The sequence below is a fragment of the Actinokineospora alba genome (assembly GCF_004362515.1).
In the GTDB taxonomy this organism is placed as follows: Bacteria; Actinomycetota; Actinomycetes; order Mycobacteriales; family Pseudonocardiaceae; genus Actinokineospora; species Actinokineospora alba.
In genome coordinates, this window is the sequence record NZ_SNXU01000001.1 from 5,823,657 (window position 1) to 5,880,732 (window position 57,076).

The following is a 57,076-nucleotide window of genomic DNA, read 5'->3' on the forward strand; positions in this document are numbered from 1 at the left end:
CAGCGCGACTACCAGGTCGCCCTCCTCGGCCAGTGTCACGAGGCCGTGCAGGAGAACTCGGACGGCGCCCCCGTGTACCGGTACTTCCCGAAGCTGAAGTACTACTTCCTCCGGGTGTCCAGCTCGCAGACCGAGTTCACCTCGGACTGCGCGACGGTTCGGAAGATCACGTTCAACTTCCAGTACGAGTACTACGTCACCGCCGTGGCGGCGGCGGTGCTGGACACGACGACCGCCGACTACAAGAGCTTCACCGATTTCCTGAACACCGCCCAGACCGCCAACTACACGGACGCGAAGGACAAACTCAACGCCATCCTGAACGGCACGGTGTCGGACGGTCCGAGTCATCAGCTGAGCACCTTCAACGTCGACCTCGGCGCCTACCCCTCGATGCAGGCGACGCCGAGCAGGCGGCTGGTGCCCGCCTGACCGCCGACCGGCGTCGGGCGACACCCGACGCCGGTCAGTCGGCCGCGTAGGCCCGGAACAGCGTGCGGTAGGCGCGTTCGGCGGTGTCCACGTCGTCGGGGCGCGGGGACACGAGGTGGTGGAGGGTGAATCCCTCGGCCATGGCGGCGAAGGCCCGGGCACCGTCAGCGGGCCTCGCCGCGCCCGCCGCGCGCAGGGCGGCTTCGGCCACGCCGTGGATGGTGTCGATGATCCGGGCCAGTGCTTCCGACCGGTCGGGTGAGCGCGCCGCTTGGAGCAGTACCTCGTAGCGGGCCAGTTCGAGGGACGGCGGGAACAGGGTCAGCAGTTCGGCGACGTGGCGGGCGATGTCGTCGGGGCGCACCCTGGCGGCCGCGAGGTCGGCGGCCAAGGCGTCGAGCCGGGCGATGAGGTCGTCCGCGGCGAGTTGGAGAGCCTCGACACCGAGTTGCTCGATCGTGCCGAAGAAGTACGACACGGACGTGTAAGGGACGCCCGCCCGCTCGGTGACGGCGCGGTGGGTGACCGCGGCGACGCCCTGTTCGGCCGCGATCTCGATGGCGGCGCGCAGCAGCTGCTCGCGGCGCTGCTCCCCCTTGGCGTAGCGCTTGTCCGGGTGTGGCACGGACACCACGGTACGCCAATCTTGTAGATACCTTCAAGATTGGCGTACCGTGGAGCGCGTGACCACACCATCGACACCCCGACCGCCGCTGGTGCACGCCTTCGGTGACGACGCACTCGGCGACCACGACGCGGTCGCGCTCGCCCGCCTGGTCCGCGACGGCGCGGTCAGCGCCCAGGAACTCGCCGACGCGGCGCTCGCCCGGGCCCGGCGGGTCGAGCCGCTGCTCAACGCCATCGCCTGCGAACCGGACGCTCCGCGCGTCGCGCCGGAAAAGACTGGCGCGCTCTACGGCGTGCCCACCTTCGTCAAGGACAACACCGACTTGCGGGGCCTGCCGACCAACCACGGCAGTGAGGCCTACACCGCCGCGCCCGCGAAGAAGGACGGCGCCTACGCCACCCAGTACCTCAGCACCGGGCTGACCGTGGTGGGCAAGTCCCGGCTGCCGGAGTTCGGGCTGAACGCCACGACCGAGTTCATGACCGGGGAACCGGCCCGAAACCCTTGGCACACCGACCATTCCGTCGGCGCGTCGTCGGGTGGTTCGGCCGCGCTCGTCGCCTCGGGTGTCGTGCCCATCGCCCACGCCAACGACGGCGGCGGGTCGATCCGGATCCCGGCGGCCTGCGCCGGACTCGTCGGACTCAAGCCGACCCGGCACCGGCACGTCGACGGCGAACAGGCGCGTCGGCTGCCGATCAACATGGTCTCCGAGGGCGTCCTCACCCGCACTGTCCGCGACACCGCGGCCTTTCTCGCCGCCGCGGAGGACCACTGGCGCAACCCGGCTCTCCCGCCGATCGGCCTGGTGGACGGTCCCGCCCAGCGAAGGCTGCGGATCGGCCTCGTACTCGACCCGATCAAGGGCACGCTCGACGAGCACACCCGCGCCACGGTCGAGAACACCGCTCGGCTGCTGGAGAAGGCGGGCCACCACGTCGAGCCGATCGACTTGCCCGTCACCGAGCAGTTCGCGGCGGACTTCCTGCAGTACTGGGGTTTGCTCGCCCAACTCGCGGTGGACACCGGCAAACTCACGTTCAACCGGAGCTTCGACCGGCAGCGCGTCGACGGGCTCACCCGGGGCCTGCGCGGACACCACCGCGCCAACTTCCGCCGCACACCGGGCGCACTGCGCCGCCTGCGTCGCATACCCGGCGTCTACGCGGACCTGTTCGCCCGCCACGAACTCGTGCTGTCACCGGTGCTCGCGCACACGACCCCGCGCCTCGGCCACATCAGCCCGACCGTCGACTTCGACGACCTGCTCGACCGCCTGACCGACTACGTCGCCTACACCCCGCTGAACAACATCGCGGGCACCCCGGCGATCTCCCTGCCCCTGGGCATGACGCCCGCGGGCCTGCCGATCGGCGTGCACCTCAGCGCCGCCCACGGGGACGAACGCACCCTGCTCGAAGTCGCCTACACCCTCGAAGCCGAACACCCCTTCCCCAGAATCCACACGGAAGTCTGAAACCCGCGCGCACCAGCGCCGAAGAGCAGGTCGTCGGCTGACCATCCCGCTATCCTGGCCCGCGGAGACAGGGGGATCCGTGGATTTCGACAGCAAGCGCGCGTGGGCGCGAATGCCCCAGGTCAACGGGGTCAACAAGAACAGGAGCAGGCTCGCGCAGCAGCGCGGCTGGCAGTTCGCCGAGCAGGCGCCGGAACTGCTCGACCGCTGGCCGGTGCTGCCCTTCACCCAGCGCGGCGACATGCGGCTGGTCTACGGGGCGCTGAGCGGGATCTGCGACGGGCTGTCGTTCACGATGTCGGACTTCATGCGCAGGCAAATGGTGATCAACAAGCAGGTTTACGGAATGACCTTCAACCAGCACGACAAGATGGTCACCGACTCCGTGTGGGTGGTGCGACTACCCGCGCCCATGCCGTTCTTCCAGATCACCTCACGCGACCAGGTGTATTTCGACATCGACGACAGCCCCCACCCGACGACGGGCGACCGCAAGTTCGACAAGCGGCACCAGCTCGTCGACACCGACCCCCACGTCGCCGCTCAGGTGCTCACCCCCGGTGTCATGGCCACCGTGCGGGAAGCCCGGCTCGGCACCTGGACCCTGCTCGGCACCGAGCTTGTGTACGCGGAGAACTGCTATCTCGGCGGCACCGGTCCGAACAAAGTGGTGGAGACACTGGGGAAACTCGCCATGCTGGTCTCCCAGCTCCCGTTCCACCTCGGCGGCGGACAACCCGCGCCGCAGGCTTACCCCCAGCCCGGTTATCCGCAGCCGCAGCCCACCTATCCGCCGCAGCAATACCAGCGGCCTGCCTACCCGCCGCAGCATCACCCGGGCTACCCGACCCAACAGCCACCGGCCCATTACCCGCCTGCCCAATATCCGCAGCCGGGCTATCCGCAGCCGTTCCAGCAGATCGGGTATCCGCCGCCTCCCGGCCACGGCTACCCGGCAGGTCCTCCACCGTCGCGCTGACTGCCGCTCAGGAAGCGGGACAAGCACGGGAAGCGACCAGCCCTTGAATTACGGGGAGGCGGACTAGTCCCACGCCATGGCCCGGCTGAATGCGTCCGCTTCCGCGAGAATCGCTGCCTCCCTGTCGGACCCGGGAGTCAGCGTCACCCCGGCCCGCTCCAGCATCACCACCGATGGGAGCAGGACACCGCGCATCAGGGCGTGGGCCACCGGGTGTCGGGTCGACCCCCACTCCTTCAGCAGGCCCTCGGTGAACCGCTGGAATATCGGCACATCCACCGCGCAGGTGTCGTCCTGGCCCGGTGTCAGACCGCTGGGAACCCGCATCAGGTCCGCCGCGTTCTGGGCGGCGGGCAGATACCACTGCGCCGACCGGAGCGACGGATTCCACACCGTATTCCCCGCGACCTCGAAGAAGTAGCTCACCGGGGAAACCTAGATGTCCAGGTCGGCCGTCGCGCGGCCGACCTGGACACCGGGGTCACACCAGGTCGAACCGGTCGAGGTTCATGACCTTGTCCCAGGCCGCGACGAAGTCGCGGACGAACTTCTCCCGCGAGTCGTCGGCGGCGTAGACCTCGGCGACCGCGCGCAGCTCGGAGTTCGAGCCGAACACGAGGTCGGCGCGACTGCCGATCCACTTGACGGTGCCGGTGGCGCGGTCGCGGCCCTCGAAGGTCTCCGCGTCCTCCGACGTCGCCTTCCACTCCGTGGCCATGTCGAGCAGGTTCACGAAGAAGTCGGTGGTCAGCGACCCCGGCGTCGACGTGAAGACGCCCAGCTGGGACTGCTGGTGGTTGGCGCCCAGGACCCGCAGGCCGCCCAAGAGGACGGTCATCTCGGGCGCGGTGAGGGTCAGCAGGTTCGCCCGGTCGACCAGGAGGTACTCCGACGGCAGCCGGTTGCCCTTCCCGCGGTAGTTGCGGAACCCGTCGACGGTCGGCTCGAGCGGCGCGAACGACTCGACGTCGGTCTGCTCCTGGGTGGCGTCCGTGCGGCCCGGGGTGAAGGGGACCTCGATGTCGAAGCCCGCGTCCTTGGCGGCCTTCTCCACCGCGGCGCAGCCGCCGAGCACGATCAGGTCGGCGAGCGAGACCTTCTTCCCGCCCACCGGCTGCGCGCTGTTGAAGCCCGCCTGGATTCCCTCCAGCGCGCCCAACACCTTCGCGAGCGTGTCGGGGTTGTTGACCTCCCAGCCGCGCTGGGGCTCCAGGCGCACGCGGGCACCGTTCGCGCCGCCGCGCTTGTCGCCCGCGCGGAACGTCGAGGCCGACGCCCACGCGGTGGAGACGAGCTCGGCGACGGTCAGCTCGGAGGCGAGGATCTGCCCCTTGAGCGCGGCGATGTCGGCGGCGTCGACGAGTTCGTGGTCGACGGCGGGCACCGGGTCCTGCCAGATCAGCGTCTCCTGCGGCACCAGCGGTCCGAGGTAGCGCTGGATCGGGCCCATGTCGCGGTGGGTGAGCTTGAACCACGCCCGGGCGAACGCGTCGGCGAACTGGTCCGGGTTCTCCAGGAAGCGCCGCGAGATCGGCTCGTAGACCGGGTCGAGCCGCAGCGCGAGGTCGGTCGTGAGCATCGTCGGGGGCCGGGTCAGCGAGCCGTCCTCCGGGTCGGGCACGGTGTTCGCGCCCGCGCCGTCCTTCGGCTGCCACTGGTGGGCGCCCGCGGGGCTCTTCGTCAGCTCCCACTCGAAGCCGAACAGGGTCTCGAAGAAGGTGTTGTCCCACTTGGTCGGCGTGGGCGTCCACGTGACCTCGAGGCCGCTGGTGATCGCGTCGCGGCCCTTGCCGCTGCCGAAGGTGTTCTTCCAGCCGAGGCCCTGCTCCTCGATCGAGGCGCCCTCGGGCTCCGCGCCGACGTGCTCGTCGGGGTCGGCCGCGCCGTGCGTCTTGCCGAAGGAGTGCCCGCCCGCGATCAGCGCGACGGTCTCCTCGTCGTTCATCGCCATGCGGCGGAACGTCTCGCGGATGTCGCGGGCCGCGGCCAGCGGGTCCGGGTTGCCGTTGGGGCCCTCGGGGTTGACGTAGATCAGGCCCATCTGCACGGCCGCGAGCGGGCTTTCCAGCTCACGGTCGCCGGTGTAGCGCTCGTCGCCGAGCCAGGTGCGCTCCGGGCCCCAGTAGACGTCCTCGTCCGGCTCCCACACGTCGGCGCGGCCACCTGCGAACCCGAAGGTCTTGAAGCCCATGGTCTCCAGCGCGCGGTTGCCCGCGAAGATCATCAGGTCGGCCCAGGAGATCTTGCGGCCGTACTTCTGCTTGATCGGCCAGAGCAGCCTGCGCGCCTTGTCGAGGTTTCCGTTGTCGGGCCAGCTGTTGAGCGGGGCGAAGCGCTGCATGCCCGCGCCCGCGCCGCCGCGGCCGTCCTCGATGCGGTACGTGCCCGCGCTGTGCCACGCCATCCGGATCATGAACGGGCCGTAGTGGCCGAAGTCGGCGGGCCACCAGTCCTGCGACGACGTCATCAGCTCGTCGACGTCCCTGGTCAGGGCGTCAAGGTCGAGCGTGGCGAACTCGGCGGCGTAGTCGAAGTCGCCACCCATGGGGTCGGACGCGGTGGAGTGCTTGCGCAGGATCGCCAGGTTGAGCTGGTTGGGCCACCAACCGCGGTTGCCGCCGCCCTCGGTCGGGTGGTTGAGCTTGCCTACCGAGACCGGGCACCCGCCCGCCTGCGGCTCGTTCATCTCTCCAACGACGGCGTCAGGACTGTCAGACACAGGAATCCTTCCAAGATGAGATGCGTGCTCAGGAACTGGTGGTGGTGGAGCAGCCAGGGCACAGGCCCCAATAGACGACCTCGGCCTCGTCGATCGTGAAGCCGTGGTCGTCGGAAGCGGTGAGACAGGGTGTGTCGCCGACAGCGCAGTCGATATCGGCGATGGCGCCGCACGAGCGGCATACGACGTGGTGGTGGTTGTCGCCGACCCGTGCCTCATAGCGCGCCACGGAGCCCGGGGGCTCGATTCGGCGCAGCAGCCCGGCAGTGGTCAGCGCGCGCAGCACGTCGTAGACGGCCTGGTGGGACACGCCGCCCAGGTTCTCCCGGACCGCGCCGATGATCGAATCCGTGTCGGCGTGCGGCCGGTCGTGCACCACGGACAGCACCGCCACCCGGGGCCGCGTCACGCGCAGCGAGACCCCGCGGAGCATGCGCTCGAAGTCCGTTGAAGTGGGCACGGACCCGAGTGTGCCCCATTTTCTGGAATCAATCAAGATTTGGCGTCGACCCGGTGCTCCCGACGTGCCGGGGTGCCTCAGTCCTTGGCCGTGGTGACCGGCGCGCCGTAGACGAGGTCGGCGTAGTCGCGGTGGCGCTCGATCCAGCCCTTGATGAACGGGCACAGCGGCAGGACCTGGCGCTTGCCCTCCGCGCGCACCGCGTCCAACGCGAAGCGCGCGATCGCCGAGCCGACGCCTTCGCCCTCGCGGCGTGGGTCGACCTCGGTGTGGGTGAAGATGATCAGCTTCTCGGTGAGCTGGTACTCGGCGAAACCGGCAACCTCGTCACCGACCCGCGCCTCGAAGCGCGTCCGCTCACGGTTGTCCACCACGTCGACCATCGTCACCTCACGTCCCGGGGAGCCAGGTGGTCCACCCTAATTCGCACCCAGTCGATCAGCCTGTCGATCAAGCTCAGGTCAGGTCCGAGCACCGGGTGGCGTCGGGGTCGGCCGCGGCCTCGGGCACCCACCGCACGTTGGCGAAGGACGCCTGGAACGGGCCGTCGGTGTAGACCAGGAACGGGGTGTTGACGTTCTCCAGGTCGAGCCCGACGGCGGCGAAGCAGTCGACGGGGATCTTGACGGTGGACTTCACGCCGACGGGCAGCCCTTGGAACAATGTCGTGGCAGCCACTTCCGACATGCACGGGTATCCACAGTGGACTCCGATGACCGTGCGGTTGACCGGCGGCTGATGGACGATCACGTCGAACACCACGGCGCTGTCGGCGTTCAGGTAGGGCCGCAGGTCCGTTCCACCGCCGGGGTTCTGCAGATAGACCTGCCCAGCACCAGTGCCCGTCCAGGTCGTCTTGAGGGCATCGCCTTGGACGTTGACGTCGGCGGGGACCACCGCGATCGAGCCGTGCGCCTCGGTCAGGTCCGGGCCGATCTCGGTGCCGCCCCAGTTGTCGGGCGATCCGAGGAAACTCTTGTATGGTGCGACATCCTGCCGGACGAAGACCTCCAGCTCCTCGTCGGCGTCGCCGCCTCCTCCCCCACCGCAGCTGTAGCCGGGCGAAGCCTCGTCCAGGGGCGGGACCGACCCGGTCTGACCGTCGCGCAGCCCGTAGCCCAAGGTGAACAGCGGGTCGTAGCCCGCCATGCCCGGGTTCAGCGGCGTCTGACACGCCGAGCGAGGCCAGGAGTAGGACAGCGACCCGGTGAAACCACGGCCGTGGTTGGGGCCCCGCACCAGCAGGTCGGCGACGCCACCGCCCTCGGTCCCGGGCAGCCAGGCGGCCACGAACGCCGCCGAGCGGTTCAGCTCGCGGTTGACATGCAGCGGGCGGCCCGACACCAGCACGGTGACGACCGGCGCGCCCTTGCCGCTCACCTTGTCCAGCACCGCGATATCCGCGGGCTGAAGGCGAGCCAGTTCCAGCGTGCGGCGGGTGAGGTCGCCGACGCCCTCGGCGTACGGGGTCTCCCCGATGACGGCGACCACCGCGTCGAACCCGGCCGGGTCGACGTCGCCGGTCTCGCTGAACGTGACGTTGCCCGCGCCCAGCACCTCGCGCAGACCGCCGAGGATCGTGGTGCCGACCGGGAAGTCGTCGTTGGTGTTCCCGGTTCCCTGCCAGGTCAGCGTCCAGCCGCCGGTCTGGTTCTGCAGGCTGTCGGCGCTCTTGCCGACCACCAGCACCTTCGAGTCTCGGGCCAGCGGCAGCACGTTTCCGTTGTTCTTCAACAACACCTGCGACTTGCGAACCGCGTCACGGGCCAGTTCCCGCGCCCGCAAGGCATCCGTCGAGCCCGCGTGTTCGCGCGCCGATGGCTTGGGCGCGTCGAACACGCCCGAGCGCAGCTTCACGCGCAGGACGCGGGTGACGGCGTCGTCGATGCGGGCCATCGGGATCTCGCCGCTCTGGACCTGGGCGATGGTGTTCTGGATGAACGCCTTCCAGTCGTTCGGGACCATCACGATGTCGATGCCCGCGTTGATCGCCCTGGCGCAACTGGAGTTCGTGCAGCCGTCGACCTGGCCGATGCCGTTCCAGTCGGACACCACCAGCCCGTCGAAGCCCAGCTTTCCTTTGAGGATGCCGTTGAGCGCGAGGTCGCTGCCGTGCAGCTTGCCCTCGGTGATACCCGCCTCGGGGTTGGTCCAGCTGTTGAACGACACCATGACGGTCTGCGCGCCCGCCGCGAGCGCGCCGTAGTAGCCCTGCCCGTGGATATTGATCATCTCCGCGGGTGACGACGGGTTGACCCCCTGGTCGCGGCCGCCTTCGGTGCCGCCGTCGCCGATGAAGTGCTTGGCGGTGCCGATCACGCCGTCCGCGCCGATGCGCAGCGGGTGGCGGCCCTGCAGCCCGCGGATGGCCTCCCAGCCGTACGCGCGGGTGATCCGCGGGTCCTCGGAGAAGCCCTCATAGGTGCGGCCCCACCGGTCGTCGCGGGCCACCGCGAGGGTGGGCGCGAACGCCCAGTCCTGCCCGGTGGCCCGGATCTGTTCTGCGGTGGCGGCACTGACCGCGCGCACCAGGCACGGGTCGTGGGCGGCGCCGAGACCGATGTTGTGCGGGAAGACGGTGGTGCCATAGACGTTGTTGTTGCCGTGCACGGCATCGATGCCCCAGATCACCGGCACCTTGGTCCGGGTGGCTTTCGACGCCGCCCAGTAGGCGTCGGCCAGCGCCAGCCAGTCCCCCGGCGCGGCGTGCTTGTTCGCGCCGGGCCAGGAGCCACCGCCGTTGAGGACGGAGCCGATGCCGTACTCGCGGACCTCGTCGGGAGTGATCGCCGAGATCTCCGGCTGGGTCAGCTGGCCGACCTTCTCGGCGAGGGTCATGTCCGCGACCATCCGGGCGACGCGACGTTCGTCCGCGGGGTTGTGAACGAAGCGGCTGCGCACCTTGGGCCAGTCCGACAGCGTGGGTAACCGCTCTTCGATCCGGGCGCACCCGTCCGGCCCGAGCGCGGGCTGCCCGACCACTGGCTGCCCGTTCTCGGCCGGGTCCGCGACCGCGGCCCCGCTGACCAGCGTGGCGCCCAGCACCACGGCGAGCACGAGTCGTCCCCCACGTCCCCTGTGTGCCATCTGTCAGTCCTCGCGAATCGGCGGCGACGACCCGCCCCGGCGGCGGCCCTGTCGAATGCTCATCCACTGCCACCCGATCCGTCAATAGAACTTTCGGTGGAACGTGGAAGCGCTTTCACGCCTATGCGACAGGAGGACGGCAAATCCCGGACGGGGGCTAGTCCGCCAGCAGTTTGTCCAGTAGGGCGTCGAGCTGCGCGCGTTCCGCTTTGACCAGGCGAGCGGACAAGCTGGAGTCCGCGGCCACCCGATCGGCGAGTTCGGCCCGCAGGGACATTCCCTGCTCGGTGAGGCTGAGCAGTTTGACGCGACGGTCGGCGCCGGGGACGCGTTCGATGAGGCCGAGCCGCTCCAGACGGTCGGCCAGGCCGGTGACATTGGAGGCGTCGCAGGACATTCCCGACGCCAGGTCGCGCATCGGAATCGGCTCTTCCAGGCTCAGCAGGGTTCGAGCCTGCAGGGGCGTGAGGCCCAGTGACGCGGCGACGGCCTCGAAGTCCTGCTCCATCCGCCGCACGACACGGAAGAGCTTGACGCCGAGGTCGCGCGCTTCTTCCAAGCGGGCGGCGTTCATCGGCCCAGCCTACCCACCACCTCAATATTTGACGACCTCAACTACTTGTGCCACGCTGGCGCCAGTTGCTTGAGGTGGTCAATCTTCTAGGAGGTCAAGATGTCTGTCCTTACCGCCGCTCCGCGGTCCCAGACCGTCCGTGGCGCGCTGAACATCGGAGGCTTGGCCACGATCGCGGCGGGCTTGGGCAATCTGCTGGCCCTGGTGATCGGACGGCTGGCGGGCGCGGACATGTCCGTCCTCCAGCCAGGCGCGACGGAGGCGATCGAGATCGGCGTCGTGATCGTCGCACTGGGGACCGTCGTCCCCTTCGCGCTGGGCACCGCGACACTGGCGCTGACCACGCGGTGGGGCAGGCGCGGATGGACGGCAGTGGCGTGGCTGGGGCTGGCGGTCGGACTGCTCACGACGGTGTCGCCGTTCACTGTGGAGGCTTCGACCAGCACTTCCGCCACCCTCGCGGCCATGCACGTGGTTTCCGGGGTCGTGTGGTTCGTCCTGGTGCGACGGAGTTCCAGCCAACCGGCGTGACGCTCACAGGTCGGTGGCGATGATCTTCTCGATGTTCCGCTCGGCGAGCGCGGTGATGGTGACGAACGGGTTGACGCTGGTGTTGCCGGGGATCAGCGCGCCGTCGATGACGTACAGGCCGGGATGTCCGTGCAACCTGCCGTAGTTGTCGGTGGCCTTGTTCAGCACCGCGCCGCCGAGCGGGTGGTAGGTGAGGTGGTCGCCCCAGATCTTGTACGAGCCGAAGAGATCGGTGCGGTAGATCGTCCCCTCCTTGGCGTTGATCTTGTCGAAGATGCTCTTGGCCGCGTCGATGGACGGTTGCTTCCACGCGGTCTGCCAGTCGAGGTCCACCTTGCCGGTCGCGGCGTTCCAGGAGAACGCCGCGCGGTTCGGGTTCCTCGTGATCGACAGGTAGAGCGAGGCGTAGGTCTCGATCCCGGTGGGCAGCGGCGCGACCTCGGCGAACGCGCCGCCCGCGTCCCAGTTGTCGATGCCCGCGGTGGGCATCGCCGCCTGGACCTTGCCGGTCGGATCCCACATGTGGTTGGCGCGGCCGCACATGACGTTGCCGTTGTCGCCCCAGCCTTTGCCGATCTCGTCGTTCAAGCCGGGTAAGGCGCCGGTGGCCTTGAGCTTCGTCAACAGCTTGCTGGTGCCCACGCTGCCCGCCGCGAAGAAGACCTTGTCCGCCGTCATGGTCACCGACTCCATGACGCCGCCACCGGTGTCGAGCCGGTCCATCACGACGGTGTAGCCGCCCCCAGCGGCGGGCGCGACCGAGGTGACCTTGTGCAGCGGTGAGATGGTGACCTTGCCTGTGGCGAGGGCCTGCGCGAGATAGGTCTGCCGCAAGGTCTTCTTGCCGTGGTTGTTGCCGTAGATGACCTCGCCCGCCAAGGCGGACCTGGGAACCGCCCCGGCCGCTTCCCGCTTCATGTAGTCGAAGTCGTAGACGTTGGGCACGAAGACGAACGCGAAGCCGGAGCGCTGGGCGTGTTTGCGGCCGACTCGGGCGAACTGGTAGCAGTCGGCCGTCTCCCACCAGGCCACGTCGACATGGTTGACGCCGAGCCCGGCGTTGGCTCGCGGGAAGTAGCGGTCGTACATCTCGTCGGCGTTCACCGAGGGGAGGACAGCCGCGAACCTCTCCCGCCTGGGCGTGACGGCCATGCCGCCGTTGACGAGGGACCCTCCGCCGACGCCGCGACCTTGGTAGACGGTGATGCCGCCGAACTCCTCGGCGTCGAGTATCCCGGTGTACCGCGGAACGTCCTTGTCGAGCGGGAATCCCAGGAAGTTGTTGATGGGCTGCTTGGTCCGGGTGCGCAGCCAGAAGGAGCGGTAGTCCGGTTTGACCGTGCTCGCGAAGATCTTGCCGTCGGGACCCGGGGCGTCCCAGGACATGCCCATCTCGACCATGCGCACGTCGACACCCGCCTGGGCGAGACGCAGGGCGGCGACCGCTCCCCCGTATCCGGTGCCGATGACCAGAGCGGGCACGTGGACCGCGGTGGACGCACCCGCGCGTCCACCAAGCGCCGCGACGGCAAGAATGGAACCTGTTCCTGCTAGAAGCCCGCGTCGGGAGACTTGCTTATAGTCGTTGCTGCTACTCGTTTCACTTGTCATGTGACGTTCACCACTCTCGTAGGAGTGAGAACAAGTTATACTTTGATTCGCGCGCGAAGTCACGACATACGTGAAGACATCTTGCATTCGATGCGGACATGGCGTCGCCCACTTGGGGCCGAGGTCGGGCCCTGTCGCCGACTAGCGTGTCGGATGTGGAGACACCGGAGGGTCCGCGTCCACTTCGGGACGTGGCGGCGCCGCACTGGCTGCGGCAACTGGCGCGGCTGCGGCCCGCACCGGCGGACTGGCGGCTCGCGGCCCGTGCAGCGCTCGCCGTGGCGACGCCCATCGCCGTCGGTTTGGCGTTCGGCCGCCTCGATCTCGGTGTGCAGGCTTCGCTCGGAGCACTGTGCGCGACGTTCATGGCACGATCGGGCCCGTACCGGTTCCGGCTGCGCCGCATAGGTTTCTCCGCGGTGGCGGGCGCGGCGGGGTTCCTCGTCGGTGGGCTGGCCGCGAGCCATGGGTGGATCGCCGCGGCGGTTGTCGTCGCGCTGGCGGCGATCTCGGCCGTGGTGTCCTCGATCGGCGCGAACGCGTCCGCGGCGGGCCTGATGCTCCTGGTGTTCGGCGTGCTCGGCACCGGACAGGCAGGCGTCTGGCATCCCGTCGCCGCGACCGGGTGGTTCGTGCTGGGGGCGGCATGGACCCTGTTCCTCGCGATCGCGGCCTGGCCGGTGCGGGCGACCGTCCCCGAACGGGCCGCGCTCGCGTTCGTCTACTCGCGACTGGCCGACCTGCTCGCCGTTGTCGGCACCCGGGAATCGGGCTTCGCCCGGCAGCGGCTCACCGCGGCCATGAACGACGCCCACGACGCGCTGGTGACCGCGCGGTCGGGGCTGGAGGGACGCGACGCCGACTACCGGCGGCTGTTCGTGCTGCTTTCGGAGACCACGCCGGTGGTCGAGGCCGCTGTCGCACTGCACAACAAGCGGACCCCGCCGCCGGGAGCCCTGGTCTACGCGGTGATCGCCATCGGCGCCGCCATCCAGGAGGACGTGCCCGCGCCGCGGCTCGACCTGGACGACGACTCCCCCTTGGCCGTGGCGCTGCGCGGGGTCGTGCGAGAACTCGGCGGCGCACCCCCGCCCCCGCCCGCGGACCGGACCCGGCCCGACCGGCGCGAGCGACTCGCCGGATACCTGGACGCACTGCGGCCGGGACCGGCCACGTGGCGGTTCGCCGCGCGGCTGGCGTTCTGCGTCGGGCTCGCCGAAGTGGCCTCACGGCAACTGCAGCTGGACCGGTCGTACTGGGTCACGCTGACCGTCGCGCTGGTGCTCAAACCGGACTTCGGCTCGGTCTTCGCGCGGGCCGTGCAGCGCGCGGTCGGCACGGTGTTCGGTGTCGTGCTGGGCGCGGCGGTGCTCGCGGTGAATCCGGGCGGCTGGGCGCTGGTGGCCCTGGCGGCGCTGTTCGCCGGGCTCCTGCCGGTGGGGCAGGCACGCAACTACGGCCTGTTCTCGATCTTCGTGACCCCGCTGGTGATCATGCAGCTCGACCTCGGCCAGGCGGGCAGCTGGTCGCTGGTCTCCGCCCGGCTGGTCGACACCGCCGCGGGCTGCGCGATCGTGCTGCTGTTCGGCTACCTGCTCTGGCCCGGCAGCCGCACTCCGCGGCTCGGCACCGAGATCGCCGCCGTCACCCGCACCCTCGCCGGGTACGCGGGCCGCGCGCTGGGCGACGACCGGGGCGACTGGTCGGCCGCCCGCCGCAAGACCTACCGCGAGCTGTCGGACCTGCGCGTCCAGGCGCAGCGGCTGATCTCCGAGCCCTCTCGGGCGGGCAGGCACGCGGCGGCGTGGTGGCCCGCGATCGTCGGGCTGGACCGGATCACCGACGCGGTCACCGGGGTCGCCGTCGATCGCGCGCACGGGTCCGCGCCGCCCGGGCGGGCCGAGGTCGACCGGATCGTGGCCGCCCTCGACGAGATCGCCGCGGCGGTCAGCGAGGAGCGCGCGCCCCGCGACCCGCCGCCACCCGCGTCCCCGCGCCTGGACGCGGTGAGCACCAACGTGCTCGCCCTCTACGACGCGCTGCGCGGACCGAACTTCAGCGGCAGACGGCGATGACCGACCAAGTGGACTGCTGAAATGACGCAGCGGTGGCCATACTGGAAGGCCACCTGCCGCCCCTAGCGTCGGTGGCGTGAACGACTGGCAGCACCGACCCACCCTCACCGGCAGCTACGTCCACCTCGCCCCGCTCACCGAGCGCCACTGCCCCGGCCTGTTCGAGGCGGGCAAGGAGCCGAGCATCTGGACCTGGCTCAGCACGCGCCAACCCCAGTCCCTCGCCGACACCGAGCGGATGGTCGCGGCCGCCTTGGCCGACCCGACCCGGCTCCCCCTCGTCCAGTTGGACGCGGTCACCGGCGAGGTCGCGGGCACCACGTCGTTCTACGAGATCGACGAGCGCAACCGCGGCCTCTACATCGGCCACACCTGGATCGGCGCGCGGTGGCAGCGGACCGCGCTGAACACCGAGGCGAAGCTGATGCTGCTGCGGTGGGCGTTCGACCACCTCGGCGCGCTGCACGTCGGCTGGCACACCGACCTCCGCAACGAGCGGTCGCAGCGGGCGATCGAACGGCTCGGCGCGACCCGCGAAGGTGTCCTGCGCGCCCACAAGATCCGGACGGACGGCACCCTGCGGGACACCGTCGTCTACTCGGTCACCGCCGAGGAGTGGCCCGCTGTCCGGAGTGGACTCGAAGCACGGCTGGACGACCGCGCGGCGCGTTGATCGACCTGCTCATGATCCAGGCCCGTACGATTCCGGAGTGACCGCCTACGACGACTTCGGTGCGTTCGAGCACCTGGACACCTCGACCCTCCCCCCGCGTCAACAGCGGATCCTCGCCACCATCCAGGACTGGGTGGTCCGGCACGGGTATTCGCCGAGCACCCGGGAGATCGGCGACGCAGTCGGCCTGCGGTCCTCGTCGTCGGTGTCGAAGCACCTGGCGAGCCTGGAGGAGCGCGGGTTTCTGCGTCGCGGCGCGTCCGTGTCGCGGCCGATGGACGTGCGCGTTTTCCTGCGCGAGCACCCGTCACGGCCGCCCGCGGCCGACTCGGTGTCGGTGCCCGTGGTCGGCCACATCGCGGCGGGGACGCCCATCACGGCCGACGAACACCTCGACGACACCCTGACCCTGCCGCGCGAACTCACCGGGCGCGGTGACGTCTTCGGGCTGCGCGTGCGCGGCGAGTCGATGATCGACGCCGCGATCTGCGACGGCGACATCGTCGTGGTGCGCAGGCAGCACGAGGCCCACTCCGGTCAGATCGTCGCGGCGATGATCGATGACGAGGCCACGGTCAAGGTCTACCGCCGCCGCAACGGACACGTCTATCTTGAGCCGCGCAACCCGGAGTACGACGTCATCGACGGGGACAACGCGGTCGTCCTGGGCATCGTCGTCTCGGTACTGCGCAGCATCTAGGCGGCATCTAAAGACCGAACGGAGCCCGCGTGTCCCTCGACCAGGTCCTCGCTCCCTTACGCGCGACCGCCTTCATCCTGTTCGGGGCGCCCACCTCCTGGATGGAGGTGATCGGGTTCCTGACCGGAGCGCTGTGCGTGTGGCTGGTGGCCCGGCAGAACGCGTGGAACTGGCCGATCGGCATGGCCAACAACGTCGCGTTCTTCGCCCTGTTCATGACCGCGGGCCTCTACGCCGACGGATGGCTGCAGGTCGCCTACCTCGGGCTCGCGGCGTACGGCTGGTGGGCGTGGCTGCGCGGCGGCGATCGGCACTCGACGCTGGCCGTCTCCACCACTACGCCGACACAGTGGCGGACGATCGCGGCCGTGGGTGTCGCGGCGACCGCGGCGCTGACCTGGATCCTCGTGGTCGCGACGGACTCCACCGTTCCCTTCCCCGACGCGGTGACCACCGTGTTGTCGCTGCTGGCGACCTGGGGTCAGGCGCGCAAGAAGGTCGAGTGCTGGTGGCTGTGGATCGCCGCCGACGTCATCTACGTGCCGCTCCTCGCCTACAAGGGCCTCTGGCTCACCTCGATCCTCTATGTCGGCTTCATGGCCCTGTGCGTCGTCGGGCTGCGGGCGTGGCGGGCCGACCTGCGCTCCCCCGTCCTGGTGGCCGCGTGACCTACCGGCACGCCCTGGTCCTCGGCAAGTTCTACCCGCCGCACGCCGGGCACCACCACCTGATCCGGTCCGCCGCGAGGGCGGCGGAGCGGACGACGGTGGCCGTGCTCGGGTCGAGCGTGGAGTCGCTGTCGATCGCCGACCGGGTCCGCTGGATCGCCGCGGAACACGCCGGCGACCGGGGTGTCGCGGTCCTCGGCGACCTCGACGACCACCCGGTCGACTTTCACGACGACGCGGTGTGGGACCTGCACGTCGGTGTGATCCGGTCCGTGCTGGCCCGCCGCGCCATCGCCGATGGCGACCCGTCGGGGGCCCCGGTCGACGCGGTGTTCACCAGCGAGGACTACGGCGCCGAACTGGCCGCCCGGCTCGACGCGAAGCACGTGCTGGTCGACCTGGACCGCGTCCGGTTCCCCGTGTCGGGCACCGCCGTGCGCGCCGATCCCGTCGGCCAGTGGCGGTTCCTGGCGCCCGCCACCCGCGCGGGACTCGCCGTCCGGATCGTCGTGGTCGGCGCGGAGTCCACCGGCACGACGACGCTGTCGAAGGCCCTCGCCGAGCACTACGGCGCACCCTGGGTGCCGGAGCACGGCAGGCTGCACACCGAGGAGAAGCTCGCCGCGGCGATCGCGCTGACCGGCCCGGACGCCACCCTGGAGAGTCTGGTGTGGACACTCGGCGACTTCATCGACGTCGCCCGGCGGCAAGCGGTGGCCGAGGACGCGGCGGCGACCGGCCCGGTGCTGGTGTGCGACAACGACCCCTGGGCGGCGACCGTCTGGGGCGAGCGCTACCTAGGCGGCGAGCACCCCGAGATCATGGCCGCGGTCGGCGACCGGCGGCCCGCGCTGTACCTGCTCACCGACCACGTCGGCGTCCCGTTCGAGCAAGACGGCTGGCGCGACGGTGAGCACCTGCGCGAGTGGATGACCGCCCGATTCGTCCGGGCACTGCGCGCTCGCGGCGTGCCGTGGGTGCTGCTCACCGGAGATCACGAGCACCGGCTCAGCCAGGCGATCACGGCCTGCGACGCCGAAATCGAGCGACGCTACACCTTCGCCGACCCGCTTTAGCCAGCCGTCACATGTGACGCGGGACACATGCATGCGTGGGTTCCTATGCAAGACTCCGGCCCGGTCGTCAACCGACCTTCGTTGGGAAAACTTGCGCAGCTAAGGACCGCCTGTGAAGAAACTCGCATCGGGTGTGCTGATCGGCACCGCGGCAGCGGCACTGATGGCCGCCGGACTCCACGTCGCGACCGGCTCCACACCGCCGGACGACACCGCGCCGCAGAGCTTGGCCGACGCCGGGCACCGTGCGGACAACCGTCCCGGACCGCTGACCAAGCAGCGCACCAAGCTGCGTCAGCAGGCGATCGAGAAGGTGGCCAAGGGGAAAGCCAAGCCCAACGCCAGAGGCGTGGTCGAGATGGCGCCCGGCAAGTTCGTCGAGACGACCACCGTGCGCCAGACAAGATCTTCACGATCCTCGCCGAGTTCGGCGAGCAGAGCTCCGGCCGCTACGGCAGTGTTCCCGGCCCGCTGCACAACCAGATCCCGAAGCCCGACCGCGCCAAGGACAACTCCACGACCTGGGTGCCGGACTTCAACAAGGCGTATTACGAGGAGTTCTTCAACGGCTCCGGCGAGTCCATGCGCACCTACTACGAGGCGCTCTCCGGCGGCAAGTACTCGGTGACCAACACCGTCACCGACTGGGTCAAGGTCCCCAACAACGCCTCCTACTACGGCGACAACGCCATCGAGGACAACGGCGGCTCCTGGGCGTTCATCCAGGACAGCGGCGACGCCTGGTGGAACTCCCAGCTCGCGGCGGGCAAGACCCCGGCCGAGATCGACGCCTACCTCGCCCAGTTCGATGTGTGGGACCGCAACGACTGGGACCACGACGGCGACTTCGACGAGGCCGACGGCTACATCGACCACTTCCAGGCCGTGCACGCCGGTGAGGGCGAGGACGCGGGCGGCGGCCTGCAGGGCGAGGACGCCATCTGGTCGCACCGCTGGTACGTCAACGGCGACGACTTCGGCCTCACCGGCCCGCAGGTCGGCGCCGAGGCCAACAAGGCGGGCGGAGCGCGCATCGGCGGGTCGAAGTACTGGCTCGGCGACTACACCACCGAAGGCGAGAACGGCGGCCTCGGGGTGTTCTGCCACGAGTTCGGCCACGACCACGGCCTGCCCGACTTCTACGACACCTCCGGCGCGGGCGAGAACTCCACCGCGTTCTGGACCCTCATGAGCTCCGGCTCGTGGCTGGGCCACGGCGGCACGGACGGCATCGGCACCCAGCCGGGCCTGATGGGCGCCGAAGAGAAGCTGTTCCTCGGCTGGCTCGACCACAGCACCGTCGACGTCGGCGCGTCCGGCCAGTACACGCTGAACCCGGCACAGTTCCAGGTCACCGGCAAGGACCAAGCGGTCCGGATCAACCTGCCGGACAAGAACTCCAGCACCACGTACACCACGCCCACGTCCGGCGCCAACGCCTGGTGGACCGGCTCCGCGGACAACCTGAACCAGTCGATCACCCGGTCGGTCCCGGCCGCCTCGCGCATCACCGTGACCGCGAAGGCCTGGTACGAAATCGAAGCGGACTTCGACTACCTGTTCGCCGAGTACTCCCTCGACGGCGGGGCCAACTGGATCCGCGCGGGCGCCGCGGTCGACGGTGACTCGTCAGGCCGGTGGACCGACCTGCGCTACTCCTACGCCGCCGACGGCAAGGAGTCGCTGATCCGCTTCCGCTACCAGACCGACGGCGGAATCCACTTCGCCGGCGCGTTCCTCGACGACATCGCGATCAAGTCCGGCGGCACCACGCTGTTCTCCGACACCGTGGAACAGGGCGCCAACGGGTGGACCGCGAACGGCGCGTGGAAGATCTCGACCGGCACCGAGTCGGGCACGTTCGAGCGGTACTACCTGGTGGAGAACCGCGAGTACGCCGGTTCCGACGCGCTGCTGGCGACCGGGCCGTACCAGTTCAGCAAGGGCCTGACCGCGCCGGAGTGGGTCGAGTTCTTCAAGTACCAGAACGGAATGCTCGTCTGGTACGTCGACGACTCGATGGAGGACAACAACGTCGGCATCCACCCGGGCAGCGGCAAGGCCATGGTCGTCGACGCCCGCCCGGCGCCGTTCAGCTACGCCGACGGCACCCGCCCGAGCAACCGCCGCCAGCCGTTCGACGCGACCTTCGGCCTGGAAGCGACCGACGCGACCTGCCTGCACAAGGAAGCGTTGTCCGGCAAGGGCAAGACGCAGACGGTGGTGACCCAGGAGGCTTGCGCCCCAGCCGGTCCGGCCATCCCGGTCTTCGACGACACCAACCCGGACGCCTACTACAGCGCGGCCAACCCGCAGGGCAGCGTCAAGGTGGCAGGCCACGGCGTCAAGGTCACCGTGACCGGCGACGCCGGGGATGACCTCACCATCTCGGTGGTCAACCCCGCGGCACACTGATCTGACCGAAGGCGGTGACCTGGACGACTTTCGTGGTCGTCCAGGCCACCGCCGTCTCAGGCTCTACTCCCCGGCGAACGTGACGTCCTTCGTCGCCGTCACGGCGGCGCTGCGACCCGGGGCCGACTGGCCCCGCCAGTACAGGTTCGTGTGCGCGATGACCTTGTCCGGCGGCGGAGCGCCCCACTCGGTCAGATCCTCGGTCGTGTGCGCGTCACCGACAAGCGTCACGTCGTAGCCGCGCACGAAGGCGCCATGGATGGTGGACCGGATGCAGGCGTCGGTCTGCGCCCCGGAGACGACCAGGCGTCCCACCCGCGCCCCTGCCAGCACTTCTTCGAGGTCGGTGTCCTCGAAGGAGTCGCCGAACTCCTTGTGCACCAGTGGCTCGGACTCCTGGCGGGCCAGCTCCGGGACATAGTCCCAGGCCTCGCTGCCCTTCTCCAGGTGCTCGTCGGAATGCTGAACCCAGACGACTGGCACCCCCTCCTCGCGGGCCTTGTCGACGAGCGCGCCGATGTTGGCGACAACGGCGTCGCGATGGTGCGCGCCCGCCACGACGCCGTTCTGGACGTCGATCACCATCAGGGCGGTGTTGGGTCGATCTGTCAGCGTGGTCACGACGCCTTCTCTGCTGGTCGGATGTTTGCCAGAGGTCACGTTAACCCCGCCCACCGACAACTGCCGTCGACCTACAGGATCTGGGAGAGGAACCCACGCAGGCGGGGGCTTTCCGGGGAGCTGAAGACCTGCCTCGGCGCCCCGGTCTCCACGACCCGCCCCTGGTCCATGAACGCGACCGTGTCCGCGACCTCGCGGGCGAACCCCATCTCATGGGTGACCACGACCATCGTCATCCCGCGCCCGGCGAGTTCCGCGATCAGCTCCAGCACACCCTTGACCAGTTCCGGGTCCAGCGCGCTGGTGGGCTCGTCGAACAGGATGATCTCCGGGTCCATCGCCAACGCGCGGGCGATCGCCACTCGCTGCTGTTGGCCGCCGGACAGCGCGGACGGCCGGTGGTCTGCCTTGTGCACCAGCCCCACTTCGGCCAGCCGGTCCAACGCGACCGCCTGCGCTGCCGCGGCGGACAGCTTGCGGACCGATCGCAATGGCAGCACCAGGTTGTCCAGGACCGTGCGGTGCCCGAACAGGTTGAATTGCTGGAACACCATACCCACTCGGCGGCGCAGGCGGTCCGGGTCGAGGTCGAGCACGCTCTCCCCCGCGAGCCGGATGTCGCCGGAATCCGGTTCCGTCAGCCGGTTCACCGCGCGCAGCAGGGTCGACTTGCCGGAGCCGGACGGGCCGATCACGCACGTTGTCCGTCCACTCTCGACGGACAGGGTCGCGCCGCGCAGAACGCGGGTGCGGCCGTATGACAGGTGGACATCGTCGATCTCAAGCCCGGACGGCGAGCGCGGGGACGTCAGCGTCATCGTCTTCACCTCCCTGGACCGGGCGGCCGGTGCGCAGCCTGCGGTCGATGTGGTTGACCAGGTGCGTCAGCGGCACGGTGATCGCCAGGTACACCAGCCCGGCGGCCACCAGCGGCGAGAGGTTGCCCGAGTTGGCCGCCGCGTCCTGGCCGATGCGGAACAGGTCGCGCTGGTCGGCGAGCAGGCCGAGGAAGTAGACCAGGCTGGAGTCCTTGATCAGGGCGATGAACTGATTGACCAACGCGGGCAGGACCCGGCGAATCCCCTGTGGCACCACAACTTTCCCCATGGCGGCGGAGTAGGTCATGCCCAGCGCACGGGCAGCTTCGAGCTGGCCGCGGTCCACGCTCTGGATGCCGGAACGGAAGATCTCGCCGATGTAGGCCGCCGCCACCAGGCTCAGGGCCAGGATGCCCAGCGGGTACGGGTCGGTGCCGAACACCGGCCGGGCCGCGATCGCCAGGCCCTGGCCGATCAGCAGAATCGTCACGATCGCAGGCAGGCCGCGGAACAGGTCGGTGTAGACCCGCGCGGGCCAGCGCAGCCACCGGGTCGACGACAGGCCCATGATCGCCAGCCCGAGCCCGAGGACGGTGCCGAGCACCGCCGAGGCGCCCGCCAGGATCAGCGTGTTGACCAGCCCGGTCCGCAGCAGATCCGGGAGCACCTCGGCGATGTGCGACCAGCTGAAGAAGGTCTCGGTCACTGGGCTTTGGGCTTGAAGTCGTCGGCGATCGGGGTGCCGGGCAGGAACTGCTCGTGCAGCTTCGCGTAGGTCCCGTCCTGGATGACCGCGGCGAGACCGGCGTTGAGCTTGTCCCGCAACGCGTTGTTGCCCTTGCGCACCGCCCACGCGGCGGGCGCCTCGGTGTCGGCCCGCTTGACGACGACCTTCTGCGGGAAGTCGGCGTTGTTGGCGATGTACTTGTCCGCGATGTCGAGCGGCACGATCCACACGTCGAGGCCCCCGGACTTCAGCTGCGCGAACGCGGAGTTGTAGTCCGGGAAGCGCACGACCTGCGCGCCGGGCACCTTCCCAGTGGCGAACTCATCCTGGACGGTGCCCTGCACGACCCCGACCCGCCTGCCCGCGAGCCCTTCGACGCCGGTGACCGCCGTGTCCTGCCTGCCGACCACGGTCGTGTAGCCGATCTCGTAACCGTCGGTGAAGTCGACGGTCTGCCTGCGCTTCTCGGTCGCGGAGATCGACGAGCTGCCGAGGTCGACCTGCCCGTTGGCGACCTTGGCCAGCAGCGTGGCGAACTCGACCCCGACGAACTCGACCTTGATGCCCTGCTTCTCGGCGACGGCGCGGAGCAACTCGTTGTCGAACCCGGTGAACCGGCCGTCCTTGAGGAACACCACGGGCGGGGCGTCGGTGAGCGTGCCGACCTTGATCGTCTGCCCTTCGGGGGGGCTTAGCAACCGTGCTCGGTCGCGGTGGCGTTTCGGGGGTTCCGCACGAACACGCCATCGAAGTTGGCAGTGTTCGTGCGGAACCCCCGAAACGCCACCATCAAAGCGACCGAGCCGCGCCGCCGGAGGCGGCGCCATGTCACCGCCCGAGCTCGACGTTGTCCAGGACCCCGAGCGCGTCGGGAACCAGCACCGCCGCTGAGAAGTAGGAGCTGACCAGGTAGGAGATCACCGCCTTCTCGTTGATACCCATGAACCGCACGTTCAGGCCGGACTCGAACTCGTCGGGCAGCGCGGTCGGCCGCAGCCCGATGACACCTTGGTCGTCCTCGCCGGTGCGCATCGCCAGGATCGCGCTGGTGTTGGTCTCGGTCACGGGGATCTTGTCGCAGGGCAGCATCGGCACGCCGCGCCAGGCCATCATGGCCGTCCCGTCGACTTCCGTGGTCGTGGGGTAGATGCCGCGCTTGGTGCACTCGCGACCGAAGGCGGCGATGGTCCGCGGGTGCGCGAGGAACAGGCGGGTCTTGCGCCGCATGCAGAGCAGGTCGTCGAGGTCGTCCGGCGTCGGCGGGCCGCCCCGGGTGTGGATGCGCTGCTTCAGGTCGGCGTTGTGCAGCAGGCCGAACTCGCGGTTGTTGATCAGCTCGTGTTCCTCGCGCTCGCGCAGCGCTTCCACGGTGAGCCGCAGCTGTTGCTCGGTCTGGTTCATCGGCTGGTTGTAGAGGTCGGAGACCCGCGAGTGCACCCGGAGAACGGTCTGCGCGACGTTGAGCTCGTACTCCCTGGGCGCGGTCTCGTAGTCGACGAAGGTGCCCGGCAGGTCCGGTTCGCCGCGGTGGCCCGCGGAGAGCTCGATCATGGCTTCGCCGTGCTTGTTCTGCGACGGGATCGGCTGGACGCGAACCCGGTCGAGGTGCGCGCGCAGCGCTTCCGAACGTTCCGCGATCTCCTCGATCGCTGATTCGGTCAGGGTCAGGACCGTGCACGCGGTCGCGGCGGTGACGCTGAAGTCCCAGTGGTCGTCGGGATCGTAGGTGGACCGGTTGGTCATGTGGTCGCCGTCGGCCACCACCCCCAGCACGACCTTGTCGCCGTACTTGCCCGCGCCCACTTTCTCGGCTTTGCCGTGCGCCATCAGGCAGATCCGGTCGGCGGGGTCCCCGGCGCGGACGATGACGTCGCCGGGCGCGAATTCCTGCTGCTCGAACCGGTCGGCCAGCGCGGCCAGCGCCTCCTCGTCGTCAAGCTCGCGAAGCAGCGCCAATTCCCGCAGTTCCTGCGGGATGACCCGGATCGCGGCGCCGACGTTGGTGAACTCGACCCGGCCGTCGCCGAGCGTGTACGTGAGGCGTCGGTTCACCCGGTAGGTGCCCGCGGATACCTCCACCCAGGGCAGCATCCGCAACAGCCAGCGTGGCGAGATGCCCTGCATCTGCGGCTCGGACTTGGTGGTGGTGGCCAGGTTTCGAGCGGCCTCGGTACTGAGACTGAGCTGTGCGTGCCCGTTCGTGGTCACATCGGGCTCGGTCACGGTCACAACGCATCACACCAATCGAATAGCTGGAGACAATCGATGGCAAGCATCAGACCGCTTCGAGTGTGCCGCACCGACTCCACTCACGCGATACCACGAAAGTGTTGTGACACCAGGAAAATCGTTCGGAGCAGTCCGTCACCCTGTCTAGCGACTGGTGGGTCACAGAGGCTGCTGTTAGCTTCGGAGTGATCGCCCGACAGACCATTTCGTCGATTCCACTCGGGATAGCTCGATAGGAGCTGTTGATCAGTGACAGACATCTTGGAAGCGGATACCGGTCCGACAACCGATCATCCACAGCAAAGTCTGAGCACCGCCGCCGCGCGAAACCTGGCGACCACCACGAAGTCCGTCCCCCAGATGCAGGGGATCAGCTCCCGCTGGCTGCTGCGCGCCCTGCCATGGGTGCAGGCCGCGGGTGGCGTCTACCGGGTCAACCGCCGCCGCACGTACACCCTCGGCGACGGCCGCGTCGAGTTCGTCACCGACGGCGCGAGAGTCCGGGTGATTCCCGACGAACTGCGCGAACTGGCTCCACTGCGTGGTTTCGACGACGCAGAGGTGCTCGCCGAGCTGGCGAGCCGCTTCGAGCAGCGCGAGTACGAGGCGGACGAGTCCATTGTGGAGGCCGGTGGGCCGATCGATCGGCTGGTCCTCATCGCCCACGGCAAGGCGACTCTGCTCGGCGCCGGACACTACGGCGACCAGACCACGTTGGGCGTGGTCGCCGACGGCGAGCGCATCGGCGACGAGGTGCTGTCGGCAGCCGAGTCCACTTGGGCCTACACCGCGCGCACGACCACCCGGTGCACCGTGCTCACCTTGTCCAGACACGAGTTCCAGGAGCTGATCGGGCGGTCCGAATCGCTGCGCGCGCACCTGGTTCGCTACCGGGCTGCGGCCTCGGCGGCCACGGACGAACACGGCGAGGCCGCGATCGAGCTGTCCGCGGGCCACAGCGGCGAGCCCGACCTGCCCAGCACGTTCGTCGACTACGACCTCGCCCCCCGGGAGTACGAGCTCAGCGTCGCCCAGACCCTGCTGCACGTGCACACCAGGGTCTCCGACCTCTACAACGACCCGATGAACCAGGTCGAGCAGCAACTGCGGCTCACCATCGAGGCCCTGCGCGAACGGCAGGAACGGGAGCTGGTCAACAACCGCGAGTTCGGTCTGCTGCACAACGCCGATCTCAGCCAGCGCATCCACACCCGCGGCGGCCCACCCACGCCGGACGACATGGACGACCTGCTGGCCACGGTGTGGAAGGAGCCCACCGTCTTCATGGCCCACCCCAAGGCGATCGCCGCGTTCGGGCAGGCGTGCAGCAAGCGCGGCGTCTATCCGCAGCACGTCGACCTGCACGGGCAGCTGGTACCCGCCTGGCGCGGCGTCCCGGTGCTGCCCTGCGGCAAGATCCCGATCAGCGACCGGGGCACGACCTCGATCATGCTCATGCGCATGGGTGAGGACCGGCAGGGTGTCATCGGCCTGCACCAGACCGGCCTGCCCGACGAGTACCGACCCGGGCTCTCGGTGCGCAGCATGGGAACCGACGCGAAGGCGATCGCCTCGTACCTGGTCAGCGCCTACTACTCCGTCGCCGTCCTGATGCCCGACGCGCTGGGCATCCTCGAGGACGTCGAACTCGGCCGCGCCGACTGAGCCACCACTGAAACCCTCGCGAGTGGACGGTCACCGAGGGAAGTCCACCCGTTCGCACGACGACGAAGGAGACCACCTATGACCACGACGCGGCCCGCCCCCGAGATCCCCACCCGGCCGGTGCTGCGCAGCGCCTACCAGCGCGCGGTCGCCACCTATTGGAACAACGAGAAAGACCCGGTCAACCTGCGGCTGGGCGACGTCGACGGCCTCTACCACCACCACTACGGCATCGGCGACTACGACCCGGCCGTGCTGACCGGTCCCGCGGAGGGGCGCGAGCAGGCGATCATCGCCGAGCTGCACCGGCTGGAGTCGGCGCAGGCCGAGGTCCTGCTCGACCACCTCGGCGACATCCCGCGCACCGGCAGGCTGATGGACGGCGGGTCCGGCCGCGGCGGCACCTCCTTCATGGCCAACCAGCGGTTCGGCTGCCAGGTCGACGGGGTCACGATCTCCGAGTCGCAAGTCGAGTTCGCCAACAACCAGGCCCGCGAGCGCGGGGTGGCCGACCAGGTCCGGTTCCACTTCCGCAACATGCTCGACACCGGTTTCGAGACCGGCTCGATGAACGGCATCTGGACCAACGAGACGACCATGTACGTCGACCTCCACGACCTGTACGACGAGTTCGCCCGGCTCATCCCGTTCGGCGGCCGCTACGTGTGCATCACCGGGTGCTACAACGACGTCACCGGCGGGCGCTCCAAGGCGGTGAGCCAGATCGACCAGCACTACACGTGCAACATCCACCCGCGCAGCCGGTACTTCGAAGCGTTGGCGGACAACAACTTCGTCCCGATCAACGTGGTCGACCTGACCGCCGCGACCATCCCCTACTGGGAGCTGCGGGCGAAGTCGTCGGTCGCGACCGGCGTCGAGGACCCGTTCCTCACCGCCTACCGCGAAGGCAGCTTCCACTACCTGCTCATCGCCGCCGACCGGATCTGAGGCCGAGGAACCATGTCCGTGCTGTCACGCCTGTTCGCCCCGCCCGCGACCGACGACCTGGCCCGGCGGGCGGCCGCCGTGCTGGCGGACATGGGCGGGGCGCCCGCGGGGGAACTGGCCACCCTGATCTCGGGCGACCGACCGGGTCGGCTGCCGTCGACGCTGTTCCCGATCGGCGACAACCCGGGTGCGCTGGGCATGGCCGCGGCGCGGCTGCCGTCGCGGCTCGCGGCCACGCTGCGTGAGGCGGCCGAACCGGAACCCGCGGCGACCGACGAGGACGCGATTCCCGAGCTGTTCTGCCCGGGCCCGGTGCGGGACAACCCGGCACTCGGTGAGGAGGTGAACGAGCGGATGGTCGAGTGGGCCGAGCAGGTGGGGATCTACCCCGGCCGACTCGACCACCTGCGCTCGTGCGGGTTCGGCAGGCTGATCATGCTCACGCACCCCGGCACCGACGACCCGGACCGGCTGCTGGCGGCCACGAAGGTCGTCGTGGCCGAATGGGCGGCGGACGACTACTACCTCGACGAAGAGGAAATGGGCGCCGACCCGAACCTCGCCGCCGCGCGTCTCGGCGTGCTCTATGGCGTGGTGGATCCGGTGATACTCCCCCAGCGCTACCAGCACGAACTCGACCGGTTCATCAAGGAGGAGCCGATCGCGCTGGCGTTCCGCACCGGCATGGAGCACCTGGCGAAGTACACCACGGTGCCGCAGATGGGCCGGTTCCAGCACCAGATGGCCATCCTGTTCACCGCGCTGGACCAGAACGCGAGCTGGCGCAACACCGGGCAGCGGCCCGCGGTGTGGGAGTACCTGATGCACCGCCACCACAACAGCTACCTGCCGCCGATGATCCTGATCGACGCGGTCGCGGGCTACGAACTGCCCGCGCAGGAGTTCTTCGACCCGGCGGTGCGCCGGGCGTTCACCATGGCGGGCACCGCGGCGGTGCTGCTCAACGACCTGCACTCGATGAGCAAGGAAGCCGACAACGACATCAGCCTCCCGATCGCGCTCATGGAGGAGGAGAACTGCACCCGCCACGAAGCGGTCAAGCGCACGGTCGAGATCCACAACGAACTCATGCGGCGCTTCGTCGTCGAGGCAGCCGAACTCTGTCTGACAGGCTCCCCGATGCTGCACCGCTTCCTGGCCGACACCTGGGCCTGGTGTGGCGGCAGCCGTGAATGGCACGCCACGACCAAGCGCTACCACGCTGAGAACGCGGCCTAGGTCCGGTCCGGGAGAGCGGGATCGTCGCCGCGCAGGGTCTCTTTGAGCAACTTGGCTTCGTCGTAGGTGAGGTCGTACTCGTACACGGAGCCGTCCGGCCAGCTGATGCGCCGCCGTATGGAGACCTTCGGGGCATTCGGTGTGGTCGCGTGCCACAGGATGGTCGGCGGCGGGCTGTCCTTCGGGTCGACGAAGGTGCGACCGGAGTCGATCACCGCCACGTGCGACGGCGAGTAGACCAGCCACGCGCTGTCGGCGGGCCGCGCGGCGTCCAGGAGGCCCAGCGCCTGGGCGTTCTCGGGTCCGGTCACCTTGCCGGACCGCTCGAACACGTTGCCAACGCCGCCACCCGCGACCGACAGCACGACGTTGATCAGGCTGCCGACCGTGCCGCGAAAGAGGTTCCAGAAGAACCGGCGGACCAGGCGTTGCCCGATGACTGTGCCGTCCTTGCGCCTGCCAGGAACGTCGAAGTCGGGCTTGACCTCGCCCAGGTGGATCACGACCACCGGTTCACGCCACTGGCTCTCCGCCAGCGCGCGAACCCGCTGCCGGAACTCGGGATGGGGTTGTGTCACGAGCCAGGAGGTTAGTTCCGGCGCACGCCCGCCGTCCCCGGATCGTGAAAGATTCAGGGCGCCGGGGCGACGTGAGTCCTATCAGGAGCGAGGGCGACGCTCCGGCTTGTCCGCCTTCGCCGCCTTGATGCGTGCCTCTTCCTTGCGGACCTCGGCCTGGGTTTCCCGCTCCTGGCGCAGCCAGTCCGGGCTCTCGGCCTTCAGCGCGTCGATCTGCTCGGTGGTGAGGGCCTCGGTGATTCCGCCACGGGCGAGGCCGCCGATCGAGATGCCCAGCTTCGCCGCGATGACCGGGCGGGGATGCGGGCCGTTGCGGCGCAGGTCGCGCAGCCACTCCGGCGGGTCGGCCTGCAGCGAGTTCAACTCGTCGCGCGAGACGACACCCTCCTGGAACTCCGCGGGGGTGGCTTCGAGGTACACGCCCAGCTTCTTCGCCGCGGTCGCGGGCTTCATCGTCTGGGGTGTCTTGTGCGACGTCATGGCGTTGAGGGTATCGGGCGTGTGCGCCAACGCCATTCACGCCCGGTAATCTGACCTGGTGACAGGCCCGGACGTACCCCCACCGTTCACGCTCGCGTACGTCCCCGGGGTCATCCCCGGCAAGTGGGTGCGGACCTGGAACGAACGCACCCCCGACGAGCCGCTGACCCTCCTGCAGGTCCCCGCCGCCGACGCCGCCGCCATGGTGCGCGACGGCGGGGCCGACGCGGTCCTCCTGCGGTTGCCGATCGACCGGACCGGCCTGCACGCGATCCCCCTGTACACCGAGACGACCGTGGTCGTGGTCCCGAAGGACCACCTGGTGGCCGCCGCCGACGAGGTGTCGGTGGACGATCTCGCCGACAGCATCGTGCTGCACCCCCTCGACGACACCCTCGACTGGGACCGCCCGCCCGGCCTCCCCGCGCTCGACCGCCCCGCCACCACCCTGGACGCCGTCGAACTGGTCGCGGCGGGCATCGGGCTGCTCGTCGTACCCCAGTCACTGGCCCGACTGCACCACCGCAAGGACCTCACCTACCGCCCGCTCACCGACGCCACGCAGTCACAGGTCGCGCTGTCGTGGCTGGAGGACGAAACCACCGACGCCATCGAACGCTTCATCGGCATCGTCCGCGGCCGGACCGACAACAGCACCCGCGGCCGCCAACCGACAGCGACCCCAGCGAAGGCGAAACGACCCGCGGCCGAGGGGCGAAAGGGCGCGGGCAAGCAGGCAGGCACCCCCAAGCGCCGCACTTCCGGTGCGGCACAGGACAAACGCGGCAAACCTCGCCGCCGGTCCTAGGACTTCGGTCCGCCGCCCACTATCGGACTGTCGCCAGAGCTGATCGGCGCGGCGGCCCACCCGGGTGCCCCACCTCGTGCGGTTCCAGTCCGGACACGCCCCCGCGCTGCCCCACCTCCCATGCGGTTCCCGTCCGGACAACACCCCCCGCTGCCCCACCTCCCATGCGGTTTCCATCCGACAGCGGCCCACCCCAGACGCCCCACCTCGTGCGGTTCCATCCGATGGCGGCCCACCCCGGACGCCCCACCTCGTACGGTTCCATCCGACGGTGGGCCACCCCGGACGTCCCACTTCCTCATACGTTCCGTCCGAAGGCCCCTCCCTCCCGTCCTTGGCGCTTTTGATGTCCCCCAGCGGAGCGGTCCTCGGTCCGCCAGCTCTACCGGATATCTAGATAGTGAATATGGGATAGTTAAGTTAGAGATGACATAGCTGACTGCGGAGAAGGACCCAGGACCGCGCTGGTTGTCGGTGCGTGCCGCTACGGTCTGCGGTTGTGGAGTTCCGTCTGCTGGGGCCGTTCGAGGTGCGTGTCGGGGAGCGGAAGGTGCTCATCCCCCGGCGCCGTGAGCGTGCGCTCCTGGCGGTCCTCGCCCTCGAGCCGGGCAAGGCGGTGTCGGCTGACCGGCTGACCGACCTGCTCTGGGAGGCCGACCCGCCCGCCGCCAGTGCCGCCGCGCTGCGCACGCACGTGAGCAGGCTGCGGACGGCTCTGCCCGCCGAGCTGGCCGTGATCGAGCGCCAGGGCGCCGGGTACGCGCTGCTGGTCGACCCCGAGCGGGTGGACGCCCACCGGTTCCGTACCCTGCTCGCCGCCGGGGCCGACGCCGACGACGCCACCACCCGGGCCGACCTGCTGCACGCCGCGCTGCGGCTGTGGCGTGGGCCCGCGCTGGGCGACCTCGGGCCCGAGTTGGGCGAGCGGCTCTGTCGTGGTCTGCGGGAATCCCGGCTCGACGCCCTGGACCTGCGCGTCGAGGCCGACCTGGCGCTAGGCAGGCACCGTGCGGTGATCCCGGAGCTGCACGCCCTGATCACGGAGGCGCCCGAGCGTGAGCGGTTCACCGCCCATCTGATGCTCGCCCTGCACCGCGACGGCAGACGCACCGAGGCGCTGGCCGCCTACGCCGACCGCAGGCAGGTGCTGGCCGACGAGTTCGGCCTCGACCCGGGCCCGGAGCTGCGGGCCCGCCACGAGCAGGTCCTGCGCGACGACCCGGCGCTCGCCCTGGTCCTCCCCCAGGAACCGAAGGGGCCGAACACGCTGCCGTACGGCGTCGCCGACTTCACCGGCCGCGACGCCGAGATCGCCGAGCTGCTCGACCGGGTGGCCGCCGGGAACGCGGCCATCTCCGCCATCGACGGCATGGCCGGGGTCGGCAAGACCGCGCTCGCGCTGCACGTCGCCCATCAGGTCACCGCGGAGTTCCCCGACGGGCAGCTGTTCCTCGACCTGCACGCGCACAGCGGCAACCAGGGGCCGGTCGAGCCGGGCGCCGCGCTGGAGCGGCTGCTGCACACCGTGGGCGTGCCCGCGGACGCGGTGCCCGCGCGGCTGGAGGAGCGGGCGGCGCTGTGGCGCTCGCGGCTCGCGGGCAGGCGCATGGTGATCGTGCTCGACAACGCGGCGAGCGCCGACCACGTCCGGCCGATGCTGCCAGGCGCCCCGGGGTGTCTGGTCCTGGTCACCAGCAGGCGCAGGCTCACCGGGCTGGCGGGTGCAGCGCCGCTCTCACTGGAGCCGCTGCCCGCCGACGAGGCCGCCGCACTGGTGCGCCGCATGGTGGGGCGGGCGGAGGCCGAACCGGCGCCGGTGGCCGAGCTGGTCGGCCTGTGCGGACACCTGCCACTGGCGATCCGGGTCGCGTCGGCGCGGCTGCTGCACCGTCCATCATGGACAGTCGGGCACCTCGTCGACCGGCTGCGCGGGGAACGCGACCGGCTCGCCGAACTCGCCGCCGAGGACCGGGGCGTCGCCGCCGCGTTCGCCTTGTCCCACCACCAGCTCGACACCGACCAGCGGCGGATGTTCCGGCTGCTGGGCACCCATGTCGGCGCCGACATCGACGTGTACGCGGCGGCCGCGCTGGTGGACCTGCCGGTGGAGAAGGCCGAGCTGCTGCTGGAAAGCCTGCTCGACGTGCACCTGCTCACACAGCGCACCCACGGCCGCTACGCCTGGCACGACCTGCTGCGCGAGTACGCGGCCTGGGTGGCCCACGCCGAGGAGACCCCGGAATGCCTCGACCACGCGGCGGGGCGGCTGCTCGACTTCTACCTGTTCACCTCGGAACTGGCCAACCAGGTGCTGATGCCCAGCCGCGAGCCCGGCCCGTCACCCCTGACGACCACGCCCGCGGACCACCCCGACTTCGAGGGACATCCCGCGGCCACCAAGTGGTTCAACGCGGAACGCGCCAACCTCGTCGCGGCGGTGCTCGCCGCACCGGCTCTCGGCCGAGCCGCGTACGCCTGGGCGATCACCCGCAACATGGCGATGTACCTGATCAGCGGCGGCCACCTCGACGCCCACCTGGCCACCCACACCGTGGCCATCGACCAGGCAAGACTCGCGGGCGACACGGGCGCGGAGGCGATCGCGCTGCTCAACCTCGCCACCGGCTGCTGGATGTCCGACCGCTACCGGCTGGCCATCGACCCGCTGACCAGGGCACTGGAACTGACCAGGGCCGCGGGCGACCGCTTCCGCGAAACCGTCGCGCTCAACCGCCTTTCCGTCCTGCACCACAGCCTCGGCGACTCTGCGAAGGCCATGGACCTGGCCCGCGAGGCGCTGGCGATCGCCCAGGAGAGCGGCAACCCGCGCGAGGAGATCTTCGCCGAATGGACCCTCAGCGGCCTGCACTGCGAACAGGGCAACCCGGCCGAGGCCCTGGCGGGCGGCGAACGCGTGCAGCAGATCGCGGGACGCGTCGGCGAGTCGATGTGGGAAATAGCAGGCCGAATCCGCCGCGCGAACGCCACGGCCCACCTCGGCGGCGACCCGTGGCCGATCTTCACCGAGGCGGTGGAGATCGGCCGACGCATAGGCGACCCCATGCACGTCGCGGAGGCTTTGGTCGCCCAAGCCGAATGCCACCTCCTGCGAACGGACCCACACGCCGCACTGGCCGCCGCGACGGAGGCGATAGACCTGATCAGCCAGGGCAGCAGACCATCGGTGACGAGCGCCGCCCACGGAGCCCTTGCCTCGGCCCACCTCGCGTTGGGAAACCTTGCCACCGCACGGGAACACGCCGAACTGGCCTTGGCCGCCGCCGCGGGGGTGGGCCATGTTCGTTTGCGGGAGAAGGCCGAATCCACCCTCGTGGCTTTGGAGAACCACCCTTGATCCACCCCAGCACGTGATCAGGGTGGGAGGCCCTGGGCGGTAGGAAGGTTCCCCCTCCCCCACTCACCCGGGTACGTCCCCCACTCACCCAGAAACGCAAGGGGCCCAGCCCAACGGCCTGTTTGGGTGGTTCGCCTTGATTCGGGGGAAATGGGGCTAAACTTTCGGCGCGGGTGGGCTTCACCTCCCCACCCTCTTTGCCCGCGCAGCCCCATTTCGAGGGGTCCCCGAATCAAGGCGAACCACCCAAACAGGCACCCACCGCCACACCCGCGAAGCAGATCTACAACGCGGCAGCCAACGGATGCCGATCATGGACAACCTCAGAAAACCGATCAACCACAGCCCGCAACGCGCTCTCAGCACCAGGCTCAATGACCGTCGCGCCATCAACCCCGATGTGCCGATCAAGCACAAACCACCCCTGCACAACATGATCGGCGCCAAGCGAAGTCAGGACCGGCCGCAAGGCATAGTCGATGGCCAACACGTGCGCCGGAGTCCCGCCGGTGACCAGCGGCAGCACCACCTTCCCCGCCAACGCGAACTGCGGCAACAAGTCCAGCAACGCCTTGAGCAGCCCCGAATAGGCCGCCTTGTACACCGGCGATGCCACCACAATCGCGTCCACCCCAGCGATAGCGTCCACTACCTCCGCGATGTCCGGATGCTCGGTGTCAGCCGACAACAGGGCCACCGGCGGCAAGTCCCGCACCCGGAACGAGCGGACCAGATGCCCCTGCGCGCGCAGCCGGGCCTCGACGTAGCCGCCCAGGGCGGCGGTCTTGGACGTCGGCGACGGGCTGCCCGACAGGACGATGATCGACGGCATACCAGTCCTCCTCAGGCGCCGACCGGGGAGAACGCCGAAGCGTCCCCGGTGACGGGTGTGCTGTGGGTGCCGTCGACCGACACCGGGACGGTGCCCGCGAGGGTGACGCGGTGCAGCCTGCGGTATTCGCCGTCGTAGTCGGCGACGCCGTAGTGCTGGGTGGCGCGGTTGTCCCAGATCGCGAGGTCGCCGTCGGCCCACTGCCAGCGCACGGTGTTCTCCAGGCGGGTCACGCGGTGCTGCAGGAGCTGGAACACCGCCTGCGACTCGGTGGAGGTCAGGCCGACGAGCTGCTTCACGAAGTGGCCCAGCAGCAAGGAACGCTCGCCGGTCTCGGGGTGCACGCGCACCACCGGGTGCTCGGTCTCGTAGCGGTCGGAGACGAACTCGTCGCGGTACTCGCGGACCTTGACGTCGACGCCGCCGATGCGGGTCGAGTCGACGTTGGCGGCGTAGTCGTAGACGTTGGTGTGCACCGCCCACAGCGTGTCCACCAGCGCTTTCAGCGACACGGGCAGCTCCTCGTAGGCCTTGGCGGTGTTCGCCCACACCGTGCTCCCGCCATACGGCGGCAGCGCGACCGCGCGCAGGATGCTGATCGCCGGGACCCGGTCGATGAAGGTGACGTCGGTGTGCCAGCTGTTGGCCTTGCCGTAGTCGGAGTCGATCGGCAGGACGTTGGGGTTGTCCTTGCCCCGCACCGTCGGGTGGGCCAGGGTCGGCTCGCCGAGGAGTTCGGCGAACGCGAGTTGGCCCGCGTCGTCGAGGTGGTCCTGGCCGCGGAAGAACACGACCTTCGACGCCAACAGCGCCGACCGGATGTCCGCCACCGTCGCCGCGTCCAGGTCGCCGCCGAGCCGCACACCGTCGATTCGCGCGCCGATGTTCGCGCCGAGTTTCACCACACCGATTCCCGCGTGCTCGGCCGGGGACGTCTCCAATTGTATGGACATTAGGGGTTTCCTTTCCGCGCTGGTAATTCGAACCTAGGCGGCAGGGAACGCGGCAGGACAGGTTTCGGTCGAGCGAAAATAAGTCGTCCCAGACTGCGGACCTGGTTGACCCAAGGAAACCCCGCTGCCACTGTGCACAGCGTGAATCAAGCCGCGTACCTCACCACACGCAGGCACGTCGACCTCCGCCGACACGCCAGCGCGTTCTGTCGCGCCCGCTGATCTTCCTTTCTTCCGGCGAATCGCCGGCTGCTGAATCGGATTCCCCGATTCCTTCGGCATGCCCTTGTTCGGGCATTTCTCAACAGATAGGGATCCATCGTGACCACCACCCGACGGAACTTCCTCGGCCTGACCCTGTTCGGCATGACGGCGGCCACCGTCGGCTGCGCGACCGCGTCGGGCGGCACCGGCGCGCAGACCAAGACCCTGCGCTACCAGGGCGCGGCGGGCGACGTGACGCTGCCGGAACTGGCCGCCGACCTCGGCTACCTCGGCGACCTCAAGCTCGAATGGGTCGGCAACACCATCAGCGGCCCGCAGGACATCCAGTCCGCGGCGACCGGGCAGGTCGACTTCGGCGGGGCGTTCAACGGCGCCGTGGTGAAGCTCAAGGCCGCGGGCGCCCCGATCAAGTCGGTGATCGGCTACTACGGCGCCGACGAGAAGGCCCACAGCGGCTTCTTCGTGCTGGAGGACAGCCCCATCACCGGGCCGCGCGACCTGCTCGGCAAGAAGGTCGGGATGAACACCCTCGGCGCGCACCACGAGGCGATGCTGGGCATCTACCTCAAGCGCAACGGCCTGTCCCCCGACGACATCAAGAAGGTCGAGCCGATCGTGGTGCCGCCGGTCAACACCGAGCAGTCCTTGCGGCAGAAGCAGATCGAGGTCGGGGTGCTCGGCGGCATCCTGCGGGAGAAGGCGACCGAGCGCGGCGGCGTGCGCAAGCTGTTCTCCGACTTCGACCTGCTCGGCGCGTTCACCGCGGGCACGTACGTGTTCACTGAGAAGTTCATCAAGGACAACCCGGACACCGTGCGCACCTTCACCACCGGTGTCGCCAAGGCGATCGAGTGGAGCCGCACGACGCCGCGCGAGCAGGTCATCGAACGCAAGCTGGCGATCGTGGCCAAGCGCGGCCGCAACGAGGACCCGGGCGCGCTCAAGCACTGGAAGTCGACCGGGGTCGCGGAGAAGGGCGGCAGGATCCTGGACAAGGAGCTGAGCCTCTGGATCGACTGGCTGAGCGAACGCGGCGAGATCAAGCCCGACCAGGTCAAGCTCGCCGACCTCTACACCAACGAGTTCAACGACCTGGCGAAGGGCTGACCATGACCACCCATATCAGCTTCCACGGTGTCACCAAACGGTTCCCGGTGAAGGACGGCCGGTCCCGCACCGAGTTCACCGCGGTGGAGGGGGTCGACCTCGACATCGCGCGTGGCGAGTTCGTCGTCCTCGTCGGGCCGAGCGGCTGCGGCAAGTCCACCCTGCTCGACCTCCTCGGCGGGCTCACCACAGCCAGCGAAGGGCGGATCCTGCTCGACGGCGAACCCGTCACCGGACCGGGACTGGACCGGGGAATCGTGTTCCAGCAGTACGCGCTGCTGCCGTGGCGGACCGCGCTCGGCAATGTCGAGTTCGGACTGGAGGCCACCGGGGTGCCGCGCCGCGAGCGGGCCGAGCGGGCACAGGGATTCCTGGACCTGGTCGGACTGACCGGGTTCGAGCGGCGGCACCCGCACGAGCTGTCCGGCGGGATGCGCCAGCGGGTGGCGATCGCCCGCAGCCTGGCCTACGACCCGGCCGTGCTGTTGATGGACGAGCCGTTCGCCGCGCTCGACGCGCAGACCCGCGAGTCACTGCAGGACGAGCTGCTGCGGATCTGGGAGCGCACCGGCAAGACGATCGTGTTCATCACCCACTCGATCGACGAAGCTGTCTACTTGGGACAGCGCGTCGCCGTGCTCACGTCCCGACCAGGCAGGATCAAGCGGATCGTGCCCATCGACCTCGGGACCCGCACCACGCAGACCGACCTGCGCTCCAGCCCGGAGTTCGCCCGCTACCGGCACCAGGTCTGGGAGCTGCTGCAAGACGAAGTCACCCGCGCACAGCAACAGGAGAAGGAGGTAGTCGGAGCATGAGCGCACCCACCCTCACGCGACCCAGGCCCACGACGGCCACCCCCGCGGTTCCATCCTTTGTGGACAAGCGGCCCGGCGTGCCGCGCCGGATCGGCGGCGCTTTGCTGACAGCGTCGAGCAAGGTCGTGGCGATCCTGGCGTTACTCCTGATCTGGGAGACCGCGCCCCGCCTCGGCCTGGTCGACGCGACGTTCCTGCCGCCGTTCTCGGAGGTGGCGGCCGCGTGGGTCGAACTGCTCGGCAACGGCCAGCTCACGACGAACGCGCAGGCCAGTCTTGTGCGCTCGTTCACCGGCTTCGGGCTCGCGGTGCTCATCGCGGTTCCGCTGGGCCTGCTGATCGGCTGGTACAAGCCGGTGGCGAACCTGCTCGGCCCGTTGCTGGAGGTGTTCCGCAACACCGCGGCGCTGGCGCTGCTGCCGGTGTTCGTGTTGCTGCTCGGCATCGGGGAGACATCGAAGATCACCATCGTGCTCTACGCCTGCACCTGGCCGATCCTGCTCAACACGATCAGCGCGGTGCGCGGCGTCGACCCGACCCTGCTGCGGCTGGCGAGGTCGATGGACCTGTCCGGAATCCGCCTGTTCCAGAAGGTGATCCTGCCCGCGTCGGTGCCCACGGTGTTCACCGGCATCCGTCTGGCCGGAGCGGTCTCGATCCTGGTGCTGGTGGCCGCGGAGATGGTCGGGGCCAAGGCCGGACTCGGCTACCTGATCAACGCCTCGCAGTACAACTTCGCCATTCCGCAGATGTACGCCGGGATCATCACGATCTCCGTGATCGGGGTGACGTTCAACCAGCTCCTGGTCGCCCTGGAACGCAGGTTCACCTCCTGGCGCGTCCCCGTCGGGGCCTAGGAACGCATGCGGGCCGTCAGCGCACCTGACCGCCGCCGCTTGACCAGTGCGGCGGTGATGCTGCGCGCCGTCCTCGAACACGGCCCCACCGCGCGCAGCACCATCGCCCGCCTCACCGGCCTCAGCCCCGCGGCGGTCACGCGCCAGTTCACCGCGCTCGCCGACCTCGGTCTCATCACCGAGGCGGCGGACGCGCTCATCTATCGCGGTGTCGGCAGGCCGCATATCCCCGTCGACATCGACCTCGACCGGCACCTCGTGCTCGGCATCCACATCGCCCACGACCACAGCACCCTCGCCGCGCTCGACCTGCGTGGTCGGATCCGGGCCCAGCGGAGACTCCCCCACGCGAGCACCGATCCCGCGCGGGTACTCGCCGTCGCGGCCCGTGAACTCACCGCGTTGCGGAGAAAGGAGGTGCCCGGTCGGATCCCGCTCGGTCTCGGCGTCGCGGTCGGCGGCTGGGTCGACCCGGACGACGGCGTGTTGGTGCACCACGCTTCCCTTGACTGGCACGACGTTCCGGTCCGCTCGCTGCTCACCGCCGACACCGGGCTGCCGGTGCGGCTGGACAGCCACGCCCGTGCCCTCGCCCGCGCGGAACAGCTCTTCGGCGCGGTCCGCGGGCAGTCATCGGTCGTGCATCTGTTCGTGGGCAACGTGGTCGACGCCGCGATCGTGACCAGCGGTGAGGTGCACCGCGGCCCGCGTTCGGCCGCGGGCGACGTCGCGCATCTCGCTCTCGGCGACCCGACGGTGCTGTGCCCGTGCGGGAGGCGCGGGTGCCTGGAGGCCACGGTGTCCGACCGCGGGTGGGCGGCGCGGGCGATGGCCGAGGGGATCATCGATCAACCGTCCATCGTGGACCTGGTGGCCGCCGCGCGAGCCGGAAAGACCACCGCTCGCGAATCGCTGGCCGAGCGGGCCCGGACGGTGGGCCGGGCGGCGGCGATGCTGTTCGACATCCTCAACCCGGAGGTGTTGGTGGTGACCGATTACGCCGCCATCGAGCTGCCCGGGTACCTGCAAACCATCCGCGGCGAGGTCGGCCGCCCGGTGCGGGGCAGCAGTTTCCCCGCCGACTCGGTACTCGGCGTCGCGGCCGGAGCCGCGCTCCTGGGCGAGATCTACGCGGATCCACTGTCGCTTCCGGACGGTGTTCCATTCAGTGGGCGGACTTAATTTCAGGCCGCGCAATGTTGTCGTGGCCGGTCGGCCGCGGCGATAGTCAGGATGACCATTCACCGCATCTGGACTGTCTTTTGGAGTGCCGCATGGCTGAGCGGAAACTGCATCTCAACGCCTTCCTCATGGGGGTCGGCCACCACGAGGCGGCCTGGCGACACCCGAGGACCGACGTGTCGGCGCTGGACAGCGTGGCGCACTTCCAGAACCTCGCGAAGATCGCCGAACGAGGAACCTTCGACTCCGTGTTCCTCGCCGACGGCGTGCAGATCTGGGGGGATGTGCGGCACAGCATCGCCAACCGGTTCGAGCCGGTCACCCTGCTGACCGCGCTGGCGGCGGTGACCGAGCACATCGGACTGATCGCCACCGCGTCGACCGGCTTCAGCGAGCCGTACAACTTGGCACGGCTGTTCGCGTCGCTGGACCACATCAGCGGCGGCCGGGCGGGATGGAACATCGTCACCACCGCGGGCGACCGTTCCGCGCAGAACTTCAACCGCGACACCAACTTCGAGCACGCCCGCCGCTACGAGCGGGCGGCGGAGTTCCTGGAGGTCACCACCGCGTTGTGGGACAGCTGGGAGGACGACGCCCTGATCGTCGACCCGGCGGCGGGTGTGTACGCCGACGACACCAAGGTCCACGAGATCAACCATCGCGGTGAATGGTTCTGCGTGCGCGGCCCCCTCAACGCGACCCGCAGTCCGCAGGGCAGGCCCCTGTTGGTGCAGGCGGGTTCCAGCGAGGACGGCAAGGCGTTCGCCGCCCGCTGGGCGGAAGCGGTCTTCACCGCCCAGCAGACTTTCGAGGACGCCACAACCTTCTACACCGACCTCAAGCGTCTCGTGGCGAAGGCGGGCCGCGCACCGGAACACCTCAAGGTCCTGCCCGGCATCGTCCCCGTGCTCGGCGGCACCGAACAGGAGGCCCGCGCACTCGCCGAGGAACTGGACGACCTGATCATCCCGACCCGCGCGGTCCGGCAGCTGACGGAGATGATCGGCATCGACCTGACCGACCACCCCCTCGACGAACCACTTCCCGCACTCCCCCCGGTAAGCCACATCAACGGCGCCAAGAGCCGCTTCGAACTGGTCCGCGACCTGGCGGAGCGGGAACGCCTGACGCTGCGGCAGTTGTTGGCACGGCTCGGTGGTGGACGCGGTCACCAGGTGGTCGCGGGAACCCCGGAACAGATCGCCGACCACATCGAGCTGTGGTTCCGCAATGGGGCCGCCGACGGTTTCAACGTGATGGCACCGCTGCTGCCTTCGGGCTTGGAGGACTTCGTCGAGACCGTGATCCCGCTCCTGCGCTCACGCGGCCTGTTCCGAACGGAGTACGAGGCGAAGAACCTACGCGGCCACTATGGGTTGCCACGACCGGAGAGCAAGTTCGCCAAGCAACCCCTGGCGACCGTCGGATAGCCGCCACGCGACCGCCCTTGAACCGGGGAGGGAATGAGGGCTGCCTCCACGCGAGCGAACGATACGCAACGAGCAACAAAAGGTGCCGGGCCCATCAGGACGGCCTGTTTGGGTGGTTCGCCTTGATTCGGGGGAAATGGGGCTAAACTCGCGGTGCGGGTGGGGTTCCTTCGCCCCGCCTTTTGACCCGCACAGCCCCATTTCAAGGGGTCCCCGAATCAAGGCGAACCACCCAAACAGGCACCCAAGAACCCTGACCGGGCCGATACCGAGAAGCCAGCAGAGCCCGCCACCACCCAAAGCACCACCATGAACGACCGCGCGATCGGAACCACCGCAGCCCCCACCCTTCCCGGGGGGACTGCCCTTGGCCAGTCTATCGGGGGTGGGCGACAAGAGCGGCGGTTCTGAGGTGGCCTGTGGACAACTTGTGTAGCCCACACAGGTGAAATCCGCGAAGGTCGGGCATGGAAGCAAGGCCACTCCATCAGGACATCAATGCTCGTTCCCAGCGTCGCGGTGCTGGCCGAGGCCGGTCACCTTCGAGGCACGGTTCTCCGATAGCAAAGGTCGTCTGCGCGGTCGTGAGGACGATGCGGAAGAAGGCGTGACTGGCCGGTCTCCTACTGTCCCCTCGGCGCCCTCACCCAGACTGATCGACGGATCCGGCCCCCAAAGTGGCCCCAAATCTTTTGTCTGGGCGAACCTCATCGATGGCTGGCTGGCCCACATTCGCCGCGAAATCTTCGAGCACGTCAACTTCCACCTCGCCCTGATCGGTTTCGAGGAGGCCGGGGAAGCCTACGCACGTGAGCTCAACGGGGTCGTGCCCGAAGAGCGCTGGGCCGGGTACCTACTCCCCCACCAAGGAAAGCTGCTCTACGAGCCGGCCAACCGCTGACCTCAGCCAGTCCACCGATACCGTCGCTCCGGCCGCCCAGTCCCCCCATACCGCAACCGAACCTCAGCCCGCCCAGTGTCCACAAAGTGCTCCAAATACCGCCGAGCACTCACCCGAGACAACTGAGCCACCGCAGCACATTCGGCAGCCGACATGTCCTCCGACGAAGAAGCCCGCAACACCTGCTCGACCAACTCAGCCGTCTGCGCAGTCAACCCCTTGGGCAGGTTGGTGGACCCCCGAGGCCGAGACCCGAACACCTGGTCCACATCGGACTGCCCTGCGGTCGACAACGCCCCCAGCTTCGTATGCAGGGAAGCGAAGTGCTGCAACTGGTCATACAAAGCCGGATACGTGAACGGCTTGATCAAATAGTGCAGCACCCCACCGCGCATCGCCCCGCGCACCGTGTCCACGTCGTTCGCCGCGCTGATCACGATCACATCGGTGTCGTCGTGGCCCGCTCGGAGGTGACGCAGAACCGTGAGCCCGTCCATGTCCGGCAGATAGATGTCGAGCAACACCAAGTCCGGCCGCAGCTCCCGCACCAGCCGAAGCGCGTCCGCACCCGTGTGCGCCACGCCGACGACCTCGCAACCAGGTGTCCGGGTGACATACCCGCTGTGCACCTTCGCGACCATGAAGTCGTCGTCGACCACCAGCACCCGGATCACGCGGGCACCTCCAGCGGCAGCGTGGCTGTGAACACCGCTCCATCAGCGTTGTGCACCGAGACCGTGCCGTGCCGCCGGACGCAGGTCTGCCGGGTCAGCGCCAGGCCCAGGCCCCGCTGCCCGCCCTCCTCCGCCGCCTTCGTGGTGAACCCGTGCCGGAACACCTCCTCGACGATCTCCGGCGCCACCCCCGGCCCGGAGTCGCGAACCGTCACCGCCACCTCCGTCGAACCGTGCCGGATGTCGACCTCGATCCACCCGGGCCCGTCGGACGGCTGCCCGCGCAACGCGTCCAGGGCGTTGTCGACCAGGTTGCCCAGGACGGTCACCAGGTCGCCGGACAGGGCGTCGTCCACATCCCCCAGTGTGCTCGACGGCGACAGGCGCAGGCCCACCCCCTGTTCCGCGGCCAGGCTGGCTTTCGCGATGAGCAGGGCGGCGACCGCGGCGTCGGCGATCCGGCCGCTGACCTCGGCGTGCCACTGGTCCTGGGTGGCGCTGACCCGGTCGACATAACCCCGCACCTCGTCGTACTCGCCGAGTTCGATCAGGCCCGCGATGGTGTGCAGCCGGTTGGTGAACTCGTGTGCCTGCGCCCGCAGCGTCTCGGTGATGTTGCGGTTCGCGTCGAGCTGGTCCTGCAGCTGGACCAGCTCGGTGCGGTCCCGCAGGGTGACGACGGCGCCCAGGGACCGGCCATCGCGGGCGATCGGCATGCGGTTCATGACCAGTACCCTGCCGCGCCGCAGGCCGATCTGGTCGGCGCCCGTCGCGCGGCCGGTGAGGACGTCGACCAGCCGGTCGTTGAGGTCGAGTTCGTCCACCGTGCGCCCCACGGCGTCCGGGGGCAGCGACAGCAGGCTGCGCGCCTGGTCGTTGACCAGCGTCACCCGGTGCTGCTGGTCCAGGCCGAGCACTCCCTCACGGATGCCGTGCAGCATCGCCTCGCGGTGTTCGACCAGCCCGGTGATCTCGTGCGGCTCCAGCCCAAGGGTCTGCCGCTTGACCCACCACGCCAGCCACAGCGATCCGGCCACGCCGAGACCGGTGGCGATCCCGAGCAGCACCACCAGGTTGCCCGGCGAGTCGACCAGCGCCTGCCACAGGCTCGGCTGCTCGCGGCCCGCGACCACGATGCCGATGATCTCGCCGTTCTTGGTGACCACCGGGACATGCGCGACGACGGACCCGTCGATCACCCCGACCCAGGACCGCCCCTCAGCCACCGTGCTGGCCCCGATGGGCAGCGGCAGCCCGTCCTGCCTCGGGTCAGAAGAGGTCAGGACCACCAGGTCGGCCCGGGTGATGACCACCGAGTCGGCCCCGGACAGCGCCCGCCCGGACTCGGCGAACGGCGCCAGCGTCTCGTGCCGGGCCGGGTCCTCCAGGGCCGAGCGCAGCCCCGGGTTGGCCGCGACGTCCTCGGCGACGCCCAACATCCGCCTGCCCTCGGTGTCGCGGAAGGACGCCGACGCCTGGGCGATGCTCACCGCCGCCACCGCCACCAGCAGGACCAGCACGATCCCCAGCTGCAGCACGAGGAGCTGACGCGCCAGCGAGCCCTTCTTGCCCATGCGTCACCTCCGGCCACGTCGACGGGCCTTGAGTGTGGCCCCCGATACGCGCGCGTGCACGTGAACACAACGACCACAACGATCTATGCGGCCGCAATGCAGACGTAACCGGCGTGACACCGCACGATTCGGGGAACTTGGCGAAGAGAGGCAGGGATCACAATGAGGCTGCGCAAGCTGCTCCCGCTGGCCGCGGCACTGGTCGTCGCGGCGACCGGGACCGCGTGCACCCAGGCGGGCGGCACCTCCGGCGGACAGAACAGAGTCACCGGGTTCCGCGTCATGGTGCCCAACACCCCCGGCGGCGGGTACGACGTCACCGCGCGGACCTCGGCCAAGGCCATGGAGGAAGCGGGCCTGGCGCGCAACGTCGAGGTGTTCAACCTGCCCGGCGCGGGCGGCACCGTCGGCCTCGGCAGGCTCGTCGGCGAGAAGGGCAACGGCAAGCTGGCCATGCAGATGGGCCTGGGTGTTGTCGGCAGTGTGTACACGAACAAGTCGCCGTCGACGCTGCAGGACACCACGCCGATCGCCAAGCTGATCGAGGAGCCCGACATCGTCGTGGTGTCGAAGAACTCGAAGTACACCGACATCAAGCAGCTCATCGAGGCGTGGAAGGCCGACCCCGGCGCGGTGCCGGTGGGCGGCGGCTCCTCCCCCGGTGGCCCCGACCACCTGGCGCCGATGCTGGTCGCCGACGCGATCGGGCTGGAGCCGAAGAAGGTCAACTACGTGCCGTTCGACGGCGGCGGCGAGCTGCTGGCCTCCGTGCTGGGCAACAAGGTCGCCTTCGGTGTGTCCGGTGTCGGCGAGTACATGGACCAGATCAAGGCAGGCGAACTGCGGGTCCTCGCGGTCACCAGCAAGGACCGGGTGTCCGGTGTGGACGCGCCGACGCTCAAGGAGTCCGGTGTGGACGTCGAGTTCACCAACTGGCGCGGCGTGGTGGCCCCTCCCGGCATCAGCGACGCCGACAAGCAGGCCATGATCGACCTCTACACCAAGCTGCACGCCTCGGAGCAGTGGAAGCAGGCGCTGGCGAAGAACGGCTGGCACGACGCCTTCTCCACCGGTGACGAGTTCGCCTCCTTCCTGCAGAAGGAGAACGACCGGGTCGGTGGCGTGCTCAAAGCGCTCGGCCTGACGGCGTGAACACCATGACCGAACACGAGACCGGGTCGGCCGCCCCCGCGGCGGCCGACCCGGCCCCGGCGGGCGCCCGGCAGTGGCTGCGGGAGCACTCGGAGCTGGGGGTCGCGGTCGTGCTGCTCGCCTTGGGCGGGCTGGTGGTCGTCGACGCGCTGTCGATGTCCACGTCGTTCGCGCAGCGCGGGCCGGTCGGGCCGCGGGTGGTCCCGCTGGCCGTCGGCGGCCTGCTGATCGCCATCGCGGTCGCGCTGACCGTGGACGTGCTGCGCGGCGGCAAGGGCGAGGCCGAGGGCGGCGAGGACGTCGACCTGTCGACCCCGCCGGAGTGGCGCACGGTGCTGCTGCTGGCGGCGGCGTTCATCGCCAACATCGCGCTGATCGACCTGGTCGGCTTCCCGATCTCCGGCGCCATCCTGTTCTGGGGCTCGGCGTACGCGCTGGGCAGCAGGCACTGGGTCCGCGACCCTGCGATCGCGGTGGTGCTGTCGGTCTCGGCGTACCTGCTGTTCCAGAAGCTGCTTGGCGTGCCGCTGCCCGGCGGTCCGCTCGAAGGGATCTGAGATGGACACCCTGTCCAACCTGATCGAGGGCTTCGCGACCGCGCTGACCCCGACCCACCTGCTCCTCGCCGCGCTCGGGGTGCTGCTCGGCACCGCGATCGGCGTGCTGCCGGGCATCGGCCCGGCGATGGCGGTGGCGCTTTTGCTGCCGCTGACCTACAGCATGGAGCCGACCGGCGCGTTCATCATGTTCGCGGGCATCTACTACGGCGGCATGTTCGGCGGCTCGACCACCTCGATCCTGCTGAACACCCCGGGGGAAACCGCGGCGGTGGTGACGGCGATCGAAGGCCATCCCATGGCTCGCAAGGGCCGCGGCTCGCAGGCACTTGCCGCCGCGGCGATCGGCCACTTCATCGGCGGCATCATCGGCACCACGCTGCTGGTGCTGCTGGCCCCGATGGTGGCGAAGATGGCGGTCAACATCGGCGCGCCGGACTTCTTCGCGATCATGCTGCTGGCCTTCATCGCGGTGACGTCGGTGCTGGGATCGTCGCGGGTACGCGGTTTCGCGTCGCTGGCGATCGGGTTGGCCATCGGCCTCGTCGGGCTCGACCCGATGACCGGCCAGGCCCGGCTGACGTTCGGCTCGCTGCACCTGGCCGACGGCATCGACGTCGTCGTTGTCGCAGTAGGACTGTTCGCCGTCGGCGAGGCCCTCTGGGTCGCCGCGCATCTGCGGCGCACCACCGGAAAGCCCATCCCGGTCGGCCGTCCCTGGCTCAGCCGCGCGGACCTGTCGCGGTCGTGGCGGCCGTGGCTGCGCGGCCCGGTCATCGGGTTCCCGTTCGGCGCGGTCCCCGCGGGTGGTGCGGAGATTCCGACGTTCCTGTCCTATGTGACCGAGAAGCGGCTTTCCAAGCACCGCGAGGAGTTCGGCCACGGCGCGATCGAGGGCGTCGCCGGTCCGGAGTCGACGGCGAGCGCGTCGGCGGCGGGCACGCTCACGGCGATGCTGACGCTGGGCCTGCCGACCACGGCGACCGCAGCGGTGATGTTGGCGGCGTTCCAGCAGTACGGCATCCAGCCGGGCCCGCTGCTGTTCCAGCGCGAGTCGCAGCTGGTGTGGGCGCTCATCGCGAGCCTGTTCGTCGGGACCGTGCTGCTGCTGGTGTTGAACCTGCCGATGGCTCCACTGTGGTCGAAGCTGCTGCGCATCCCGCGCGCCTACCTGTACGCGGGCATCCTGTTCTTCGCCAGCGTCGGCGCGTACGCCGTCAGCGGCGATGTGTTGGACTTGGTGCTGCTGTTGGTGATCGGGCTGCTGGGATTCATGATGCGACGCTTCGGCCTGCCGGTCCTGCCCGCCATCATCGGCGTCATCCTGGGCCCCAACGCCGAACAGCAACTACGCCGCGCGCTGCAGATCAGCGACGGACACCTCAGCGGCCTGGTGAACACCACTTTCTCGGTCACCGTGTACGCCATCATCGCGGTGATCCTGCTCTGGCCGCTGTTTGGCAGCGTCATCACCCGTTCCCGCACGCGAACGCCCGAAAGTGTCAGTTAGACAACCTTCAGCGGTGGTACCCGTCTCTATCTCTGCAGCGCTCAGGTGTGAACGGCCCGTAACAGGGTAGTCCGAATGGGCGATTGCCTCACTAGAGGCTGTTACAGCTGGAGGTCACCATGCGCGTGCGAAACATTCTCACAACGGTTGTTCTGAGTGGCGCGCTCGTCGGCGGTCCAGGGTTGGCCATGGCCTGGGCGGAGCAGCCGGAAGACAGACCCGGCAACGTGGGTCAGGGTCAGTCCGGCCAGGTTCACGGCAAGCCCGCCCCGGCGGACACCACTGTGCCGCAGCCCGCGTCCAATGCGGACTTCAGCGGCCACGGCGCCAACACCCACGGGCCGTATGACTCCACTCGGGACGGTTCGCCATCCGGCAACGGTAACGGCGGCGGCGAAGCCGTCGGCAAGCCGTGCGCGGGTTGTGTCGGCAAGGCCGACAACAAGAACCCGAAGGGCCAGCTCCCCGGCCCGCAGGACGGCAACAAGGGCTATGAGTGCGACAGCAACCACGGCATCGGCCGGAGCAACCCGGCGCACACCGGTTGCAAGTCGACCACCACGACCACCACGCCGCCGACCACCACGATTACTACAACCACCACCACGTCGACCACCACCGGCACCACTTCCGGCCCGTCGACCGCCCCGGCACCGCAGCCTGGCATCAACCCGGCCGCGGGTTCCGCCGCAGCGGGCACGACCGCGGGCACCACGTCCCTCGCGGACACCGGTGTGAACATCGGCGTGCCAGTGGGCGCGGGCCTTCTCCTGCTGGGCGCGGGATCCGGCCTGATCGTGCTGAGCAGGCGCAGGCTGGCCGACTGACATTCATTTCTCTCGACCAAACCACACGCGACCGGATGGCCAAACCATCCGGTCGCGTTTTCATTGCCAGCGCCCCAAACCACCACGCCACGCCCCGCCCCGCCCACGGATCCCAATCCCCTCCAGCCCAAGCACCCACCCCGCTCGGTCGCGGTGACGTTTCGGGGGTCCCGCACGAACACGCCATCGAAGTTGGCAGTGTTCGTGCGGGACCCCCGAAACGTCACCATCAAAGCGACCGAGCCGCGCCGCCGAAGGCGGCGCCATGTCACAGCGCCATGTCACAGAGCCATATTTCCGTCCACTTTGGGTACTCCAGGTGCACGATCCACCACACGAAGGGGTACGCCATGGCACACCCACTACCTCAGCAGACCACCCGAACGCCGGTGCAGTTGGCCGCCATGGTGGTCTCCGCGGTTTTCCTGATCGTCGGTATCGCCGGGTTCATCCCCGGTCTGACCACTGAATACGACGGGATGACCTTCGCCGGACACGAGTCCACAGCGATGCTGCTGGGCGTGTTCCACGTGTCGATCCTGCACAACATCGTCCATCTGCTCTTCGGCGTCGCCGGTCTGGCGATGGCGCGGACAGCGGCAGGTGCCGGGGCTTTCCTGGTCGGTGGCGGTGTGATTTACCTGGTGCTGTGGGTCTACGGCCTGGTCATCGACCACAACAGTGCCGCCAATTTCGTCCCGGTGAACACCGCGGACAACTGGCTGCACCTGCTGCTGGGCCTGGGCATGCTCGCACTCGGGCTCGCGCTCGGCAGGCGCCGTATGGCGGTTTCCGACGCCAAGATCTGACCCGCGCAGCGAAAGTGAAGGGGCCTTGGACACCGTGTCCAAGGCCCCTTCGCTGTGCGGGTCAGTCGTCGAGGTGTTCGCCGGTCAGCTTCCGGTAGCCCTTGGCTCCCGCGCGGTCGATGCCCGCCTTGACCACCCCGAAGATCGCGCCCTGCAGCAGCGCCGCGAGGAGCACCTCTCGGGTGCGGTGGTCCGGGGAGGTCGCCTCGGGGGCTTCGTCCTCGCCGGAGACGCCGCGCCAGACGCGCTTGAACAGTGCGGCCGCGACGAGTCCGCCGAGGGCGCTGATCAGCATGCTCAGGGGTCGGTAGAGCAGCTTCATCGCGCTCACCTCGCCCGGCGGCGGGTGATCAGGGCGATCAGCGCGCCGATCAGCAGTCCGATCGCGCCCGCCTGCACCGGCTTGCGGCGCACCAGCGCGGTCACCTGACTCAGCGGGTGACTGCCCGACGGGTCGTCGGCCCGGTGCCGCACGGCATCGATCCGGCCGTCCACGCCGCCATCCCAGGCATCGATCTCGCCGTCGTCGGCGCGCGCCTTGCGGTTCGCCATGCCCTCGACGCGTTCCTTCACCTCATGGGCCTTGTAGTCGGCGCGCTGCTTAACCTCATGCGCCTTCTCCGAGGCCGCTTCCTTGACCTCGTGCGCCTTCTCCGCGGCCGCTTCCTTGACCTCATGGGCTTTCTCGGTGGCCCGCTCCTTGAGTTCCTGGGCCTTGTGCACGGCCCGGTCCTTGACGTCGTGGGCCTTCTCCTCGGCCCGCCGCTTCACCTCGGTCTTGGCCACGAGCGCGTCCACGGTCTCGGCGAGATCGCCGCGCACCCGCTGGATGTCCTCGCGCAAGTCGTCCGGTCGGCTCATCGGTGTGCACCCTCCTTGATCGCCTCGAAGTCGCGCCGCGTGCTGCGGATCGCCTGCTCCGGGACCGGCGGGGTGGCGTGCTTGAGCTTGCGCATCCCGATCAGCCCCAGCACGCCCGCGATCAGCAGCAGCACGCCGCCGACGATGAGCGCGGCGGCCCACACCGGCAGCACCAGCGCGAGGGCGGCGATGGCGGCGATGACCAGCGCCGCGACGCCGAACCACGCCGTGACACCGGCGGCCCCGCCCAGCGCGGCGCCACCGCCCGCTTGTTTGCCTTTCTCTTTCAGTTCGTCGGTGGCGAGGGCGAGCTCGTCGCGCACGAGTCGCGAGACCTGCTCGCCCAGTCGCCCCACCAACTCCCCGGTGGACAGTTCAGCGACACTGCGATTGGGCTCGTTCATGCCGTCGGAATACCCACGACCGGCCGAAACTACGCCTCGACGAGGGGCTGAAGCGCCGGGTAGCGGGTCAGGAAGGCGTCCGCGGCCATCGCGGCGAACTTGAGCACACGCTCCGGCGGGTACTCCTCGGGCGCTTCCAGGAGCAGCCTGCCCATCTCCTCCGCGACCCGGACCAGGCTTCGCGCGAGGAGGACGACGTCGACGTCGGCGGCGTTGCCCCGGCCGCGCAGGAACCGCCGGGCCACCCCCGCGAACTGCGTCATCACCGCCTGCTCGCCTTGGCGGCGGTACTCGCGCACCGGAGCGGGGACCGCGCCGACCGGAAGCAGGATGGCCCGCCAGGTCGCGGGCCGCTCCAGCACGGCGCCGACGAGCGCGCGGCAGACATCGGCGAACCACTTCGCCGGGTCGGCGACGTCGACCGGCAGCGCGGCGGCCGCGGCGAGCTGGCCGAGCGCATGCCTGGCCTCGCGGTCGAGGAGGTCCTTGAGCAGGTGGTGGGCGTCGGTGAACTGGCCGTAGACGACCGGCCGGGTGACGTCGCAGGCCTTCGCCACGGCGTCGATCGAGACAGCGGCGAGACCCCGGGTGTTGATGATCTCCAGCGCCGCGTCGAGCAGCTGCTCGCGACGTTCGGCCGCGGGCATGCGCGGCGCGTACGGGCGCTTCCCGGTCGCTTCCTTCGTCGCGGTCACCGGAGCAGTCTAGCCTTGTTTTGCTACACCACTGTAGCTAAAGTCCCTGTGACGGCAGGTCACACCTTTCTCACGGGAGCGCGCATGAGCACCGAACCGACCCCGAAGCCCGTGCCGCGCGTGCGCCGCATCCGGTTCGCCTATCCCACGGGCGCACTGGACCGGCACTTCGTCAAGAAAGAAGGCGAAGGCGAGGGCGACCTGGTGATGAGCCACATCGTCGCCGTGCTCTCGGCGATGTTCCCCGAGGGCGAGGACTTCTTCGTCCGCTCGGTGCGGCGCTACGCCGACAAGGTCGACGATCCGGACCTCAAGGCCCAGGTCGCCGGGTTCATCGGGCAGGAGGTCACGCACGGGCGCGAGCACCGGGCGCTCAACGAGCGGCTGCAGGAGATGGGCTACCCGACCCGCCGGGTGGACCGCCGCACCAAGATCGGCCTGGGGCGGGCCGAGCAGAAGCTGCCGGGCCTGAGCTGCCTGGCGATGACCGCGGCCCTGGAGCACTACACGGCGGCGCTGGCCGAGACCCTGCTGACCGACGAGCGCGCCCAGCGGCTGCTCGGGTCGACCGAGGTGCGCTCGCTGCTGCTGTGGCACGCGGTCGAGGAGTCCGAGCACAAGGCCGTCGCCTTCGACGTCTACCGCGCCGCGGGCGGGACCGAGCGCAGGCGTATCCGGACCATGCACTTCGTGACCGTCACGTTCATCCTTGGCGTGCTGGGCCACACGCTGCTGTCGCTGCTGCAGGACCGGGCCGCGTACAACCCGGTGCGGCTCGTGCGCAGCATCGCCGCGCTGCGCCACTCGCCTTTCCTGACCCGGCAGGTGTTCCGCCGGATCGCGGCGTACAACCGGCCGGGATTTCACCCCGACGACCACGACAACACCGAACTGCTCGAGCGCTGGACCACCGAACTCTTCGGCGCCGAGGGCAAGCTCGCCGACAAACTTCGCTGATTAGCGCCACCCCTCTAGACAAAGCTACTCCGCTGAAGCATATTTACTACTCCGGAGTAGCAATTGCGGCACGAGGGAGACCCGATGGCAGCCCACGCGCGACAGCCCGAGCCGATGCCCCGACGGCTGGACTACGGGTTCTTCGGTCCCGGCTCGCCGTCGTGGAAGGTGTGGACGAACCCCACCGCGCTGATCGGCTTCCAGCGCGCGGTCGTGTTGGAACACTTCGACCCGTTCCTGACCGCCGCGGTCGCGGACTCCCGGGGGATCTACAACGACCCGTACGGGCGCCTGGACCGCACACTGGCGTACTTCCTGACCGTGGCGGTCGCGGATTCGCGCACCGCCATCGAGGCCTCGGACTTCCTGATGCGCGTGCACGCCAAGGCGACCGGCGTCGAGCCGATCAGCGGGCAGCGCTACAGCGCGAACAACCCGACCTCGCAGCTGTGGATCCACGTCACCGGCTGGCACTCTGTCCTCAAGTGCTACGAGATGTACGGCCCCGGCCTGTCCCCGGAAGAGGAGGACCGGTTCTGGGCCGAGTGCGTCATCGCCGCCGAACTGCAGACGTGCAAACCCGCCGACGTCCCACGCTCACGCGAGGAGGTGCGTGAGTACTACGCCTCGGTGCGGCCCCGGCTGTGCACGTCGGAGCGCGCCAACGAGGGGATGCACTACTTGCTGCACGTACCGTGGGAGAAGGGCATCAGGGCGTGGGGCGGCAGCCGGATAGTCGCGCCCGCCGCGATCGCGACCCTGCCGAAGTGGATGCGCAAGCTGGGTGGGTTCGACCAGTTCGCCGTGCTGGACAAGGCGATCGTCCCCGCCGCCAAGCTGGCGGTGAAGGCCATCGGCAGCCAGATCCGCCCCGACGCGGAGGCGAAAGGCCCCCTCCGCAAGGGAATGCTCGCCGCGACCGGCCTGCTCGGCCCCGCCACCTCCCGGATGCTGGCCATGCACTTGCGTGACGAACCCCCGGTCCGCGCCGAAACCCTGACCCCCGCGCAGGCCCGCGCGCTGTATGGAAAGGGCGCCCACGCCCAAATGGCAGCCCAGTGACCACCCACGACCAACCCACCCGTGAGTCGCCCCTCCTGGGCAGGACAGGACGGGACGGCCCGCCACCCACCCGACCCACGGGGCCAACAAAAGCGCCGGTCGGGTGGTTCGGCTTTATCTGGGGGGAGAAGGACCTAAACTCGCGTGGCGCGGGGCAGTTTCCTCACCCTGCCCGCTTTACCCGCGCAGGTCCTTCTCCGGGGTCCCCAGATCAAGCCGAACCACCCGACCGGCACCCAAACCTCAAGCCGCCCCGGCAGGCAGCCCTTCCTAAGCTGAGGATGGTCAGCTCAACCGACCGACCCGTCCGCCCGCAGGGTCGCGAAATGCTCGGTGAGCATCCGATTAGCCCGACGCCGCAACCGGTCTCGGGTCTCGGGGTCCGATCCGGACAGCAGGCCCATGCCCGCCACCAGGGTGACGAGTCGGCTGACCTCGTGGCGCAGGTCGAGGTCGACGCGCAGTTCACCGTTGTCGACCGCCTCTTTGAGGTGTTGGTGGGCGAGTTCTCCCCAGGCGCGGTAGCCCGCTCCGAACCCGCCCGCCGTCGGCGAGCGCTGCGGGCCGTCCGACCAGAAGGCGAGCCAGACGCGCCAGATGGCTACGCCGTCGGGGTCGGTGGGGAGCAGGCCCATGGCGGCCCGGGTGACGGCGGCCAGACCGCGTCTGCGGCCCACCGAGGCGCGCACCCGCTCGGCGGCGAGTCTGCCGTTGTACCGCTGGATGGCGCCCATCAGCTCGGCTTTGTCCTCGAAGTAGTGCGTGACGGACCCGGTGGTCACCCCGGCCTCGGCCGCGATGGTCCGCATCGTGGCCGCCGCCGCGCCGCGGGTGCTGATCAGGCGCCTGCCCGCGGCGATGATCAGCTCCCGACTACGTGGATCCCGGATCTGTCGCGCCACCACTTCACCTCCGACGACTCATGGGCATAACTCCATAACGACTGTTCCGTAACCAACGATACGTAACGCTCGTTGTGACTTGATACGCATCGGCGAAGGAGGCTCAGCGAGTGCTCTTGGAGACACCGCCGTCCCGCGGGCCCGTGGCCGACGCGGCCCTGCAGATCGGGCACATGCTCGACTTCGCGGTCCTCACCCTGCTCGCCGGCCTTCAATCCCTGCGCTACCGGCGGTTCCCCTGGCGTGAGTGCGTGCACCAGATGTGGTTCCTGGCCACCGTCACCACGCTGCCCGCCGTGCTCGTCACCGTCCCGCTCGGGGTGATGGTCGCGGTGAACATCGGGTCGCTGGCGGGCCAGCTCGGCGCCCAGGGTTACGGCGGCGCGGTGGTCGCGTTCGTCATCGTCGGCCAAGCGGCGCCGCTGATCTGCGCGCTGATGATCTCCGGGGTGGGCGGCTCGGCGATCTGCGCCGACCTCGGTTCCCGCAAGATCCGCGAGGAGACCGACGCACTCGAAGTCATGGGTGTGTCCACAGTGGAGAGACTCGCGGTGCCCAGGGTCGTCGCCGCGACCGTCGTCACCGTCCTGCTCAACGGGGTGGTGATGGCCGTCGGGATCGGCGTGAGCTTCGCCTTCCAGGTCATCGCGCTGAACAACTCCCCCGGCAGCTTCCTCGGCGCTCTCACCGAGTTCTCCCGCCTGTCGGACTTCCTGGTCGCCGAGATCAAGGCCGCCGCGTTCGCCGTCTGCGCCGCCATCGTGGCCTGCTACAAGGGCCTCACGGTCAAAGGCGGACCCAGCGGGGTCGGCGACGCGGTCAACGAGGCGGTCGTGCTCGCGTTCGTGCTGGTGTTCATCGTCAACGTGGTGGTCACCGAGCTCTACACGGTGATCGTCCCGGCCCGGGGGGCGTACTGATGGCGGGAACCGTGGTCCGGCGCAGCAGCAGGCTGGCCCAGCCAGTCACCGGCGGCCTGATCAGGCTCGGCATCCAGGTCAGCTTCTACGTCTACGCCTTGGCGGCCGTCCCGCGCGCGGTCACCCACTACTGGCGGCACGTGGTCAAACTGGTCGCCGAGGTGAGCTTCGGCCGGGCGTCGCTGCTCGCGGGCGGCGGCACCATCGGCGTGGTCTTCGCGATGTCGTTCGTCTCCGCCACCCAACTCGGCCTGGAGGGCTACCGCGGCCTCGACCTGATCGGCCTGACCCCGATGTCCGGCCTCATGACCGCGCTGGTCAACACCCGCGAGCTGGCACCACTCGTGGCCGGCATCGCGCTGGCGGCCAAGGTCGGCACCGGCTTCACCGCGCAGCTGGGCGCGATGCGGATCAGCGACGAGGTAGACGCGCTGGAGGTCATGGCGATCCCGTCGATGACGTTCCTGGTCAGCACCCGGATCGCGGCCGCGTTCATCGCGGTGATCCCGCTATACCTGATCGGCCTGTTCGCCTCCTACCTGGCGACCAACGTCGCCGTGGTGGCGATCAACGGGCAGTCCCAGGGCACCTACGACTTCTACTTCCACCTGATGCTCACCCCGGGCGACGTCCTCAAGTCGCTGCTCAAGGTCCTGATCTTCGCGGTGATCATCACCTTGGTGCACTGCTTCTACGGTTACACCGCGACCGGCGGCCCCGAGGGCGTCGGCCGCGCCGCGGGCGCCGCGCTGCGCACCAGCATCGTCACCCTGGCGGTCGCCGACATGCTGCTGTCCTTCACCTTCTGGGGCCTGCACCCGTCGCTGCCCGGTCTGGGGGTGCAGTGATGCCGGACCTCACCCGAGGCGGAGTCAGCCGGGTCAGCCTGCTGCTGCGCGGGATCGCGGGCGTGACCGCGCTCGCCGCCGTCTCCGTCCTCACCCTGATCAACAGCGCGGGCGGGTTCACCTCCGAACCGGAGATCACCGCCGTGCTGCCGGCGGCGAGCGGCCCGATCCAGGACAACGTGCCGGTGCAGTACCGGGGTGTCCCGATCGGCCGGGTCGTCGACATCCGCCCGGGAACCGACAGCGCGACCCTGACCCTGCGGATCAAGGACGGCCAACTCGACCGCATCCCCGATGGAGTCCAGGCCCGCCTGCTGCCGCGCACCCTGTTCGGCGACCAGTACCTCGATCTCTCCGTCCCGCAGGGCCAAGCGTCGGCGGGCACGCTGCGGGAGGGTGCGGCGCTGCGGCCGGACACCTCGGCGCAGACCGTGCAGCTGTATGTGGCCTACACCAAGCTCTACGACCTCATCACCGCCCTGGAGCCCGCGAAGATCCAGGTGGCGCTGGGCGCCATGGCCGACCTGCTGCGCGGGCGCGGCGCCGAGTACGGGCGGATGATCGATGACGCCGCCGCCCTGGTGAACGGTTCCCGACCGCTCGTCGACTCCCTCGGCGACAACCTCACCGATATCGCGGGCATCACCCGGCAGCTCGCCGCGAGCGCACCCGACCAGTTGGCCACCCTCGACAACGCCGTCGCGCTCTCCCGCACCGTGGTCGACAAGCAGCAGAACCTCGCCGCCCTGCTCGTCGGCGGCGGCCAGGTCGCCGACCAGGCGCAGCGGATGCTCACCGACAACTCCGGCCGCTTCATCGAGCTGGTGCGCACGACCGCGCCGGTGACGAAGGTGGTCGGTGGCCAACCAGAGCTGCTCGGCAAGATGCTCGACAGCACCAACGGCTTCCTCGAAGCCGCCAACCGCGGGTTCTCCACCGGGCGGCTCAAGATCCGGGTCGCGATCACCTTGGACCAGCCCTACCCGTACACGCCCGCCGACTGCCCGCGCTATCCCGGCCTGGCGGGCCCCAACTGCGGGCAGGCCGTGCCCAAGGCGTCGAGCGGGACCACCGGGCCGGTCGGGAGCCCCCAGGAGCAGCAGACCTTGCAGCAGCTACTCCTCTATCTGCCAACGGATACACCGCCGAGCGACACACTTCAGTCGGCCCAGCCGGACCTGTTCAGCCTGCTGCTCGGTCCGCTCGTGCGCGGGAGCCAGGTGATGATCCCGTGAAGATGACCGCGGTCTCGATCAAGCTCGCGCTCTACGTGGTGATCTCCGTCCTCGCGGGCGTCGTCGTGGTCAACACGCTGACCGACCCGATCGGGCACGCCACCGACGACTACCACGCCGTGTTCACCGACGCCGCCGGGCTGATCAACGGCAGCGACATCACGATCGCCGGGGTCCGGGTCGGCACCGTCAGCGGCGTGCGGCT

57 protein-coding genes (2 of these 57 only partly in view) are annotated in these 57,076 nt (G+C 69.4%); 33 read left to right on the top strand and 24 right to left on the bottom strand.

Features of this window, described 5'->3' with window-relative positions; genetic code table 11:
• Window positions 1-432, top strand: partial view of a hypothetical protein gene (locus tag C8E96_RS26575; RefSeq protein WP_133794805.1) — the end only. 1,005 nt of this gene lie to the left of the window's left edge; only the last 432 of its 1,437 coding nucleotides appear in the window; its start codon lies beyond the left edge, outside the window; the stop codon is at window positions 430-432.
• A 34-nt stretch (window positions 433-466) separates the two neighbouring features.
• On the opposite strand, the gene C8E96_RS26580 is transcribed toward C8E96_RS26575, so the two are convergent.
• Window positions 467-1,057, bottom strand: coding sequence for a TetR/AcrR family transcriptional regulator (locus C8E96_RS26580; protein WP_166658131.1), 591 nt, complete (start codon window positions 1,055-1,057; stop codon window positions 467-469).
• Window positions 1,058-1,115: 58 nt separating this feature from the next.
• Between C8E96_RS26580 and C8E96_RS26585 the strand changes: the two genes are divergently transcribed.
• Together C8E96_RS26585 and C8E96_RS26590 are read left to right on the top strand one after the other, a co-directional pair.
• On the top strand, window positions 1,116-2,537 hold the full coding sequence (locus C8E96_RS26585) for an amidase (RefSeq protein ID WP_176926710.1): 1,422 nt from the start codon (window positions 1,116-1,118) through the stop codon (window positions 2,535-2,537).
• Between the two features lie 79 nt (window positions 2,538-2,616).
• Window positions 2,617-3,516 (top strand): hypothetical protein, encoded by a 900-nt coding sequence (locus tag C8E96_RS26590; RefSeq protein ID WP_228769636.1) that lies wholly within the window; start codon window positions 2,617-2,619, stop codon window positions 3,514-3,516.
• 63 nt (window positions 3,517-3,579) lie between these two features.
• On the opposite strand, the gene C8E96_RS26595 is transcribed toward C8E96_RS26590, so the two are convergent.
• From C8E96_RS26595 to C8E96_RS26620, 6 genes are all read right to left on the bottom strand, one after another.
• A complete protein-coding gene (locus C8E96_RS26595) occupies window positions 3,580-3,942 on the bottom strand; it encodes a DUF6086 family protein (RefSeq protein WP_091369723.1) in 363 nt (120 codons plus the stop codon).
• A gap of 55 nt (window positions 3,943-3,997) precedes the next feature.
• Window positions 3,998-6,235 carry a catalase/peroxidase HPI gene (gene katG / locus C8E96_RS26600; protein WP_091369726.1) on the bottom strand — a complete coding sequence of 746 codons (2,238 nt, stop codon included), beginning with the start codon at window positions 6,233-6,235 and terminating at the stop codon, window positions 3,998-4,000.
• A 28-nt stretch (window positions 6,236-6,263) separates the two neighbouring features.
• Window positions 6,264-6,695: a Fur family transcriptional regulator gene (locus tag C8E96_RS26605; RefSeq protein WP_091369728.1), complete on the bottom strand. Its 432-nt coding sequence runs from the start codon at window positions 6,693-6,695 to the stop codon at window positions 6,264-6,266.
• A gap of 77 nt (window positions 6,696-6,772) precedes the next feature.
• Window positions 6,773-7,078, bottom strand: a complete 306-nt coding sequence (locus C8E96_RS26610; RefSeq protein WP_091369730.1) for a GNAT family N-acetyltransferase — start codon at window positions 7,076-7,078, stop codon at window positions 6,773-6,775.
• A gap of 73 nt (window positions 7,079-7,151) precedes the next feature.
• Window positions 7,152-9,782 carry a glycoside hydrolase family 3 protein gene (locus tag C8E96_RS26615; protein ID WP_091369732.1) on the bottom strand — a complete coding sequence of 877 codons (2,631 nt, stop codon included), beginning with the start codon at window positions 9,780-9,782 and terminating at the stop codon, window positions 7,152-7,154.
• A 157-nt stretch (window positions 9,783-9,939) separates the two neighbouring features.
• Window positions 9,940-10,356 (bottom strand): MarR family winged helix-turn-helix transcriptional regulator, encoded by a 417-nt coding sequence (locus C8E96_RS26620; protein ID WP_091369734.1) that lies wholly within the window; start codon window positions 10,354-10,356, stop codon window positions 9,940-9,942.
• 99 nt (window positions 10,357-10,455) lie between these two features.
• On the opposite strand from C8E96_RS26620, the gene C8E96_RS26625 reads away from it, so the two are divergent.
• On the top strand, window positions 10,456-10,887 hold the full coding sequence (locus C8E96_RS26625) for a DUF6069 family protein (protein ID WP_091369736.1): 432 nt from the start codon (window positions 10,456-10,458) through the stop codon (window positions 10,885-10,887).
• Window positions 10,888-10,890: 3 nt separating this feature from the next.
• Here C8E96_RS26625 and C8E96_RS26630 read toward each other — a convergent pair whose 3' ends face one another.
• Window positions 10,891-12,498: a GMC oxidoreductase gene (locus C8E96_RS26630; RefSeq protein WP_091369737.1), complete on the bottom strand. Its 1,608-nt coding sequence runs from the start codon at window positions 12,496-12,498 to the stop codon at window positions 10,891-10,893.
• Window positions 12,499-12,653: 155 nt separating this feature from the next.
• On the opposite strand from C8E96_RS26630, the gene C8E96_RS26635 reads away from it, so the two are divergent.
• The 6 genes from C8E96_RS26635 (at window position 12,654) to C8E96_RS26660 (ending at window position 20,105) form a co-directional block, all read left to right on the top strand.
• On the top strand, window positions 12,654-14,573 hold the full coding sequence (locus tag C8E96_RS26635; protein WP_228769637.1) for an FUSC family protein: 1,920 nt from the start codon (window positions 12,654-12,656) through the stop codon (window positions 14,571-14,573).
• Between the two features lie 76 nt (window positions 14,574-14,649).
• Entirely contained in the window at window positions 14,650-15,246 is a 597-nt protein-coding gene (locus C8E96_RS26640) for a GNAT family N-acetyltransferase (RefSeq protein WP_091369741.1), read from the top strand.
• 37 nt (window positions 15,247-15,283) lie between these two features.
• Entirely contained in the window at window positions 15,284-15,946 is a 663-nt protein-coding gene (gene lexA, locus C8E96_RS26645) for a transcriptional repressor LexA (protein ID WP_091369742.1), read from the top strand.
• Between the two features lie 29 nt (window positions 15,947-15,975).
• Complete coding sequence (gene pnuC / locus C8E96_RS26650) at window positions 15,976-16,614, top strand: nicotinamide riboside transporter PnuC (RefSeq protein WP_228769638.1); 639 nt, start codon at window positions 15,976-15,978, stop codon at window positions 16,612-16,614.
• Window positions 16,611-17,690 carry an AAA family ATPase gene (locus tag C8E96_RS26655; protein ID WP_091369744.1) on the top strand — a complete coding sequence of 360 codons (1,080 nt, stop codon included), beginning with the start codon at window positions 16,611-16,613 and terminating at the stop codon, window positions 17,688-17,690. The genes pnuC and C8E96_RS26655 overlap by 4 nt, the downstream gene beginning before the upstream one ends.
• Window positions 17,691-17,735: 45 nt before the next feature.
• Window positions 17,736-20,105, top strand: coding sequence for an immune inhibitor A domain-containing protein (locus C8E96_RS26660; protein ID WP_228769639.1), 2,370 nt, complete (start codon window positions 17,736-17,738; stop codon window positions 20,103-20,105).
• A 63-nt stretch (window positions 20,106-20,168) separates the two neighbouring features.
• Here C8E96_RS26660 and C8E96_RS26665 read toward each other — a convergent pair whose 3' ends face one another.
• From C8E96_RS26665 to C8E96_RS26685, 5 genes are all read right to left on the bottom strand, one after another.
• A complete protein-coding gene (locus tag C8E96_RS26665) occupies window positions 20,169-20,726 on the bottom strand; it encodes a cysteine hydrolase family protein (protein WP_091369746.1) in 558 nt (185 codons plus the stop codon).
• A gap of 71 nt (window positions 20,727-20,797) precedes the next feature.
• Window positions 20,798-21,544, bottom strand: coding sequence for an amino acid ABC transporter ATP-binding protein (locus C8E96_RS26670; RefSeq protein ID WP_091369747.1), 747 nt, complete (start codon window positions 21,542-21,544; stop codon window positions 20,798-20,800).
• On the bottom strand, window positions 21,507-22,250 hold the full coding sequence (locus C8E96_RS26675) for an amino acid ABC transporter permease (protein WP_091369749.1): 744 nt from the start codon (window positions 22,248-22,250) through the stop codon (window positions 21,507-21,509). Before C8E96_RS26675 ends, C8E96_RS26670 begins: the two co-directional genes overlap by 38 nt.
• Entirely contained in the window at window positions 22,247-22,969 is a 723-nt protein-coding gene (locus C8E96_RS26680) for an ABC transporter substrate-binding protein (protein ID WP_166658133.1), read from the bottom strand. Before C8E96_RS26680 ends, C8E96_RS26675 begins: the two co-directional genes overlap by 4 nt.
• A 130-nt stretch (window positions 22,970-23,099) precedes the next feature.
• Window positions 23,100-24,500, bottom strand: coding sequence for a family 2B encapsulin nanocompartment shell protein (locus tag C8E96_RS26685; RefSeq protein WP_091369752.1), 1,401 nt, complete (start codon window positions 24,498-24,500; stop codon window positions 23,100-23,102).
• Between the two features lie 249 nt (window positions 24,501-24,749).
• Here C8E96_RS26685 and C8E96_RS26690 point away from each other — a divergent pair, with 249 nt between their 5' ends.
• The 3 genes from C8E96_RS26690 (at window position 24,750) to C8E96_RS26700 (ending at window position 28,355) form a co-directional block, all read left to right on the top strand.
• Entirely contained in the window at window positions 24,750-26,165 is a 1,416-nt protein-coding gene (locus tag C8E96_RS26690; RefSeq protein ID WP_407642658.1) for a family 2B encapsulin nanocompartment shell protein, read from the top strand.
• A 78-nt stretch (window positions 26,166-26,243) separates the two neighbouring features.
• Entirely contained in the window at window positions 26,244-27,116 is an 873-nt protein-coding gene (locus tag C8E96_RS26695) for a geranyl diphosphate 2-C-methyltransferase (protein WP_091369754.1), read from the top strand.
• 12 nt (window positions 27,117-27,128) lie between these two features.
• Complete coding sequence (locus C8E96_RS26700; protein WP_091369756.1) at window positions 27,129-28,355, top strand: family 2 encapsulin nanocompartment cargo protein terpene cyclase; 1,227 nt, start codon at window positions 27,129-27,131, stop codon at window positions 28,353-28,355.
• On the opposite strand, the gene C8E96_RS26705 is transcribed toward C8E96_RS26700, so the two are convergent.
• Both C8E96_RS26705 and C8E96_RS26710 read right to left on the bottom strand, forming a co-directional pair.
• On the bottom strand, window positions 28,352-28,933 hold the full coding sequence (locus C8E96_RS26705; RefSeq protein ID WP_091574742.1) for a hypothetical protein: 582 nt from the start codon (window positions 28,931-28,933) through the stop codon (window positions 28,352-28,354). The genes C8E96_RS26700 and C8E96_RS26705 overlap by 4 nt on opposite strands.
• Window positions 28,934-29,014: 81 nt before the next feature.
• Window positions 29,015-29,386 carry a DUF5997 family protein gene (locus tag C8E96_RS26710; protein WP_456049316.1) on the bottom strand — a complete coding sequence of 124 codons (372 nt, stop codon included), beginning with the start codon at window positions 29,384-29,386 and terminating at the stop codon, window positions 29,015-29,017.
• Between the two features lie 85 nt (window positions 29,387-29,471).
• Between C8E96_RS26710 and C8E96_RS26715 the strand changes: the two genes are divergently transcribed.
• Window positions 29,472-30,221 carry a LysR family substrate-binding domain-containing protein gene (locus tag C8E96_RS26715; protein WP_091369762.1) on the top strand — a complete coding sequence of 250 codons (750 nt, stop codon included), beginning with the start codon at window positions 29,472-29,474 and terminating at the stop codon, window positions 30,219-30,221.
• A 499-nt stretch (window positions 30,222-30,720) separates the two neighbouring features.
• A complete protein-coding gene (locus C8E96_RS26720; protein WP_133794807.1) occupies window positions 30,721-33,576 on the top strand; it encodes an AfsR/SARP family transcriptional regulator in 2,856 nt (951 codons plus the stop codon).
• A 283-nt stretch (window positions 33,577-33,859) separates the two neighbouring features.
• Here C8E96_RS26720 and ssuE read toward each other — a convergent pair whose 3' ends face one another.
• Both ssuE and C8E96_RS26730 read right to left on the bottom strand, forming a co-directional pair.
• Window positions 33,860-34,408: an NADPH-dependent FMN reductase gene (gene ssuE, locus C8E96_RS26725; RefSeq protein ID WP_091369767.1), complete on the bottom strand. Its 549-nt coding sequence runs from the start codon at window positions 34,406-34,408 to the stop codon at window positions 33,860-33,862.
• 11 nt (window positions 34,409-34,419) lie between these two features.
• Window positions 34,420-35,361, bottom strand: coding sequence for a TauD/TfdA dioxygenase family protein (locus C8E96_RS26730; protein ID WP_091369769.1), 942 nt, complete (start codon window positions 35,359-35,361; stop codon window positions 34,420-34,422).
• 141 nt (window positions 35,362-35,502) lie between these two features.
• On the opposite strand from C8E96_RS26730, the gene C8E96_RS34675 reads away from it, so the two are divergent.
• The 7 genes from C8E96_RS34675 (at window position 35,503) to C8E96_RS26760 (ending at window position 41,884) form a co-directional block, all read left to right on the top strand.
• Complete coding sequence (locus C8E96_RS34675; protein WP_407642684.1) at window positions 35,503-35,583, top strand: putative leader peptide; 81 nt, start codon at window positions 35,503-35,505, stop codon at window positions 35,581-35,583.
• A 144-nt stretch (window positions 35,584-35,727) separates the two neighbouring features.
• Window positions 35,728-36,693: an ABC transporter substrate-binding protein gene (locus C8E96_RS26735; RefSeq protein ID WP_091370192.1), complete on the top strand. Its 966-nt coding sequence runs from the start codon at window positions 35,728-35,730 to the stop codon at window positions 36,691-36,693.
• A 2-nt stretch (window positions 36,694-36,695) separates the two neighbouring features.
• Window positions 36,696-37,511 (top strand): ABC transporter ATP-binding protein, encoded by an 816-nt coding sequence (locus C8E96_RS26740; protein ID WP_091369771.1) that lies wholly within the window; start codon window positions 36,696-36,698, stop codon window positions 37,509-37,511.
• Window positions 37,508-38,368, top strand: a complete 861-nt coding sequence (locus C8E96_RS26745) for an ABC transporter permease (protein WP_091369773.1) — start codon at window positions 37,508-37,510, stop codon at window positions 38,366-38,368. Before C8E96_RS26740 ends, C8E96_RS26745 begins: the two co-directional genes overlap by 4 nt.
• Window positions 38,369-38,374: 6 nt before the next feature.
• Window positions 38,375-39,550, top strand: a complete 1,176-nt coding sequence (locus tag C8E96_RS26750; RefSeq protein ID WP_091369775.1) for an ROK family transcriptional regulator — start codon at window positions 38,375-38,377, stop codon at window positions 39,548-39,550.
• Between the two features lie 92 nt (window positions 39,551-39,642).
• A complete protein-coding gene (locus C8E96_RS26755) occupies window positions 39,643-40,983 on the top strand; it encodes an LLM class flavin-dependent oxidoreductase (protein ID WP_091369777.1) in 1,341 nt (446 codons plus the stop codon).
• Between the two features lie 445 nt (window positions 40,984-41,428).
• On the top strand, window positions 41,429-41,884 hold the full coding sequence (locus tag C8E96_RS26760; protein ID WP_133794809.1) for a hypothetical protein: 456 nt from the start codon (window positions 41,429-41,431) through the stop codon (window positions 41,882-41,884).
• Window positions 41,885-41,886: 2 nt separating this feature from the next.
• Here the strand turns inward: C8E96_RS26760 and C8E96_RS26765 are convergent, their stop codons facing one another.
• Entirely contained in the window at window positions 41,887-42,558 is a 672-nt protein-coding gene (locus C8E96_RS26765; RefSeq protein WP_091369782.1) for a response regulator, read from the bottom strand.
• Window positions 42,555-44,132 (bottom strand): sensor histidine kinase, encoded by a 1,578-nt coding sequence (locus tag C8E96_RS26770; RefSeq protein ID WP_091369784.1) that lies wholly within the window; start codon window positions 44,130-44,132, stop codon window positions 42,555-42,557. The genes C8E96_RS26765 and C8E96_RS26770 overlap by 4 nt, the downstream gene beginning before the upstream one ends.
• Before the next feature lie 162 nt (window positions 44,133-44,294).
• Between C8E96_RS26770 and C8E96_RS26775 the strand changes: the two genes are divergently transcribed.
• From C8E96_RS26775 to C8E96_RS26795, 5 genes are all read left to right on the top strand, one after another.
• Window positions 44,295-45,284 carry a Bug family tripartite tricarboxylate transporter substrate binding protein gene (locus C8E96_RS26775; RefSeq protein WP_091369787.1) on the top strand — a complete coding sequence of 330 codons (990 nt, stop codon included), beginning with the start codon at window positions 44,295-44,297 and terminating at the stop codon, window positions 45,282-45,284.
• Window positions 45,285-45,289: 5 nt separating this feature from the next.
• Window positions 45,290-45,841, top strand: coding sequence for a tripartite tricarboxylate transporter TctB family protein (locus tag C8E96_RS26780; protein ID WP_091370194.1), 552 nt, complete (start codon window positions 45,290-45,292; stop codon window positions 45,839-45,841).
• Window position 45,842: 1 nt separating this feature from the next.
• The gene (locus tag C8E96_RS26785) at window positions 45,843-47,351 is read left to right on the top strand and encodes a tripartite tricarboxylate transporter permease (protein ID WP_091369789.1); all 1,509 of its coding nucleotides are present in this window, start codon (window positions 45,843-45,845) and stop codon (window positions 47,349-47,351) included.
• A 188-nt stretch (window positions 47,352-47,539) separates the two neighbouring features.
• Window positions 47,540-48,178, top strand: coding sequence for a hypothetical protein (locus C8E96_RS33560; protein WP_091369791.1), 639 nt, complete (start codon window positions 47,540-47,542; stop codon window positions 48,176-48,178).
• A 350-nt stretch (window positions 48,179-48,528) separates the two neighbouring features.
• Window positions 48,529-48,987 carry a DUF4383 domain-containing protein gene (locus tag C8E96_RS26795; protein WP_091369793.1) on the top strand — a complete coding sequence of 153 codons (459 nt, stop codon included), beginning with the start codon at window positions 48,529-48,531 and terminating at the stop codon, window positions 48,985-48,987.
• A gap of 61 nt (window positions 48,988-49,048) precedes the next feature.
• On the opposite strand, the gene C8E96_RS26800 is transcribed toward C8E96_RS26795, so the two are convergent.
• Genes C8E96_RS26800 through C8E96_RS26815 form a run of 4 tightly spaced genes read right to left on the bottom strand, consistent with a single transcriptional unit; the run spans window position 49,049 to window position 50,947 of the window.
• Window positions 49,049-49,309, bottom strand: coding sequence for a DUF4235 domain-containing protein (locus C8E96_RS26800; protein ID WP_091370196.1), 261 nt, complete (start codon window positions 49,307-49,309; stop codon window positions 49,049-49,051).
• Between the two features lie 5 nt (window positions 49,310-49,314).
• Window positions 49,315-49,848 (bottom strand): DUF3618 domain-containing protein, encoded by a 534-nt coding sequence (locus C8E96_RS26805; protein WP_091369796.1) that lies wholly within the window; start codon window positions 49,846-49,848, stop codon window positions 49,315-49,317.
• Entirely contained in the window at window positions 49,845-50,252 is a 408-nt protein-coding gene (locus C8E96_RS26810; RefSeq protein ID WP_091369799.1) for a phage holin family protein, read from the bottom strand. The genes C8E96_RS26805 and C8E96_RS26810 overlap by 4 nt, the downstream gene beginning before the upstream one ends.
• A gap of 29 nt (window positions 50,253-50,281) precedes the next feature.
• Window positions 50,282-50,947, bottom strand: coding sequence for a TetR/AcrR family transcriptional regulator (locus tag C8E96_RS26815; protein ID WP_091369801.1), 666 nt, complete (start codon window positions 50,945-50,947; stop codon window positions 50,282-50,284).
• 84 nt (window positions 50,948-51,031) lie between these two features.
• Here C8E96_RS26815 and C8E96_RS26820 point away from each other — a divergent pair, with 84 nt between their 5' ends.
• Entirely contained in the window at window positions 51,032-51,904 is an 873-nt protein-coding gene (locus tag C8E96_RS26820; protein ID WP_091369804.1) for a metal-dependent hydrolase, read from the top strand.
• Window positions 51,905-51,988: 84 nt separating this feature from the next.
• Window positions 51,989-52,966 (top strand): oxygenase MpaB family protein, encoded by a 978-nt coding sequence (locus C8E96_RS26825; RefSeq protein ID WP_228769641.1) that lies wholly within the window; start codon window positions 51,989-51,991, stop codon window positions 52,964-52,966.
• Window positions 52,967-53,256: 290 nt separating this feature from the next.
• On the opposite strand, the gene C8E96_RS26830 is transcribed toward C8E96_RS26825, so the two are convergent.
• Complete coding sequence (locus C8E96_RS26830; RefSeq protein WP_166658135.1) at window positions 53,257-53,868, bottom strand: TetR/AcrR family transcriptional regulator; 612 nt, start codon at window positions 53,866-53,868, stop codon at window positions 53,257-53,259.
• Window positions 53,869-53,978: 110 nt separating this feature from the next.
• On the opposite strand from C8E96_RS26830, the gene C8E96_RS26835 reads away from it, so the two are divergent.
• The 4 genes in view from C8E96_RS26835 to C8E96_RS26850 are tightly spaced (at most 2 nt apart) and all read left to right on the top strand, a layout consistent with a single transcriptional unit that may run on beyond the window.
• Window positions 53,979-54,788: an MlaE family ABC transporter permease gene (locus C8E96_RS26835; protein WP_091369811.1), complete on the top strand. Its 810-nt coding sequence runs from the start codon at window positions 53,979-53,981 to the stop codon at window positions 54,786-54,788.
• On the top strand, window positions 54,788-55,636 hold the full coding sequence (locus C8E96_RS26840; protein WP_091369812.1) for an MlaE family ABC transporter permease: 849 nt from the start codon (window positions 54,788-54,790) through the stop codon (window positions 55,634-55,636). Before C8E96_RS26835 ends, C8E96_RS26840 begins: the two co-directional genes overlap by 1 nt.
• On the top strand, window positions 55,636-56,871 hold the full coding sequence (locus C8E96_RS26845) for an MCE family protein (RefSeq protein WP_091369814.1): 1,236 nt from the start codon (window positions 55,636-55,638) through the stop codon (window positions 56,869-56,871). Before C8E96_RS26840 ends, C8E96_RS26845 begins: the two co-directional genes overlap by 1 nt.
• Window positions 56,872-56,873: 2 nt before the next feature.
• Window positions 56,874-57,076 carry the 5' portion of an MCE family protein gene (locus tag C8E96_RS26850; RefSeq protein WP_228769663.1) on the top strand. Its footprint extends 793 nt past the window's final position, so only the first 203 of its 996 coding nucleotides appear in the window; its start codon is at window positions 56,874-56,876; its stop codon lies off the right edge, out of view.

Bases quoted from the DNA above. Each gene is read 5' to 3' on its own strand.
- C8E96_RS26775 (WP_091369787.1), top strand. From the start codon at position 44,295: ATGAGGCTGCGCAAGCTGCTCCCGCTGGCCGCGGCACTGGTCGTCGCG.
- C8E96_RS26805 (WP_091369796.1), bottom strand. From the start codon at position 49,848: ATGAGCCGACCGGACGACTTGCGCGAGGACATCCAGCGGGTGCGCGGC.
- C8E96_RS33560 (WP_091369791.1), top strand. From the start codon at position 47,540: ATGGCCTGGGCGGAGCAGCCGGAAGACAGACCCGGCAACGTGGGTCAG.
- C8E96_RS26670 (WP_091369747.1), bottom strand. From the start codon at position 21,544: ATGACGCTGACGTCCCCGCGCTCGCCGTCCGGGCTTGAGATCGACGAT.
- C8E96_RS26740 (WP_091369771.1), top strand. From the start codon at position 36,696: ATGACCACCCATATCAGCTTCCACGGTGTCACCAAACGGTTCCCGGTG.
- C8E96_RS26610 (WP_091369730.1), bottom strand. From the start codon at position 7,078: ATGGTCGACGTGGTGGACAACCGTGAGCGGACGCGCTTCGAGGCGCGG.
- C8E96_RS26800 (WP_091370196.1), bottom strand. From the start codon at position 49,309: ATGAAGCTGCTCTACCGACCCCTGAGCATGCTGATCAGCGCCCTCGGC.
- C8E96_RS26845 (WP_091369814.1), top strand. From the start codon at position 55,636: ATGCCGGACCTCACCCGAGGCGGAGTCAGCCGGGTCAGCCTGCTGCTG.
- C8E96_RS26750 (WP_091369775.1), top strand. From the start codon at position 38,375: ATGCGGGCCGTCAGCGCACCTGACCGCCGCCGCTTGACCAGTGCGGCG.
- C8E96_RS26755 (WP_091369777.1), top strand. From the start codon at position 39,643: ATGGCTGAGCGGAAACTGCATCTCAACGCCTTCCTCATGGGGGTCGGC.
- C8E96_RS26625 (WP_091369736.1), top strand. From the start codon at position 10,456: ATGTCTGTCCTTACCGCCGCTCCGCGGTCCCAGACCGTCCGTGGCGCG.
- C8E96_RS26730 (WP_091369769.1), bottom strand. From the start codon at position 35,361: ATGTCCATACAATTGGAGACGTCCCCGGCCGAGCACGCGGGAATCGGT.
- C8E96_RS26695 (WP_091369754.1), top strand. From the start codon at position 26,244: ATGACCACGACGCGGCCCGCCCCCGAGATCCCCACCCGGCCGGTGCTG.
- C8E96_RS26840 (WP_091369812.1), top strand. From the start codon at position 54,788: ATGGCGGGAACCGTGGTCCGGCGCAGCAGCAGGCTGGCCCAGCCAGTC.
- C8E96_RS26620 (WP_091369734.1), bottom strand. From the start codon at position 10,356: ATGAACGCCGCCCGCTTGGAAGAAGCGCGCGACCTCGGCGTCAAGCTC.
- C8E96_RS26825 (WP_228769641.1), top strand. From the start codon at position 51,989: ATGGCAGCCCACGCGCGACAGCCCGAGCCGATGCCCCGACGGCTGGAC.
- C8E96_RS26770 (WP_091369784.1), bottom strand. From the start codon at position 44,132: ATGGGCAAGAAGGGCTCGCTGGCGCGTCAGCTCCTCGTGCTGCAGCTG.
- C8E96_RS26780 (WP_091370194.1), top strand. From the start codon at position 45,290: ATGACCGAACACGAGACCGGGTCGGCCGCCCCCGCGGCGGCCGACCCG.
- C8E96_RS26700 (WP_091369756.1), top strand. From the start codon at position 27,129: ATGTCCGTGCTGTCACGCCTGTTCGCCCCGCCCGCGACCGACGACCTG.
- C8E96_RS26615 (WP_091369732.1), bottom strand. From the start codon at position 9,782: ATGGCACACAGGGGACGTGGGGGACGACTCGTGCTCGCCGTGGTGCTG.
- C8E96_RS26795 (WP_091369793.1), top strand. From the start codon at position 48,529: ATGGCACACCCACTACCTCAGCAGACCACCCGAACGCCGGTGCAGTTG.
- C8E96_RS26710 (WP_456049316.1), bottom strand. From the start codon at position 29,386: ATGAAGCCCGCGACCGCGGCGAAGAAGCTGGGCGTGTACCTCGAAGCC.
- C8E96_RS26785 (WP_091369789.1), top strand. From the start codon at position 45,843: ATGGACACCCTGTCCAACCTGATCGAGGGCTTCGCGACCGCGCTGACC.
- C8E96_RS26745 (WP_091369773.1), top strand. From the start codon at position 37,508: ATGAGCGCACCCACCCTCACGCGACCCAGGCCCACGACGGCCACCCCC.
- C8E96_RS26735 (WP_091370192.1), top strand. From the start codon at position 35,728: ATGACGGCGGCCACCGTCGGCTGCGCGACCGCGTCGGGCGGCACCGGC.
- C8E96_RS26660 (WP_228769639.1), top strand. From the start codon at position 17,736: ATGCAAGACTCCGGCCCGGTCGTCAACCGACCTTCGTTGGGAAAACTT.
- ssuE (WP_091369767.1), bottom strand. From the start codon at position 34,408: ATGCCGTCGATCATCGTCCTGTCGGGCAGCCCGTCGCCGACGTCCAAG.
- C8E96_RS26630 (WP_091369737.1), bottom strand. From the start codon at position 12,498: ATGACAAGTGAAACGAGTAGCAGCAACGACTATAAGCAAGTCTCCCGA.
- C8E96_RS26820 (WP_091369804.1), top strand. From the start codon at position 51,032: ATGAGCACCGAACCGACCCCGAAGCCCGTGCCGCGCGTGCGCCGCATC.
- C8E96_RS26810 (WP_091369799.1), bottom strand. From the start codon at position 50,252: ATGAACGAGCCCAATCGCAGTGTCGCTGAACTGTCCACCGGGGAGTTG.